The organism is Streptomyces sp. NPDC048211 (genome assembly GCF_043202315.1).
Taxonomy (GTDB): Bacteria; Actinomycetota; Actinomycetes; order Streptomycetales; family Streptomycetaceae; genus Streptomyces.
Genome location: NZ_JBIDAD010000001.1, coordinates 1,094,795 through 1,152,465, shown reverse-complemented (window position 1 = coordinate 1,152,465; position 57,671 = coordinate 1,094,795). Strand labels below are relative to the sequence as shown.

Genomic DNA, 57,671 nt, shown 5'->3' with positions numbered 1-57,671 from the left:
CCAGGTCGATGCCGTCGGGAGACAGCCCGCCGCGGTCCAGCGCGTGCTTGCCCGCCTGCGCGGCCATGAAGTCGACGGTCTCGTCGGGCCCGGCCACATGCCGCGTCTCGATGCCCACGCGGCTGCGGATCCATTCGTCGCTGGTCTCGATCCGCTGTGCCAGATCGTCGTTCGTCACGACGTTCGGGGATTGGTAGTGGCCCATGCTGACCACGCGTGACCCTGTCACTGTTACTGCTCCTTCGAATCCGCGAGAGACCTCTTCTTCGCCCGCATCGTTGCACTGACCTCGTCGAACCGTGCAGCCTTGCCCGTCATTTCGGACAGAAAGCGGCCCAGTTCGTCCTGGGCCTCGGCGCCTTCGGGGCCGAGGCCCGCGAATCCGAGGACGTTCAACTTCCGCAGGACCGGCAGGAGAACATCGTCGCGGTGGATCCGCACGTTGTAAATTCCCTCGACGGCGAGCTGCCGGGCGGCCTTCCGGAAGCCCGGAATGGAGTGTCCGGGCATCCGGAACTGCGTGATGATGTCCTTGAACGCCACCATGGTCCGGTCGGGCTCGACCTCCAGCGCGGACTCCAGCAGGTTCCGGTAGAAGAGCATGTGGAGGTTCTCGTCCTTGGCGATCCGCGTCATCATCCGGTCGCAGACGGGATCGCCGGAGACCAGGCCCGTGTTGCGGTGGGCCATGCGCGTGGCCAGTTCCTGCACGGTCAGATAGACCATCGAGTGCAGGATGCCGGCGCTGGCGTCCGCCTCGTGCCCCTTGGAGAGCTGGCCCATGCGGAGCCGTTCGAGCTCGACCGGGTCCACCGAACGGCTGGTGAGCAGGTAGTCCCGGATGGCGATGGAGTGGCGCCCTTCCTCCGCGGTCCACCGGTGCAGCCATTCACCCCAGGAGCCTTCGAGCCCGAACAGTTCGGCTCGCGAGTGGTGATAGCTGGGAAGGTTGTCCTCCGTCAGCAGGTTCACCACCAGGGAGATGCGGGCGACCTCGGTGATCTTCGACTGGTCCGCGCTCCACTCCTCCCCTCCCATCGGGCCGTTGAAGTTACGCCCCAGGTCCCAGGGGACGTACTCGTGCGGCATCCACTCCTGCGCGGTGCTGTAGTGGCGCTCCAGTTCCTTGACGACCGCGCTGTCGAGAGTGTGGAGGAGCCATACGTCGTCACGGTTCACGGTCTACTCCGGCTTCCGGCCCACACCGACGAAATAGTTGTGGTGCACCGGGGCGGTCTCCGTGTCGAGGGAGGTTCCGGTCTGCCAGTACACGGGGAAGACGACACCGGGTTCGACCACGTCGAAGGTCCCCAGCAGGGCCGCCGCCTGTTCCCGGGACCGCATCACGCAGTCGGTCCAGGCGTCGGCGTAGATGCCCCGCACCAGGTTGGCCGCGTCGTCGTTGACCGCGTTGGTCGCGACGGAGAACACCAGGTGGCTGCCGGGGGCGGCCTTGTCCCGGTAGGTCTCCAGGGCGGGCAGGACCTGCTCGTCGGGGAAGAAGTGCAGGACCGACAGGAAGAGGAGGGCGACCGGGCGGTCGAAGTCGATGAGGGCGTTGACTTCGGGCGACTCGAAGACCGCACCGGGGTCGAGCAGGCTGCCCTGCACGCTGGTCGCGTTCGGGTTGTCGGCGAGGAGTTCGCGGCCGTGCCCCACCGCCACCGGGTCGATGTCCACGTACACGACCCTGGCGTCGGGGTTGATCGCCTGTGCCGTCTGGTGGACGCTGCCCCGGGTCGGGATGCCGGAACCCAGGTCGAGGAACTGGTCGATGCCCGAGTCGACCGCGTGCCGCACGGCGCGGCGCAGGAAGTCCCGGTTCTCCCGGACCAGTTTGAGCAGGCCGGGCGCCGCGCGCATGGCTTCGCGGGCGACCTTGCGGTCGGACTCCAGGTTGTGGGTGCCGCCCAGCAGGTAGTCGTAGAGACGCGCGATGCTCGGCCGGTCGGTGTCGACCTCTTCGGTGACCCAGGAAGGGTTGACGGTCATGGCTGACTCCTCGGGAGGCGGGACGGGGTGCCCTGCGTGAAATAGGCTGAATTCAGCTCAAGGAAGGTGCGGGACTCTTCGGGCAGCTCGTCCTCCGGGTAGCAGGCGTCGACCGGACAGGCCATGGCGCAGGACTGGCAGTCGATGCATTCCGCGGGGTTGATGTAGAGCTGCTTCGCGCTGAGGAACTCCGGCGACCCGGGCAGTGGGCGGATGCAGTCCACCGGGCAGACCGCGACGCAGGACGCCTCCTTCACCCCGACGCAGGCATCGGTGATCGCGTAGGTCATGACTGAGTGGCCGTTCCCGTCTCTCCGGAGCTCTCTGCGGTCTCTGTGAAGCCCTCTGCACGGCTTCGCGTGCGGCTCTCCGTCCGGCGGTGGTCGCGGCAGGCGACCGCGGTGGCCGTGTAACCCGGCGCGGCCGAGCGCACCTCGTGGGCGAGCCAGTCCGCGCCGGGGTCCGGCAACGCGTCCGCGATACCGCTCAGCCCGGTGCCGTACGCCTTGACGTAGGCCTCGCGCGTCGTCCAGATCCGGTACCAGCGGGCAAGGTAGCCGTCCGGTGCGGCTCCTGCCAGAAGCCCGCGCTCCGCCGCGGAGAACACCCGCTCCGCCAGCCCGGTGACGTTGGGCCGGCCGGTGACGCGCTCGATGTCGATGCCCACCCGCAGGCCGTGCGCCACGGCGACGGCGACCTGGTCCCCCGCGTGCGACAGGTTGAAGTCGATGTCTGCGGGGTTCTGCTCGTACTTCCACAGATCCCCGTCGGACACGGACAGTTCCGGCCTGCCGTTGCGGCCGATGACCAGCGGTACCTCGGCCGGAGGGCAGCCCAGGCGGGAGGCGAGTGCCCATCGGGCCAGGGCCCGACCGGCGGTGTGGCGCACCCGCCCGCCCGGGGCGCCGATGCGCACCGCCCGCTCCGCCTCCGCACGCGAGGTGAGCTCTCCCGCCCGCAGACCGTCGGGGCCGGGCGCGGCACCGATGTCCGCGACCCATATCTCCACGCGCCGGCCGAAGGCCGTGAAGGAGTCGGCGCGCGGCGCGCCCAGTACCACTTCCGAGGCGGCGTCCATGACGGCCGTCATGTGCTCACCGTCGCCTCGACCGCGCCGAGCGCCTTCTCCACCGAACCGAAGTGGTCGATGAGCGCGTGCAGCCAGCGTTCGAGGCCCCAGCCGATGCACCCGGAGAAGGCGTACTCCCCGTCGCCGGTACGTATCCCGCAGCGCTCTCCGAAGAAGTTCCGGTGGAAGTTGACGGACGCGATGGCCACCGAACCCCCGTACACGACCTCCTCCTTCGCGGGGAACAGGCTCAGCATCAGCGAACGCCTGCCCTTCGCGTCGAAGAACGGGTCGCTGGCCGCGCGCACTTCCACGGGCAGGCCCAGCGCGGCGGCGAACTCGACGGTGAACCGCTTGAAGTCGGCTCCCCGGTCCAGCACGTGCTCACGCGTTCCCAGGAAGACCACCTCGCGCATGGTGAACGCCATGAGGCGGCGCAGTCCGTCGAAGTGCGTCTCGTTGCGGAAGCAGTTGGCCACGGTGGAGATGAGCGTGGCATCCTCCACCACCGTTGCGGCGAGACCCGGATAGACGGGGTAGCAAGCCGAGGACGGCAGCACATGCCCTGCGTCGCTCAGTGCGTCGTGGCCGATCGCGGGGTGCTCGGTGTTCACGACGAGGCCCTTGCGGGCGTCCTCGCGGACACCCGCGACGGGCAGCGCCAGATGCGGGAAGTTGTCCCAGTAGTCCAGCGCCGTCAGGTCGCCGGCCGGGATGAGCGGCGGATACGCGAGGGCGTCGGCGCCCGCCCGGGCACCCCACCCGGCGAAGATCCGGTCCAGTTCGCCGCGCAGGCGCAGCGCCTCGGGGCCGAGGGTGACGAGACCGCCGTCGGCGCGGTAGCCGTCCGCAACGATGTCACGCCTGGACATCGGCACCCTCGCCGTTGAAGAACCGGGCACGGATCCGGTTGAGGGTACGGAAGTCCTCGGGTGTCACCGAGTCCAGGGAGATCTCCTGTCCGGTGCGCTCCTCCAGGACGTACAGGAAACTGATGAAACCCAGCGAGTCGAGGATCCGGTTGTCGATCAGATCCAGGTCGGGGTCCAGGGTGGTCAGCTCCGGCTTGCGCGAGAGCAGGTACTCCGTGACGAAGGTGAGGTCGTCGCTCACAGCCGGGGGATCCTCTCGTCCTCGATGATCTGCTCGTTCGCCAGGAATTTGGTGGAGCGCCTCAGCGCGCGGGCCACGTAAGCGTCGAAGGCGGGGTCGGACACGACCTTGCGGCGCACGCCGTACGGGTCCTCGACGCCGGCGTCGCGGAAGGCGGCGGGGCTGCACAGCATCTCGACGGACGAGCGCATGTAGCGCTTGAGGTAGTCGCCGAGTTCCCTGATCTGCGCCGCGCTCAGTCGTGAGCGGAGCTCCTCGTGCAGGATCTGCACGATCTGGCGGCCGAAGGCGATGTGCCGCGACTCGTCCTGGTGGTGCACCGCGTTGACCTGGCGGATGGTGGGGTGCAGTCGCTCGTCGGTGCCCATGAACTGGTTGTAGACATCCACCAGCTCCTCGAAGATCAGCAGCCGGGAGAAGATCAGGAAGCTCTCGGCCTCGGGTATCTGCGGGCCGGCGAAGACGACCTGGCGGTCCGGGTAGATCTTGCCGCCGTAGTTCAGGCAGAACTTGGCGAAGAACCACATGTGGTCGTTCTCTTCGCCGATGATGTGGTGGAAGTACTCCGACGGGACCTCGAACCCGGTGGAGTGGATCCGCGCGATGATCGACGTCAGCAGTTCCCGGATGCCGTGCACGTTGACGCTGTAGAAGTTGATGCTCTCCCACTTGCTGATGGCCTTCAGCTGGTCCTCGTCGAACGTCCCGGCCACCTCCGTGCCGTACACGGTCATCAGTTCCGGCGACATCCAGTAGGCGTCCTCGTCGAGGGAGTCCGGCCACACGAACAGCTTGTACGGGTCGTAGTAGTCCCGCTCCGACATGGCCACGAGCCGGCCGAGCACGGACTGGAATCGGTTGCTGGTCCGGAGTGCGCCGTCGATGGTCCGAAGCGGCTCCGCTGGTGCGTTGGCTGTGGTCATCTGCTCTCGTCTGTCGGAGGGTGGTTCGCCACTGCGCGGACGCATGCGGCGAGGGAGGGGGTGGCGGCCGGGAATGCTCCCGGCCGCCACCCCGGCCGGTGCCGCGCGGCGGACCGGTTGTCAGGCGTCCTGCGGAGCCGCGCCGGTCACCTTGCCGATCAGCCGCTCGACGTCACCGACGGTGGCCAGGTCGGCGACCGCGTCCTCCTCGATGACGTTGATGTCGAACTCGCCCTCCAGGGCGAGGGAGAGCTCCATGAAGGTGACCGAGTCGTAGCCCAGGTCCTCGATGAGGCGCTCCTCGGAGGTCGCCGTGCGCTCGCCGAGGGGCGACATCTTTCCGGTGATCTCACGGACGCGTGCGGCGATGTCGTCGAACGATGCCATGGCTGTATTCCTCTTCCAGAAGGGTGGGACAGAAGGGTGGGACAGAAAGGTGGGATCGAGTGCTGCTGCACGATCCGGACCACGGCGGGTCCGGAGAGGGAGGGGCAGGCCGTTGGCCTGCCCGAGGGGGTCAGGTGGTGACCAGACCGGTGCGGCCGGCGCGGCGCACCGGGTGCTTGGTGCTCCACACCTTCTCGTAGAGGTCGAGATTGCGCTCCAGGGCCGCGTCGAACCGCTGCTCCGCCTCGGCCGCGAGATGCCCGAGCCCGATCAGGTCCGTCTGGCGCACCACGCGCTCCCGCGCGGCGTTCCACTGCGCGGTCAGCTGCTTCGCACGCTGGGCGAGAGCCAGCGGGATCATCGGGGTGAGGGCCCGCTGCCGGGGGTTGACCAGCACCTCGACCGTCTTGTCGATGCCCGCCCAGTACGTCTCGGTGATCACCTCGGCGTAACCGTTCGCCGCACCCAGCCGGGTGGCCGCGAGGCCGTAGGTGAGATGCCGGGTCTCGTCCCGGGTGACGTTGGTGAGGCCGGTCTCCAGGGCGGGCAGTCCGCCCAGGGAGCGGACGAACGTCCGCAGCCCCTTGAGGCCGGCGGCGGCGAGGACGCCCTCGGTGATCAGGTGGTACCAGACCACGCCCGCGAACCAGACGGTCGGCTCCCCGTCGGCCTCACGCACCAGCCGGGTCGCCTCCCGCAGCGTCGGTTCGAAGACGTTGCCGTACGCGGACGCCAGGCCCAGGTCACCGTCGGGAGCCAGGTCGGCCTCGGTCACGCCCACCGCCCTGAGCAGGTACTGCTTGAAGAACTGCACGTGGCGGGCCTCGTCGGCCATCTGCGTGCAGAGGTATATCCGGTCCTCCTCGGTCGGCGCGTGGTCCACCAGCGAGCTCAGTGTCTGGGTGACGCTCACCTCGCCGATCTCCAGGTCCGCCAGCGCGGCGAGGAGTTCCTTGCGTACGAACGGTGTCAGCTTGCTCCAGCGCTCGGCGTCCTGCTCGACCGCGAGGTCGGCCACGCTCCACTGCTGCTGCTCCCACCGGTCGTACAACTGGGCCGGGCTGGGCAGGTTCACCACAGCACTCCGGTCACTGGTCTCCAGGATGTCTTCGGCACTCATGTGATTCCCTGCTCTCGCTCTCAGGCCTTCGCCGCAGTGGGCAGGCTTCCGAATTCCACGGTCCAGTCGGGCCCGGTGCCCGGTCGCAGCAGGCGCTCCCACATCGTGCGGCGCCGTGGCTTCCCGCTCGACGTGCGGCTGATCGAGCCGCGGCTGCCGCGCAGCACGGTCACGTCCAGCGCGCCGAGCGTCTGGGCCGCGACCCGGTCCCGGGCGGCGCTCAGCCAGTCCGGGGTGATCCGTCCCTCGGCGAAGACCACGACGTGACCGGCGTCCTCGGTGGTGCCGAAGGCGACCGCGCACTCCACCGAACCGCCCAGGTGCCGCAGTCCGTTGAGTTCCGCCTCGACGTCCTCCGCGTACAGGCTCGTGCCGCGCACCTTCACGGACTCGCCGATCCGGCCCACCACGTAGAGCTCTCCGTCGTCGATGAACCCCGCGTCCCCGGTGTGCAGGCCGTCCGTGCCGAAGGGCTGGACCTCGCCGGGACCGAGCAGATACCCGGCCGCCAGCGACCGCCCGTCGAGCCGGATCTCTCCGAAGTACCCTTCGGGCAGTTCGGTGCCGTCCGCGTCGACGACGGAGAGCCCGCTGCCGTGCACCGCGACACCGCAGCCCGTCAGCCAGCCGTTGCCACCCACCCGGTCCTCACCGAGGACGCCCCGGCCGGAGACGGGGACCGGCTCGCCGTCCCGGAGCTCCGCGGCGTTGATCTTCGCCAGGACGGAGCCCCGGCCTGCGGGCACCCCGCTCGCCGCGACGGTGGTCTCCGCCAGGCCGTACGCGCCGACGAGGGTGCGCACCGAGAAGCCGTGCGGGCCCAGCAGCGCGGAGAAGTCGGCCACCCCGACCGGGTCGATCCGCTCGGCGCCGAGGATCGCGACCCGCCAGCGGGAGAAGTCCATCCCGTCCACCTGCTCGGGCGAGACCCGGCGGGCGGTGTACGCGTACCCGAAGCTGGGCGATGTGGTGAGGGTGACCCCTCTGCGTCCGAAGCACTCCAGCCAGCGCAGCGGTGAGCGCAGGAACTGGTTGGGGCGCATCAGCCACACATCGGTGCCGGTCGTCACCGGCATGACCATGCCGCCGATCAGCCCCATGTCGTGGTGGAGCGGCAGCCAGCTCGCGAACGAGTCCTCGTCCGTCCAGCGCAGCCAGCGCCGGATGGCTTCGACGTTCGCCTCGAAACTGCCCCAGGTGACGCGCACGCCCTTGGGGTTGCCGGTGGAGCCGGAGGTGAACTGGAGCAGAGCCAGCTCCTCGTCCCGGCGGTCGATACCCGGCAGGGTGTCGTACCGGCCGTCCGGGTCGGCGAGATCGCCGGGGCACACCACCTCCGCCGTCTCGCAGCCGGCCTCCTTCAGCGCCGGGGCGACGACGTCGGCGTGGTCGTCCTCCGTCAGGACGAGGCAGGGGTCCGCTGTGCCGAACACCCGTGCCAGGTGCGCGACATAGCGGTCCGTGCCGCGCAGCGCCGTCGCCGGGGCGAGCGGCGCCGGAACGGCGCCGGCGAGCAGCGTCCCCATGAAGGAGCTGACGAACCGGTACGGATCGTCAAGGATCAGCGAGACCACCTGCCCCCGGCCCGCACCGCGAGCACGGAGCTGGTTGGCGATGCGCCGGGTGTCCGCGGCGAGCTGGGCATAGGACGTGAAGTGCCACGCCCCGTCGTCGCCCGCCAGGTGGATCCCCCGCGTGGCCCTGGGGTTCTTCAGCCAGTCAAGCAGCATGGAAACTCCGCATCCTTGGGTCCCGCCGTCGTCGTCAGCGCGCGAGGTGCGCGCTCAGCGCCCGAACGGTGTCCGCCGCGATCGCGGCGTGTCCTCGCATCGAGTTGTGGATCTTGTCGTCGCTGTACATGTCCGCATCGGCGCGGGCCGGGTGCTCCCACAGGTCCACGAACACCGCCCCGTGCTTCTCGGCCACCGCCCGTACGGCCGCGTTCAGCCGGATCATCCGGTTGCGGCCCGGGAGCAGTTCGGGGAGCGCCGCCGAAGCGTCCATCAGGCCGAACAGCAGGACGTCCGAGCCGGTGGCGCGCAGGGCGCCCACCATGGAGCCGATCGACTCCCCGACCGCGTCGGCGTCGAAGCCCCGGGCGAAGGCGTCGTTGCCGCCGGCGACCAGGCAGGCCAGATCGGGGGCGAACTCCAGGACCCGGCCCATCTGCCGCTCCCGGATCTGGTCGCTGCGCAGCCCCCGGTGGCCGAAGTTGGCATACGTCAGGCCCGGGTTGACGCGGTCGAGGGACTCCCGCAGCCGCTCGCCCCAGGGGACGGTCCGGTATCCCGGCACGGGCTGGCCCAGCCCCTCCGCCGCGCTGTCACCGAAGACGACCAGCCTCTTCCAGGGCGCGGATGCCAGCAGGGCGTCGCTCTCGGCCGCGCTGACGCAGTACGGGTCCGCGGATTCGGCGGAATGGTCGTGGTCCGTCATGACGGCTCCTTCGGTGGGTGAACTGCGCTCGGCCGTACCGGCGTCGGACGGGGCCGGCGTGCCGGAAGGCCCGCCGGCCTTCCGGCACTCACTGACGCGTGACCTTTCTTACGGTCGTCCTGCGTCCGGGCGTCCGGTCCGAGCCTCGGCAGCGGTGGCGGGCCATGGTCCCATCGGCGGAGATGGAGGTGGGCAGGAGGCGGTTGAGCAGGGATCCCAAGCATGCCTCGGGCAGTTCGGGGTCTGCGTCCTGCGCGTACTGCGTCAGTTTCCGGAAGGCGAAATCAACACATTTGACGACGCCGTCGTCGTCCACGACCTCCACCCAGGAATGCGCGAGATCGAGCACGCCGAGAATCCATCCGCGGCGCGTGCGACATTCGTATCCGGCGGCCCTGAATTCCTCTTCCAACGCCAGGCTCGCCGTAATGCACGGGGCGACACCCGCGGCCAGAACACGCTTGTATTCGGCTTGGAGCGCCTCGGGCATGCGCGCCCACGCGTAGTCCTCGGCCAGGAAGTCGGCGACGATCGACTTCAGCCGCGGCGACACCAGGGTGCGCAGTTCCCCCCGGGTGCGCAGCTCGCCGGCGAAGCGCACAGGGCCCCGCCCCTCGATGACGGTCCCCCCGTCCGTCACGGTCGCGCCCGCCGGGTCCGTACGCCGGCCGAGCAGTTCCCCGCCCGCCGCCTCCGGCTGCAACCGGGCGTGCTCCCAGCGCGCGTCGGGCCCGCAGCCCTCGCCCAGCGGACAGGTGAGTTCGATGGCGAACGTCCAGTCCAGCGGCTCGGTCCAGGTCGCCGGACCGCCCCGCATCCACCGCAGCGCATAGCGCATCGAGATCTCCGGCAGCGAGCTGCCGGAACCGGAGGCCAGCGCCACGTTGAACAGGTCGTACCGGTCGAAGAGCTGCACGCCGTCCTGCTCCGAGCATGCGAGGCCCGCTTCGACCAGCAGGTCCAGCACGGGCTCCGCGCAGCGCAGCGTGTCCAGGGCGGCAGGCCGGTCCACGGTGAGGTCCCGGTAGTCCTCGGGCATGACGAAGACCGTGTCGAGGGCCTGGATCCAGCCGTCTTCACCCGCCATGATGCGTCTCTGCCTTATCTGTGCGAAAAACGGCTGCGCCCCAACAATCTTGATCTGAAGAAAGTCTAGGCATCCGGGTCCGGGGTCACGCAAGGTGCCGTAACCCGCGTTTTAGTTGCAGAGAATGCGAGGTTTTAGCGAGCCGTAATCAAGTTGCTGGATGCTGTCTCCTGCAGGTTCCATAGGTGAATTCCCGCAGGGGGCGTGGTGCGAGCAGTCGTGGTGGCCGAGCCGTCCGGTGACTGGCGGATCCAGGAGGTGACCCTGGCCGATCCGGGCACCGACGAGGTCCTCGTCCGGGTCGACGCGGTGGGCCTCTGCCGGACGGACTTCTCGCTCGGCGGCGGCCGGCTGCCACAGCGCTTCCCCTTCGTCCCCGGCCATGAGGGCGTCGGCACCGTGGTGACGACCGGTGCCGATGTCCGCCGGGTCTCCCCCGGTGACCGGGTCCTCTTCAACTGGACGGGGCCCTGCGGCGCCTGCTGGTTCTGCGAGCACGGCCGGTCGGCCCTGTGCTCCGGCGCGGTGTCCAACCGCCGTACGGAGCGCATGACCCTGCCGGACGGCCGGAAGGTCCAGGCGGCCATGGGCGTCGGCGCGTTCGCCGAGCAGGCTCTGGTGTCCGAGCAGAGCGTCGTCCCGTTCACCTCACACCTGTCCGACACCGTCGCGGCCACCCTCGGCTGCGGAGTGGCCACCGGATTCGGAGCGGCGTCCCACACGGCGGCGGTGATGAGCGGTGAGACGGCCGTCGTCATCGGCGCGGGCGGTGTCGGACTCACCGTCATCCAGACCTGCGTCGCGCGCGGAGCCGCCCGTGTCATCGCGGTGGACCCGTCGCCGGAACGCCGCGACCTCGCACTGAAGCTCGGAGCGCACGAGGCGCACGACCCGTCCGCCTCGCTCGCCGGGGCGGTACGCGATCAGTCCGGGGGCCGTGGCGCGGACCACGCCTTCGAGTGCGTGGGGACAGCCGCGACGATCCGGCAGGCCTGGGGCCTGACCCGGCGCGGCGGCAAGGTCACCGTGGTCGGCGCCGGATCGACGTCCGACCGTGTGCAGTTCAGCGCCTTCGAACTGTTCCACTCGGGCCGCATCCTGCAGGGCGCGGTCTTCGGAGACTTCGAACCCGCCCGCGACCTGGGCCCGCTGTGCGATCTCGTCGAGGGCGGGCAGCTCGGCCTCGACGGGGCGCTCGACGTGCACCACGGGCTCGGCCGAGTGGGCGCGGCCGTCGCGTCGTTCGAGTCCCGCCGCTTCGCCCGGACCGTGCTCCTGCCCAACGCGCCCGACCGGCCGGCGGGGTGACAGGCCGTCCCGTGGCGCGCGCCGGGCACGGATCGCTCCCGCTCCGCGGTACCTCCCCGGTATGTACGCCGCCGCCCTTCCCCCGTACCGAGAACCTCGGAGGACTCCCGCGCATGACCACGAGAAGTGTCGTCATCGACCGCTACCGTGCCCACATCGGCGAAGGGACCGTCCGCCTCGCCGAGGCGCTCGGCCTGCCGGTCGAGGAGCGCAGCGAAGGCGCCCACCTGTACGACGAGGAGGGCACGCGCTACCTCCAGTTCGGCGGGTACGGGGTGTTCATCCTCGGCCACCGCTACCCGGCGGTGGTCTCGGCGCTGCACCGCCAGCTGGACCGCCATCCGATCTCGGGCAAGACCTTCCTGTCCGCGGAGATGGCGGAGGCGGCCGCCGAGTTGGCATCGGTGGCACCCGCGGGCCTCGACCGGGTGTACTTCGGATCCGGTGGCGCCGAGGTGGTGGAGACCGCGCTGAAGCTCGCGCGGGCCAACGGTCGCAGGCGGGTCATCGCGATGCGGGGCGGCTTCCACGGCAAATCGCTCGGGGCGCTCAGCGTGACCGATCGCATCGCGCTCCAGATGCCGTTCCGGCCGCTGCTGCCCGGCGTGGAGACCATCCCCTTCGGGGACGAGGCGGCGCTCGCCGAGGCGCTTTCGGCGGGGGACCCGGCCGCGGTCATCATCGAGCCGGTCCAGGGCGAGGGAGGCGTGAACCTGCCGCCCTCCGGCTATCTGAGCGCGGTCGCCCGGCTGTGCCGTGAGCACGGGGCCCTGCTGATCGCCGACGAGATCCAGAGCGGTCTCGGCCGGCTCGGCACCTGGTGGGGATGGGACGAGGCCGAGGCGGGGCCGGACATCCTCCTGGTGGGCAAGGCCCTGGGCGGCGGCTGCATCCCGGTGAGCGCGGCGGTCTGCACGGCCGAGGTGTTCCGCCCGCTCGACCGCAACCCGCGGCTGCACAGCGCCACGTTCTCCGGCTACCCGCTGGGCATGGCCGCGGCCACGGCCACGCTGCACGCCCTCAAGGAGGAGAACCACATCGAGCGGGCCGAGGTCCTCGGCCGGCAACTGCTGCACATCGTCACCGCGGCAGTGGCGGACGTGCCGTCCGACATCATTCGCGAGGTGCGCGGCAGGGGCCTGCTGTTCGGGATCGAATTCACCGCGCCCGCGCATGTGAAGACGTTCATGACGGAGCTGATCAGGCAACGGGTCATCGCCACCACGACGATCGGCAAGGACACGGTGATCCGGTTCTCGCCGCCCGCGATCCTCACCGAGGACGATGTCGAGTGGTTCCGCACGGCGATCACTTCCGCGGCCGGACGCCTCCTGAGCGGGCAAGGCTCCGGATCGGCGGAATAGGCCGTTCCGGGATTGCGGCTTCCTGCCCACCGGCTCGACCCAGACTTCCTGCCACCGGCTCGACCCAAGGAGGCGTAACAGCGAACTGGCAGGTCAGGAGCGCTCCGATAGTGCCACTCCTTCGCGATACCGAAAAGATCCAGCCATGGCGTATCTTCGCCCATCGCCCCGCCGGGAAGGGCGGGGACGGTCACGCGCGTGCCCGAGTCTTCGCCGTCACGTTCTCGCGAGAGACCGGGTGAGGCATGGATGACCTTCAAGAGAAAGGCCCCGAACCACCCTTCCCCCACCCTCACCGGGCACAATGACGCATTTTGACCGGACCGCATCATGCACATCGACAACAGAATTCAGGAGTCACAGTGAAGAGACGCATAGCCGCCTGGGCCGCGAGCATCGGGCTGATCACCTCAGGAATAGTGTTCGGCGCGGCACCCTCCGCGTCCGCCGTGAACTGGGGATGCCCGGGTTCACAGGTGGGCAGTTACGCCATAAGCTACGGCGGCGAGACAATCAGCCGCGTGTACGTCTTCTACTCCAGCGCGTCGAACGGCACCAATTGCGTGGTGAACACGGCCGTCAAGTACGCCGGGCACGCATACGAGATGGATGTCTACATCCAGCCCTCGGGTAGCATCAGGTATGCCACCGACGGGGGAAACTACTCCTCCTACGCCGGGCCCGTGAAGCTTACCGGAATGGACGGACACTGTCTGGATGTGGACGCTTCGGCGGCGAACTCCCCACGGGGCGCATACGGCGAGGTGATCTACACCGGCCACTGGCACGGCATCCACTGCGGATAATTCTTGACACCTGGTCAACACTGCTGCGGACCATCGCATAACGCTCCCCTCCCGCCGGGCACGAGCTCGCACAGGGCGCGGCCGATGGCCGGAAAAGGAAAAGCTCAGCCACCTGAGGTGGCTGAGCTTTTCCGACTGTTTCGACCCGCGCACAGGCCGGGTGCTCGACCGGTTGCACAGGGATGGCAGTACGCGGCCACCCACCCTGCCCGCCGGGCCGCCCCGCCAACGCTCACCGGCCGGCGGCTCCGGGCCCCACGGCCAGGCAGCGCCGCGCCCGAGGCACAGCAGCCGCTGCCGCCACCGTCGCACTTCCATGGCTCACGGCACGAGCCTCAGCAGTCCCGATTCCCGGTTGAGATTGAGGGACGGGTCGTGAGAGAGAACCGCCTGATGCAGATACTGCACACGCGGTCCGGGCTCCACTCCGAGCTCCTGAACCAGAATCTTTCGTATCTGCCCATAGGCCGCGAGAGCTTCCACCGTGCGGCCTGATCGGTAGAGCGCCACCATGAGATACTCATAAAGGCTCTCCCATGTGGGACGCTCAGCGATCAGCGAATAGATTTCACTGATGATGCCTTTATGATTGCCCGATTCGAGTTCTATTTCGAAGCGCTGCATATGGGCGAAGGTGCGCCGCTCGTCCAGACACCGACCGAGGCTGTCGAACGTCGGAATGGCGCGCAGATCCTCGATGGCGCGGCCCCGCCAGAGCGAAATTGCGGAGTTCAGTACCGCCGATGCCTTTTCGTCACAATTGAGGGCCCTGAGTTCCTCGGCCCTGGCCAACAGGGATTCGAACCACCACAGGTCGAGATCATGGCCGGAAAGATTGAACCGATACCCGGGAGGCTGCGTCGTTATCATCGCCGAGCCGTCCAGGCCCAGCGATTGGAGGTACTTCCTCAGCTTGGAGACGTAGACATGCAGGGCGGTCAGCGCAGTACGGGGTGGCGCACCCGACCAAAGGGCCTCGGTGAGGCGCGCCGTGGAAACGACTTCCCCGCTGTGTGCGCAGAAATAGGCCAGAAGAGATCGCAGCTTCAGAGCCCTCGGCGCTACTTGCCGACCGTCCGAAGTCTCCATCTCCAGCGGTCCCAGAATAAGAAATTTCACCATACCCGACCCCCGTTCGGATTGTTGCGAATATTTGACCTCCCGCATACTTTGGCGAGGTCAAGTTTTCGCTCAGTCCTCCCCGGAGGACCGGGTAATCATTGTTTACGGACCCAGGTCGGGTCAACCACGATCTCGCGATTTGAGGTAGACGTGAGGTTGGACGCGGCCATTCGTGGCGCTATGTCGGACGGGAGTATCCGATGCTTGGGAATGGCCCGGTTCGTCGATCTCGCGCGTGACCTGGCGTCATGTCCGTTGTATGGGCGAGATATTCGAAGGACCCCTGCGAAACCCTGAGTCGTCACGTACTCAAGCGGTCAATCCGGCACGGGAGTCGGGTGACGGCCCGCTCGAACACCGCCCGGCCGGACCGCCGATGCACCCGGAGAGTATCCGGCCCGACGCCGAACAGGGCAGGCGAGGCGCGATCCGATCATTCGAAATATTTCGAATGATTGACCGCAACTATCGGAAGGGCTAGCCTGCCGCGTGATCCGGCGGGCGTATGGATGGGAAAGCCGTCCGCGTGCGCGGACGGCTTTGCGTTTCATCCCGTTTCCCCACCGCACAGAGGGAACACATCCATGAACCGAAGAACCTCTCTCATCAGCCTGCTCACCGCCGGCGCGCTCCTCGTCGCCGTATCACCGGCGCTCGGGGCCGCCGACACGGTGGGGACCGCCCACGCGCCCGGGCCCAAGGCGCGGAACGCACACTGGGTCGCCGCCTGGACGTCGATGCCGCAGTTGACGGAACCGTCCAACATGCCGCCGGCGCCGTTCACCCGGGACGACTCCGTGCTGACGGACACGACACTGCGGCAGACCGTCCACGTCTCGGCGGGCGGTGACCACATCCGCCTGCGCTTCTCCAACGCGTTCGGCGGGGCGGTGCTGCCCCTCACCAAGGTGTCCGTGGCACTGCCGCTGGACGGCCGCGCCGGCACCGGTGCCATCCGGGAGGGGACCACGCGCCCGGTCACGTTCGGCGGCAGCGCCTCCGTGGCGGTCCCGGCCGGTGCGCAGGCCGTCTCCGATCCGGTCGACTTCCGTCTCGCGCCCGGCTCCAATCTGACGGCGACGGTCTACCTGGCCGACGGACAGGCGTCCACCGCCCTCACCTCCCACCCCGGATCCCGTACGACCTCGTATCTGCGGTCCGGGGACCACGTCCAGGACCCGGATCTCCCCGGTGCGGCCACCACCGACCACTGGTACCTCCTCAGCGGTGTCGAGGCCTGGTCCAGCGGCACCACCTCGGCGACGGCCGTACTCGGCGACTCGCTGACCGACGGCCGGGGGTCCACCACCAACGGGAACGACCGCTGGCCGGACGTGCTCCAGCAGCGGCTGGCGGCGGGCGGGGGCACGGTGCGGACCTCGGTCGTCAATCAGGCGGCGGGCGGGAACCGCCTGCTCGACGACGGCCTGGGACCGAACGGGCTGGCCCGGCTGGACCGGGATGTGCTGTCCCAGAGCGGCGTCGACCGGCTGATCGTCTTCGAGGGCGTCAACGACATCGGGACGGCGGACGCCACACCCGCCGCCCAGAAGCGGGCGGCCGACGACGTCATCGCGGCGTACGGCCAGATCATCACCCGGGCCCACGCCCTGGGGATCCGGGTGTACGGGGCCACGCTGACACCCTTCGGCGGCAACACCCCGTACGACGACCCGGACGGTTACCGCGAGGCGGCCCGGCAGGCGGTCAACACCTGGATCCGTACCGGCGGCCGCTTCGACGAGGTGATCGACTTCGACCGGACCGTCCGCGACCCGCAGAACCCCCGTGCGCTCCGCGCCTCGGCGGACGTCGGCGACCACCTCCACCTCAACCCCGGGGGCTACCGGTCCCTGGCCGACACGGTCCCCACCGGGCTGTTCCGGCCGTCCCCGCTCCCCCCGGGATTCGGCTACAACTGACCGGCGTGCGAAGGCGGCCCGCGCATCCGTGCCGGATGCGCGGGCCGGCCGTTTGCCGATGCGGCAACAGAACTCGCGGCCGGTCCTGGGGGCACCTCATGATCGTGATCCGAGCCGGACATCCGCCACCGACCGGCGCCGGCCGACAGCCGTGGAGGAAGACATGTCGCATCAGCCCAGCCCGGCCCCCGACCTCACCCACCGCCTGGTGCCCTCGCCGGCCGGCCGGATCCACCTGGTCGAGCAGGGCACGGGACCCGTGGTGCTGCTGGTGCACGGGTTCCCCGAGTCCTGGTACTCCTGGCGCCGTCAGCTGCCCGCGCTGGCGGCCGCCGGATACCGGGCGGTCGCCGTGGACATGCGTGGGTACGGTCGCTCCTCCCGGCCCGGGGACGTCGCCGCGTACCGGATGCTCGAACTGATCGAGGACAACGTCGCCGTGGTGCACGCGCTCGGTGAGCGGAGCGCGGTGGTGATCGGCCACGACTGGGGAGCGACGGTCGCGGCGAACTCGGCCCTCGTCAGGCCGGACGTCTTCCGGGCGGCCGGACTGCTCAGCGTGCCGTACACCCCGCGCGGTGGTCCGAGGCCCAGCGAGATCTTCGCGGGGATGGGCGGGGACGAGGAGTTCTACGTCTCGCGCTTCCAGGAGCCCGGCCGGGCCGAGGCGGAGATCGAGCCGGACGTCCGCGGCTGGCTCGCCGGCTTCTACGCCGCGCTCTCCGCCGACACCATGCCCGCGCCCGGATCCCCGGACCCGCACTTCGCCGCCCGTGGCGGGACACTGCGCGAGCGTTTTCCCGCCGGCCGCCCCGGCTGGCTCGGCGAGGACGAACTCGACTTCTACGCGGGTGAGTTCGAGCGCACCGGCCTGACCGGCGCGCTCAACCGCTACCGGAACATGGACCGGGACTGGGAGGATCTCGCCGACTACGACGGCGCTCCCGTCACCCAGCCTTCGCTCTTCCTCGGCGGCTCCCTGGACGCCTCCACCACCTGGCTGGCCGACGCCATCGCCGCGTATCCGACGACGCTGCCGGGCCTGGTCGCCTCGCACATCCTGGACGGCTGCGGTCACTGGATCCAGCAGGAGCGGCCGGACGAGGTCAACCGGATCCTGACGGGCTGGCTCGGCTCGCTGCCACGCTGACCGAACCTGCCCCGCCCCGAGGTGAACCGGCCGGGCCGCACCCGTCCACGGAACGGCCGATGTTCACCCGGAAGAAGGCATTGGGGAATGCGCGAACGTTTCTGCGTGGCAACCTGACGGACCCTCGGGTTAGGTTCACCGACTGTCACCTCACCGACCGTCCCCCACCGGCTGTCATGCGGACTCCAGGCACGTCCTGCGGGCCCGGCGCTGCGAGGAGAGGCATCAATGACCGAGATCTCGGCCCCCACGGCATCCTCCGTGACGGCCCCGCTGCCCGAGCCCTGCGGCCGGGTGTACCGGAGGGACGGCCGCACGGTGGTGGCGCTGCGTGACGAGATCGACCTCGCGACCGCCGCGCTCATCGCACCCGCCCTGGACGGGGCGACGTCGGACGGTTCACCCCAGCTGGTGGTCGATCTGACGGAGGTGAGTTTCCTCGACTGCTCCGGCCTGACGCTCCTGTGCCGGGCCCGTCGCCGTGTGCTGGACCGCGACGGGCGGTTCTGGCTCGTCTGCGGCTGCCCGCGGATCCTGCGCCTGCTGCGGGCCGGCCGGCTGCACGATCTGTTCTGCCCGGTGGCCACCCCGGACGAGGCCTTCCGCCCGGCTCCGGTGGCCTCCGGGGACAAGGTCTCGCCGACGGCGGAGCGCGCAGCTCCGGCCGGCTCCTGAGCGGGGCGGGCAGCCCGTCCCCGGGCGCCGTCCCGCGGCCCCCGGCCCGTCGGCCGGGGGACCCCCGGACGTCAGCCCTTGTTCTGGGCCGCCCAGAACTCGTCGAACGTGAGGAGCCCGTCCCCGTTCGCGTCGTGGGAGTTGATCACGGCCTGTGCGACCGTCTCGGTGACGTAGGGGTCACCCAGCTGAGCCATGACGCTCTTGTACTCGACAGCCGAGATCAGCCCGTCGCTGTTCAGGTCGAACCGCTCGAATGCCTTGCGCGCCGACTCGATGTCCGCCACTTTTCCGCCCCTTCGTATGACTGTCTGACGGGGGTCAGATTATCGGGCGCGGCGGATCGCCCTCGCGGCGGCCGGTCGTCGGTCACGGGCGGGCCGTCCACCGCCCGGAGGACGGCGGCCCGAGCGGGGACGCACGGCGCGACGAGCGGGGCGCCGGGACGGCATCCGGACGGTGCCGGTCAGCGGAAGACCCCGGTGTGGCCGAGCGAGTAGCGGCCCGGCTGCGGGTAGACGGCGAGACCGTGCGGGCCACTGCCCACCGGGATCCGGGCCAGCTGCTTGCCGCTGGCGGTGTCGATCGCGTACACCTCGGCGTTGTAGCGCCCGGACAGCCACAGGACCTTGCCGTCCGCCGAGACCCCGCCCATGTCCGGGCTGCCGCCGTTCGGCAGGTGCCACTTCTTCGCCAGCTTCTTCTGAGCGAAGTCGAACACGGAGACCGAGCCCTCGCCGCGGTTGGAGATGTACATCTCCTTGGCGTCACGGCTGACGTACAGCCCGTGGCAGCCCTTGCCGGTGGGCAGCAGCTTCGGCTCGGTGAACTTCTTCCCGTCCAGCACCCACATGCCGTTGGCCATCATGTCCGCGATGTAGAAGGTGCTGCCGTCGGGTGACAGCTTCACGTCCTGCGGCATGGCGCCCTCGAACGGGAGTTTCTGCTGGCCCACGACCTTCATCTTCGCCGTGTCGACCTTGAGCAGTTCGCCGGAGAACTCGCAGGAGACGATGAAGTACCGGCCGTCCGCGGAGAAGTCGGCGTGGTTGACGCCCGCGCAGCTCACCGGAACGGTCCTGGCGGTCTTCATGGTGTGCGCGTCGCGGAAGACCAGTTCGCGGTCCATCGAGGCCATCACGATGGCGTACTTGCCGTTCGGCGTGAAGTAGAGGTTGTACGGGTCGGAGACGTCGAGCGTCTTCCCCGCCTTTCCGGTCGCCGGGTCGATGGCGGTGAGGCTGTCACCGACGTCGTTGTTGACCCAGAGCGTCTTCAGGTCCCAGGACGGGACGACGTGCTGCGGCTGGCGGCCGACCGGGATCGTCTCGATGACCTTGTACGTGGCCGGGTCGATGACCGACACCGTGTTGGAGTTGGTGTTGGGCACGTAGACGCGCGACGGGAAGTCCTTGACGGCCGGTGACAGCTTTCCCGGGGCGTCGGCCGCGTACACGTTCCCGGCGTCGAGCACGGGCGGCATCCCGGGCAGTCCCGGCGGCGCGGGCGGGGTGACGTGCCTGGGCCGGGCCGGCGGGGCGGCGGCCTCGGTGGGGGCGTCGGACGCGCCCTTGTCCGCGGGGGCGGTTCCGCAGCCGGTGAGGACGGCGAGCAGGACGCCCCCGAGCAGGGCCGCGGTACGTGTGGTGGAGGGAGGCATCAGGTCAGCAGCTCCGTGGTCGTCACCGCACGCAGTTGGCGGCGGTCGAGTTCGGTGAGGAGGAGGGGCAGCGCGGCGACCGTGTCCGCATAGCCGAAGTGCAGGCTCACCACCGATCCGTTGCGGATCTCCCCGGCCACCTTGCGGGTGACGGCCGCGGCACCGGGCGAGGTGAAGTCGAGGGAGTCCACGTCGTACGAGAGGACGTGCGGGTATCCGGCGCGGACGGCGAGCCGCTGGACGAGCGGGGTGGCGTACCGGGCGCGCGAGGGCCGGAACCAGGTGCCGATGGAGCCCGTGAGCCGGCGCAGCCGCTGGGCACAGCCGGTGATCTCGGCGTAGGCCCGCGCCTCGTCCATCGAGGAGATGTCGGTGTGGTGCTGGGTGTGGTTGCCGAGGTCGTGGCCGCCGTCGAGGATCCGGCGGGCCATCTCGGGGTGCTCGTCCAGCCAGCTGCCCACGGCGAGGACGGTGACCCGCGCTCCGGCGCGTTCGGCCTCACCCAGGACGGTCCGGGCGACGGCGGGATCGCCCTGGCCGTGGAAGGTGAGCGCGACGCGCGCCCGGTCGCGGGGGCCGTGGTCGATCTGCACGGGCTGCCCGGCGATGCGGTGCGGAGCGGGTGCGGGAGCGTGCGCGCCGGTGGTGGCGTCCCGGCCTGTCGGCGCCGGGCGGGTGAGGGGCTTCGCCGGTGTACCGGCGGCGTCCGGGCCCGCGCAGCCGGTGGCGAGGGCGGCCGTGAGGGCGGCCCCGGCTCCTGCGCGCAGGGCGCTGCGGCGGTGCACCGGTCGGTCGGGGGCGTTCATGCGCAGAACATTAAGGGTGGTATGTCGGGAAAATAACAATTGACTCACGGTGGCTCGCGAAGGTCACACGGATGCGCACGTCCACCCTTTGGGCGATCAATGAATCACTCGGGGAATCCCGTATATATTCAATGTTTTCCAGGTGGGTGACCCAGAACACCTGTGATTCATTGATGGAATGTCTATATTTGACCCATCATGCGCGCTTTGCGGCTTTGGCGATGGAGTCATCCGTCTGCCATAGTCGGGGACACGACCCCCATCGACCCGGGCCAGGTCGTCATAAGCGGCCGTGAACACACCCCCCATTTCACGGCCCCCACACACAGAAGCCCCCGCAGCGCCGCACCACGGCCGACCCGGGGGCTTCTGTGCGCCCGCGTGCGGGCGATCGCGAACAGGGGGCGCGGACGGGTTCAGCGGTCGGAGATCCGCATCTCGAACCAGGTGGTCTTGCCGCGCGGCAACAGGTCCACGCCCCACCGGTCGGAGAGCTTGTCGACGAGGAAGAGCCCACGTCCGCTGACGTCCATCTCCTGGACCGGCATCAGGCACGGCAGCCCGCGCGAGGGGTCGCGCACCTCGATCCTGATCCATCCGCGGCGCCGCATCATCCGCAGCCCGAAGACCCTGGCGCCGGTGTGCCGCACGGCGTTCCCGACGAGCTCGGACACGAGCAGGACGGCGTACTCGGCGGTCTGCGGGGAGAGCACCCACTGGCGCAGCACCACGCAGGAGGTGATCCTGCGGGCGGTCGCGGCGGACTCGGGGCGGGAGGGCAGCCGAACTTCGTCCTCCGTCGGATTTCCGAACAACTCCAGTACTTTGAACGCCTGTTCGTCATCGACGGCCGGCATCCTCCGTGCCGCAGTCGCGCTGCTGCGCTGTCGCGGCTGCTCCACACCCTCCAGGCCCGCCATGGACACCATCATGGCCGCACGGGAGACGTTCCGTGGCCGTTCCCGGGGAATCCCTGACCCGGAATCAGACATTCCGTAGCGGGCTCGGGGCATATGCCGCTGGCAGAATGCCCCGTCGGACACCCATGCCGACCTGCGCGGATGCCGCACTCGAACGGGTTCGGCTGCTGTGGCGGGGAGCTGAGCCTTAAGGTTGCCTTAAGGCTCAGCTAATCCGCCCACACGGATGAACGCATGGCCGGGCGTTCCCAACTGGCGTTCGGTCAGAGGAACTTGGCCTTGCCCGGACCCTCCTCCACAAAGCTCCGCATTCCGCGCTCCCGGTCCTCGGTGGCGAACAGGCCGGCGAACCAGGTCCGCTCGATCGTGAGGCCGGTGTCGATGTCCGTCTCCAGTCCGGCGTCGACGGCCTCCTTGGCGGCACGCAGCGCGAGTGCCGGGCCCTTCGCCAGTGCGGCGGCCCAGGCGTGGGCCTGGTCGTACACCTCGGCGGCGGGCACCACACGGTCCACCAGGCCCATGGCCAGAGCCTCCTCGGCCCTCACATGACGACCGGTGAAGATCAGGTCCTTCGCCTTGGCGGGGCCCACCAGCCGGGCGAGGCGCTGGGTGCCGCCCGCGCCCGGGATGAGCCCGAGCATGATCTCCGGCTGCCCCAGCTTGGCGTTGTCCCCGGCGATCCGGAAGTCCGCGCAGAGGGCCAGCTCGCAACCGCCGCCGAGCGCGTAGCCGGTGACGGCGGCGACGACGGGCTTGGGAATCCGGGCCACCGCGGTGAAGGAGTCCTGCAGCGCCTTGGACCGTACGACCATGGCCGGGTGGTCCATCTCCTGCATCTCCTTGATGTCCGCGCCGGCCGCGAACACCTTCTCGCCGCCGTAGAGCACCACGGCGCGCACGTCGTCGCGCCGGGACGCTTCTTCGGCGAGCTCGCGCAGCCGGTCCTGGGTGGCGATGTCCAGGGCGTTCATCGGCGGACGGTCCAGCCGGATCGTGCCGACGCCGCCGCTTACTTCGAGGGTTACGGTCATGGGAGGCAGGTTAACCGCCGCTAACGGGAAGGGGCCCGGTGCTGTTGGTCACAGCGCCGGGCCCGTTCCGTGTTCCGTACCGCAGGACCTACTTGGTCCACTCCGACCAGCTCATGTTCCAGCCGTTGAGGCCGTTGTCCGGCTGGATCGTGTCGTCGTGGGAGTTCTTGACGATCACGACGTCGCCGATCAGTGACCTGTCGAAGAACCAGGCCGCCGAGGTGTTCGGGTCACCGGCGCCGCGCGCGTCCTGCAGACCGACGCAGCCGTGGCTGGTGTTGGTCGTGCCGAAGATGCCGGAGCCGCCCCAGTAGTTGCCGTGGATGAAGGTGCCCGACGTGGACAGGCGCATGGCGTGCGGCACGTCCTTGATGTCGTACTCGCCGCCGAAACCGACGGTGTCACCGTTCATCCGGGTCACGCGGAGCTTCTCGCTGATGACCATCTGGCCGTTGTACGTGGTGGTGGCCGGGGCGCCCGCCGAAACGGGGATGTCCTTGATCTGCTTGCCGTCGCGGACGACCTTCATCCGGTGCGACTCCGCGTCGACGGTGCTGACCTGCCGGCGTCCGATGGTGAACGACATCGTCTTGGCCTGCTTGCCGTAGACCCCCGGACGTCCCTCGACACCGTCGAGGTCGAGCTTCACGGTCACCTTGGTGCCCGCCGCCCAGTAGTCCTCGGGGCGGAAGTCCAGACGGTCGTTGCCGAACCAGTGGCCCTCGATCTCGACGGCGGGATCGGCCGTCACCTCGATGGCCTTCTCGACGGACTCCGGGTCGGTGATGCCCCGGGTGAAGTGGATCGAGACCGGCATGCCGACGCCGACCGTGGAACCGTCCTCCGGGGTGTACTGGCCGATGAAGGTGTTCTGCGGGACCAGCGTGGTGAAGGTGGTGTCCTTCGCCGACTCACGGCCCTTCGCGTCCTCGGCGACCGCGTGGACCTTGTACTTGGTCGCCGAGGCCAGGTGCCGGTCCGGCTCCCAGCTCGCGCCGTCGGCCGCGATCTTCCCCGCGACGTCCGTCCCCTTGGGGTCGGAGACCTTGACCGTGGTCAGCTTCCCCTGCTCGGCCGAGATCTTCAGCGCCCCGCTCGTGGCGACGGAGTCGGCCCCGTCCTTCGGCAGGACGTTCACGACGGCCTGCGAGGCGGAGGTGTCCCCCGTACCCGCCCCGACGGCCTTGCCGCCCTTGCTCCCGCCGTCGGTGTCTCCCCCGCCGCACGCCGTCACCAGCAACAGCAGCGCACCCAGCACCAGAGCCAGCAGACCGGTGGAGCCACGCCCCCGCCGCCCGCTGATCGCCCCGGTCGATGCCCCCGATATCGGCTGCCCGTTCAATGTGGTCGTCTCCCCTTCACACGGCCTGGCCCCGCCAAGGCCCAGGGAGCCCGCAGGCTCCCACCCCCGCACGCTGCACATGCGCGCTCAGCGAAAGATAATCACACCAGCCGTCAGCGGATCGCCTCACGATTGTCACCGTTCAGTCCCAAGTCGCCCCAGCAGTTCGCCTGGTCGCGAGCGGTGCGTCCGCCACGGAGCCGGTACGCCGGACGGCGCGGCCCCGGGGCCGCGCCGTCGATGGGGGCGGGGGAATCACCCCCGGGTGTCAGTGGAGCGCGGAGCCCGCCTTCCACCGCTTCCAGTCCATGTTCCAGCCGCCGAGCCCGTTGTCCGGAGCGACCTTCTTGTCCTTGGAGTTGACGACCTCGACGACGTCGCCGATGAGTGTCCGGTCGAAGAACCAGCCGGCCGGGGTGGAGCTGCTGCCGCCCTGCACGTCGCGCAGTCCGATGCACCCGTGACTGACGTTGGTCGAGCCGAAGATGTCCTCGTCGGACCAGTAGTTGCCGTGCAGGAAGGTGCCGGACTCGGTGAGCCTGATGGCGTGCGGGACGTCCTTGATGTCGTACTCGCCGCCGAAGCCGACGGTCCGCCCGTCCATCCGTGTCACCTCGTGCATCTCACTGACCACCATCCTGCCGTTGTACGTGGTCGTCGTCGGCGAGCCCGCGGTGATCGGAACGGTGGAGACCAACTGCCCGTCCCGGCGTACCTCCATCGTGTGCGCGGCCGAGTCCACCCGGGACATCTGCTCACGGCCGATGGTGAATCCGATCGTCTTGCGCTGGCTGCCGAACACCCCCGGCGCCCCCTCCACATCGCGCAGCCCCACCTCGACGGTCACCTCGGTGCCCGGCCGCCAGTAGGCGGCGGGGCGGAAGTCCAGGCGCTTGTCGCCGAACCAGTGCCCCGCCACCTCGACCGCGGGATCGGAGGTCACCCGGATCGCCCGCTGCACGGCCGCGCGGCGGGTGACGGGCCGGTTGAACGAGAAGGAGACGATCATGCCGGTGCCGACCGTCGACCGGTTCTCCGGCTTGAAGTACCCGATGAAGCGGTGCTCGGGGACCGCCGTGGTGAAGGTGGTGTGCCGGGCCGAGCGGTGCCCCGCCGCGTCCACCGCCACCGCGTCGACGCTGTACTTGGCGGCGAGCCCGAGCCGGCCGGCCACGCCCTGCGGGGACCAGGAGCGTCCGTCCTCGGCGATCAGGCCCCGCACCTCCTGCTGCTGCGCGTCCTCGATCCGGGTGACCTCGACGCTCTCCAGCCGCCCGTCCGGCACCTTCACCTCGACCCGGCTGTCCGGCGCGACGTCCTCGGCCCCGTCCCGCGGGGTGATCCGAATGGCCTCCTGCGGCGAGCGGGGTTTCCCGCCGATGATCGAGTCCGTACCCGAGCAGCCCGTCAGGACAGCCAGTACGGCCAGTACGGCGAGCAGTCCCGACCGGGCCTTCACGGTCGCCGGGCTCGCCCCTGCCTTCTTCGCTACGTGATTCACGTCCCCCCAACGACGGGGGCGGTCCGGGGGAAACGTGAGTGCGGGCCCCGTCGTGGGAAGAACAGAGGGGACGACCACACTCGGGGAGCCGCGGCCGGGACGCCGCACGCCCCCCTTTCGGTGCCGGTCCCACGAGCCGCGGGAGGCGAGCAGGTGTCGAGCGCAGCCGAGCAGGAGGCAGTGCCGAGGACGGACACGGAGCCGCCGGGGCCGCCGGTGGAACGGGTGCCCGCCACCGGATCCGGGGTGGCCGGCGGGCCGGGCCGGCGGCCGCCCGCCGTGTGGCCGGGGGCGCCGACGCCCCTGGGAGCCCGCTTCCGGGTGGGCCCCGACGGGGTCGCGGGCACCAACTTCGCCCTCTGGGCCGGCGGGGCGGAGGCCGTCGAGCTCTGCCTCTTCGACGAGGACGGCACGGAGACCCGGCTCGCCCTGACCGAGCTGACCCACGAGATCTGGCACGGCTTCGTGCCCGGGGTGCGGCCCGGCCGGCGTTACGGCTACCGGGTGCACGGCCGCTGGGACCCGTGGACGGGCGCCCGGTGGAACGCGGCGAAACTGCTCCTCGACCCGTACGCACGGGCCGTGGACGGCGATTTCACCCTTCCGGCCGAGGTGTACGGCCATGTGAGGGACTGGCCCCACCAGCAGGTCGCCGACACCGTGCGCGACGAGCGGGACTCCGCTCCGTACGTCCCCAAGGGAGTGGTCGTCCACGATGACGACGACTGGGCCGAGGACCGCCGCCCCAAGACGCCCTGGGCCGACTCCGTCATCTACGAGCTGCACGTCCGCGGCTTCACCGCGCGCCACCCCGGCATCCCGGAGGAGCTGCGGGGCACCTACGCCGGACTCGCCCATCCCGCCGCCATCGGCCATCTGAAGCGCCTCGGGGTGACGGCCGTGGAGCTGCTGCCGGTGCACCAGTTCGCCCACGAGGACCATCTGCTGCGGCGCGGGCTGCGCAACTACTGGGGCTACAACTCGATCGGCTACTTCGCCCCGCACGCCGGATACTCCGCGAGCGGCACGGCGGGGGAACAGGTCGGCGAGTTCAAGCGGATGGTCCGCGCCCTGCACGACGCGGGCATCGAGGTGATCCTCGACGTCGTCTACAACCACACGGCCGAAGCGGGCGAGCTGGGCCCGATGCTGTCGCTGCGCGGCATCGACAACCGCGGCTACTACCGGCTCCAGTCCGACGCCCGCAGGTACGCCGACTACACGGGGTGCGGCAACACCCTGCACGTGGTGCAGCCGAACGTGCTGCGCCTGATCACCGACTCGCTGCGGTACTGGGTGACCGAGATGGGCGTCGACGGCTTCCGCTTCGACCTCGCGGCGGCGCTCGCCCGCTCGATGCACGACGTCGACATGCTGTCCCCGTTCCTCGCGGTGATCGCCCAGGACCCGGTGCTGCGCCGGGTGAAGCTGATCGCCGAACCGTGGGACGTCGGCAACGGCGGCTACCAGGTGGGGGCCTTCCCCCCGCTGTGGACCGAATGGAACGACCGCTACCGCGACGCCGTACGGGACTTCTGGCGCGGCGCCCTGCCCGACGTACGCGATCTCGGCTACCGGCTGACCGGATCGAGCGACCTGTACGCGTGGGGCGGCCGCCGCCCGTACGCCTCCGTCAACTTCGTCACCGCGCACGACGGCTTCACCCTGCGCGACCTGGTGAGCTACCAGGACAAGCACAACGAGGCCAACGGCGAGGGCAACCGGGACGGCACCTCGGACAACCGGGCCTGGAACTGCGGCGCCGAGGGGGAGACCGACGACGCCGGGATCAACGCGCTGCGCCGCCGCCAGTTGCGCAACCTCCTCGCCACTCTGCTCCTGTCGACCGGCGTGCCGATGCTCGTCGCGGGTGACGAGATGGGCCGCACCCAGGGCGGCAACAACAACGCCTACTGCCAGGACAACAAGATCGGCTGGGTGGACTGGTCGCTGCTGGAGCAGTCTCAGTGGCGGGGGCTGACCGAGCTGACGGCCCGGGTGCTGGCGCTGCGCCACACCCATCCGGTGCTGCGCCGGCGGGCGTTCTTCTCCGGCCGGGCGCAGGCCCCGGACGGGCTGCGGGACCTGGCCTGGTTCACCCGTCGGGGCGAGGAGATGACGGAGGAGGACTGGTACGCACCGGCCGCGACGGTCGGGCTCTACCTCTCCGGCCGCGACATCCCGGGCCGGGACGCCCGGGGGGAGCAGGTGACCGACGACAGTTTCCTGGCGGTCCTGCACGCCGGGGACCGGCCGGCGGACTTCCTGCTGCCGGGGCCGCCGTGGGCCGAGGGGTACGAACTGGTCCTGGACACCTCGCGGGAGGACCAGTCCGCCGCACCGGGCACGGTCCACCGGGGCGGCGCGGGCATGACCGTGCCGGCGAGGTCGGTTCTGCTGCTGCGGGTGGCGGAGTGAGGGAACCGGTCAGCCGAGGATGCCGCGTTCGTAGGCCACCGCGACGGCCGCGGCGCGGTCCTTGGCGCCCAGTTTGGCGAAGACATGGGTGAGATGGGTCTTCACCGTCGCCTCGCTGATGAACAGCTCGGCGGCGATCTCACGGTTCGACGTCCCCCGGGCGACGAGCCGGAGCACCTCGCGCTCACGCGCGGACAGCGCCTCGTGGCCGGGCGCGACCGGGGTGCGCACCCGTGAGATCAGCCGGGAGGCGACCGCCGGTGACAGGACCGTACGGCCGTCGGCGGCGGCGCGCACGGCGGTGAAGAGTTCGTCGCGGGGCGCGTCCTTGAGCAGATAGCCGGTGGCGCCCGCCTCGATCGCGGGCAGGGTGTCGGAGTCGGTGTCGTACGTGGTGAGGACCAGGACCTTGGAACGGACGCCGCGCCGGGCCAGTTCGGTGATCGCCGCGACTCCGCCGCCGCCCGGCATCCGCAGGTCCATGAGGACGACGTCGGGGTCGAGCCGGACGGCCATCTCGACGCCCTCGACGCCGTCGGCCGCCTCGCCGAGCACCCGGAACTCCGCCGCCGGCGCGAACATGCCGCGCAGTCCGTCCCGTACGACAGGGTGGTCGTCGACGACGATCAGCGTGATGACACGCGCGGGTTCCCGGTCCATAGCGGCCCACCGTACTGTGCCGGCGCGGGAGGCGTCTCAGCCCTGCCGGACCATCGGGACCCGGGCGCAGACGGCGGTGCCGCGGTCCGGTCCGGTCTCCACCTCGACCGTGCCCGCGATGCGTTCGGCGCGCGCCCGCATGCCGCCGAGCCCGAATCCGCCGGCGCCGCGGTACGGCGGCAGCGCGGCCGGGTCGAAGCCGCGGCCGTCGTCCCGTACGTCCAGCGCGATCTCGTCGCCCATGTAGGACAGGGTGATGCCGGCCCGGGACGCCCCGGCGTGCCGGGCCGCGTTGGCGAGGGCCTCCTCGGCGATGCGCAGCAGGGTGGCGCCCACCTCGTCGTGGAGGGGTTCGGCGGTGCCGGTGACGGTGAACTCGGCGCGGACGCCGGTCCGTTGCGCCCAGGTGGTGACCGTCTTCTCCAGCGCGCCGGGCAGGTCGTCGTGTTCCAGCGCGGCCGGCAGCAGATTGTGCACCGAGCGGCGCGCCTCGCCGAGGCTGTGCCGGGCGAGCGCGGCGGCACGGGCGAGGTGTTCCCCGGCGAGCGCCGGGTCGGTCCCGGCCGTGGAGGTGACGGCCTGGAGCTGCGCGATGATACCGGTGAGTCCCTGGGCGATGGTGTCGTGGATCTCGGCCGCCAGCCGGCTCCGCTCGTCGGCCACCCCCGCCTCGCGTGCCTGCACCAGGAGTTGGGCGTGCAGTCCGGCGTTCTCCGCCAGGGCCTGTTCGAGACGGGCGTTGGCCGACTCCAGGGCGTTGATGGTGTCGGTCTGGTGACGCGCCTGCTCCGCCTCCCGGTTGCCGATCTGCGCGAAGAGCATGGTGAGGCTTCCGTGCACGGCCAGCACGATGAGGAAGACGACCCAGTTCATGAGGGACACGGGGGGAATGCCGCTGCCGGACTGCGATCCCGCCATGATGACGGCGGTGGCCAGCAGCCCGGCCCGCATGCGTCGTTGCGGGAGCAGCCGGCCGGCGTCGAAGTAGCCGAGCACCGCGTAGATCGAGAAGAACGGGTTGCACCACGTCAGCCCGAAGGCCAGGAGGGTGCGGGCGGCGAAGTGGTTCCGTGCCGCCCGCGACCCCTGGGGGGCCGGGCCGCGGCTCCACCGGAGCTGAAGGGCGAACGCGGCCGGGACCAGCACCGCGGCGGCGTACACCTGCGCGCGGGACATGATGAGCCCGCTCGTCACGGCCGAGACCACGGTGGCCAGGCCGAGCAGACCGTAGGGTCCGTGCCGGAAGAACCGCCCCCACCACTGCTCGGCCGTCGTCGCACCGGTCATGGCTTCCTTCTCCCCGGCGTTCTTCTCCCCCGCGTCCATGGGTGGAGTCTCCCGTAACGCCTACTCCCAGCGGAATGTACGGACCGCCGCCACCGCCGCCAGTACGGTCCACAGCGCCACCACGCCGAGGTACGCCCAGCTCGGCCAGGCACCGGCGGCCGCGCGGTCCAGCACCTGGGACGCCGCACCGAACGGCGTGGCCTGGACGATGCGGCGGACCGTGTCGGGCATGGTCTGCACCGGCACCCAGACGCCCGCGGTGAACATCATGGCGAAGAAGACGACCGAGCCGATGGCGGCCGAGATCTTGGTGGTGCGCGAGACGGCGCAGACCAGCGCGCCCAGCGCCAGTACACAGGCGACGGCCAGCAGCAGGCCGAGCAGATAGCCGAACGGCTGTCCGGGCAGCCGTACTCCGAAGGCGGTCCGGCCGACGGCCATCACGAGCAGGGCCGAGCCGAGCGCTGCGGCGCCGTGCAGAGCGATCTGCGCGCCGAGCAGGGCGGACGGCCGCACGGGCGTGGTGGACATGCGGCGCAGGATGCCGCGTTCGCGGTAGCCGGTGAGCACGGGCGGCATCGCCTGGAGACCGGCCATGATCATGGCGAGCAGGACGGCCACGGGGACGTACAGGTCGATGACGCGGCGCCCGCCGAGGGCGTCGTCGTGCTCCCGGAAGGACGGGATCAGACCGAGGATCGTCATGAGTACGGCGGGGAAGGCGAGGATCCAGAACAGGCTGCCCGGTTCGCGGAGGAAGAGCCGGGCCTCGGACCTCAGGACCGCGAGCACCGGGCCGACGGGGGTGGCCCGGGGCGCGTGTGCCGGGACGGTGTTCGCTGTGGCCATCTCAGGCTGCCTGTTCTGTCAGGCCGCGCTCGTCGGCGGGGCCGGGGTGCTCGGTGAGGTCGAGGAACGCGTCGTCGAGCGTGGCCTCGGCGACACGGAGCTGCTGCGCGGTGATCCGGAGCCCGGCCAGCAGCGAGATGACAGCGTTGACGGTCTCGTCGGTGCCGTTGATGACGACCCGTCCGTTCCTGGTCTCGCACGAGGTCGCCCCGGGCAGTCCGGCCAGCTCGGCGTCCGGGAGCGGCTCGGAGGGGGTGAAGGAGATGGCCGTGGAACTGCCGGCCCGGGCGATCAGCCCGGACGGGGTGTCGAGGGCGGCGATCCTCCCCCTGTCGATCACGGCGATACGGTCGCAGAGGCGCTGGGCCTCCTCCATGAAGTGCGTGACCAGCAGGACCGTGACGCCGCCGTCCCGTACCTCTTCGATCAGTTGCCAGGTGTCGCGCCGGGCGCGCGGGTCCAGCCCGGTGGTCAGCTCGTCGAGGACCACGACCCGGGGGTTGCCGACGAGAGCCAGCGCGATGGACAGGCGTTGCTTCTGGCCGCCGGAGAGCCGGCCGAACCGGGTGGTGAGCCTGGTGTGCAGCCCGAGGCGTTCGGCGAGCGTCCGCCAGTCGGCGGGCTGCGGGTGGAAGGCGCTGTACAGCTCCAGCGCCTCGCCCACGGTGATCTTCGGCTGGAGTTCGCTCTCCTGGAGCTGCGCGCCCAGCAGGAGCGTCACGCGGTCGTGGTCGGTGACGGGGTCGAGGCCGGCGACCCGGACCGTACCGGCGTCGGGGACCCGCAGTCCCTCGACGCACTCGACCGTGGTGGTCTTGCCCGCGCCGTTGGGGCCGAGAATCCCGAAGATCTCCCCCTCGTCCACGGAGAAGCTCACTCCGTCGACCACGGGGCGGCCGGCGTAGGACTTGCGCACCCCGTTCACTTCGATGATTGCCATGCCTGTGAGCATCGCGGGCGCGGGCCCCTCGCGGCATCCGCCATCGCGCTCGAACCGGCATCCGCCGATCGGTTGATGCCGCGCTACGACCGGGCGTCGCCCCGCCCGGCCCCCTCGGACGAGGGCGGCGGGCTCCCTCAGACGCCGGAGCCCGCCGCCGGAACGGGTGCGGCACCGGTCTCCCCCGGCCCCTGAGCCGGTCCCGACTCCGGTTCCGGCCCCTCCCCCGGACCCTGAGCCGGTCCCGACAGCCGTTCCTCCAGGCGTGCCAGGGCCGCCCGTTCGCCTTCCTTGCGGATCGAGGAGAGCCGGGCATCGGCCCCGAGCATCGGCAGCGTCCACAGCAGGCCCCACGGCGCGAACCCTTCGACGGTGCCGGTCTGCCGGAGCAGCGCCCCGGTCAGGGCCGAGAGCCCGATCGACACCGCCCAGAAGGCACCGCGGTGCCGGGCGACCCAGCGCAGTGGGGCGTTCCCGGGACCGGAGAGGGCGTCGAGCGTGGCCGCGAGAACGGCCGCGCGACGGTCCTCGGGCCGCGCCCGCGTCGCTGCCGCGGCCTGCGCCCGCGCGCCCTCCATGTTCTGCGTCCGCAGCGCGTCCGCCACATCCCCCGCCTGCGCCTCCACGGCCTGACGCTTCACCGCGCCCTCGGCCGCTGCCATCCGCAGGTCCTCCCAGTAACTGCGGCCTGCCCAGCGGTGGGCCCGCCGCAACTGGGCGTTCTGCGCGGAGTCGGGGGCGAGTTCTTCGAGGCGCCGGGTCAGCTGCACGGCACGCTTGGCCCGCCCGGGGTACTCGAAGGCGTCGCTGCGCAGACACAGCTCGCCGTACCCGGCCAGCAGGCCGAGGTGATCCGCTTCGAGTGCGAGCCCCTCGCGGAAGGCGCGTTCGGCCTCGGTGTCGTGATCGTCCTCGTCCTCCGAGGCGTGGGCCAGGGCGAGCCAGCAGTAGAGATCGGCATGCGGACCCACCTCGTCGATCCCCTGCCGCGCGGCACGCCGGACGGCACCGAGTCCGCCCGCCAGGAACAGCTGCTCGCAGCGCTCGTTGTACTCGTCGACCGTCGTCACGCGTCCCGCCCCTGGTTGCTCACATGCTGATGCGCACTGCTGTGCGCTCCCGCCCCTCCCCGGGGGAGGACAAATATCGGCTGCGGTCGGCGGCCCGTCAAGCGTCGACCGGGCCAGGAAAACCACATGAACGATGTCAGTGGCGAAACGTAGGCTCGGTGCTGATGCCCGAAGAACATGTAGAGCCCAAGGACCGGTCCGCCGCACAGACCCTGTTGCGGTTGTGGCCGTATGTGAAGCCGGTGCGGAACCGTCTGTTCGGCGCCGCCCTGATCGCGATCGTCGCGTCGTGTCTCGGCCTGGTGATCCCGCTCGTACTGAAGTGGATCGTCGACGGCCCGGTAGCCCACCAGGACCCGGGCGGCGTCTGGCTCGGTGCGCTGTTCCTGCTGCTGCTGGGGATCGCCGAGGCGGTGCTGTTCGGGGTACGGCGGTGGCTGGTGGCGCGTCCGCTGGCCGGCGTCGAGGCGTCCATGCGGGCCGACCTCTACCGGCATCTGCAACGGCTGCCGGTGGCTTTCCACGACCGCTGGTCCTCCGGTCAGCTGCTGTCGCGCGGCACGACGGATCTGATGCTGCTGCGGATGTTCCTGGCGTTCCCGCTGACTTTTCTGCTGGTCAACGCCACCACGATCCTGATCGGTTTCGTGATCCTGCTGCTCCAGGAGTGGACGCTCGGCCTGGTGCTGCTCGCCCCGGTCGTGCCCCTGGTGATCATCTGCTCGGTCTTCGAGACGAAGTACTCGGTGGTCGCGCGCAGGGCCCAGGACCAGGTCGGCGATCTCACGACGGTGGTCGAGGAGAGCGTGCTCGGCATCCGCATCATCAAGGGCTTCGGCCGGCACCGCAGCCAGGCCCTCGCCTTCCGGGCGCTCTCCCAGCGGCTGCGCACCACGGAGATCGGCAAGGCGCGGCTGCTCGCGGGCATCTGGGCACTCATCACGACGATTCCCGAGCTCGCGATCGGGGCGGCGCTGGTGCTCGGCACGATCCAGGTCGCGGACGGCGGCCTTTCGGCGGGGACCCTGGTCGCCTTCCTCTCCACGGCGCTGGCGCTGCGCTGGCCGGTCGAGTCGATCGGCTTCCTGCTGGCGATGAGCCAGGAGTCGGCGACGGCGACGGAGCGGTTCTTCGAGGTGATGGACGTGGCGGAGGAAACGGACACCGCCGCGTCCGGGAGCCCTGCCCCGGATGAGCGGCCCGAGGCCGGCGGCATGGTCTTCGAGGGCGTGGGCTTCCGATACCCGGACGCGGAGGAGGATTCCGTACCCGTACTGGCCCGGATCGATCTGCGGATCCGGCCCGGCGAGACGATGGCCCTCGTCGGGGCCACGGGGTCCGGGAAGACCACGCTCACCGCACTCGTTCCCCGGCTGCACGAGGCCACGTCGGGCCGGATCACGCTGGACGGCGAGGACGTCACCGCCATGTCGCGCGAACGCCTGCGCGAGCTGGTGTCGGTGGCGTTCGAGGAGCCGACGCTCTTCTCGGCGAGCGTCGGGGAGAACGTGCTGATGGGCGCGGGCGGCGCCGGCGAGGAGGAGTTGCGGCGGGCCCTGTCGGTCGCGCAGGCCGACTTCGTCCACGACCTGCCGCACGGCGTCGACACCCAGGTCGGCGAGCAGGGGCTCAGTCTCTCCGGCGGCCAGCGCCAGCGTCTCGCCCTGGCCAGGGCCGTCGTCGGCCGGCCGCGTTTCCTGGTCCTCGACGACCCGCTCTCCGCTCTGGACGTGCACACGGAGACGCTGGTCGAGGCGGCGCTGCGGCGCGTGCTGGAGGAGACCACGGCGATCGTGGTCGCGCACCGCCCGTCCACCGTGATGCTCGCCGACCGGGTGGCGCTGCTGTCCGAGGGCCGCATCAGTGCGGTCGGCACCCACCAGGAACTGCTGCGCAGCAACGCCGAGTACGCCTGGCTGATGTCCGGAGCGGGGGTCGCGGGCGGCGAGGAGCCCGCCGTCGTGCCCCGTGCGGACACGCCGGCCGATGACCTTCCGGGCGTGCACGCCCCTGCCGAGGAGAGCAGCACCCGATGACGAGCACCACGACCGGGCGTCCGACCGAGCCGGGCCCCGGCGACAGGGACGGGAGCGGGGATCCGCAGGCCCCGAAGGCGGCGGGCGCCCCGCCCGCCGAGCGGCCCGGCGACCCGTTCGACCGCGACGACCTGCCCACCCCGCGCGGCGCCACGCGCGCCCTGCTCGTCTCGCTGCTGCGGCCGCTGCGGGGCCGGGTCGTGATCGCCGCGCTGTTCCTGCTGATCCAGCAGGCCGCGGTCCAGGCGGGGCCGTTGCTCGTGGCGTACGCCATCGACAGCGGGGTGCCCGCCTTCCGGGACGAGGACTACGGGCCCCTGATCGCGGTGGCCCTCGGCTACGCGCTCTGCTCGGCCGGTGCGGGCGCCATGCAGTACGCCTTCATCCGGGCCTCCGCCCGGGTGAACCAGGACGTGCTGCTCGATCTGCGCGGCCGGATCTTCCGCCATGCGCAGGCACTGAGCGTGGACTTCCACGAGCGGTACACGTCGGGGCGGCTGATCTCCCGTTCGACGACCGATGTGGAGTCGCTGCGGGAGCTGCTCAGCGAGGGTCTCCAGGAGCTGATCGGGGTCGTCCTCTCGTTCGTCTCCATCTCCCTGATGCTGCTCTGGCTGGACTTCGGCACGGGCGCCGTCGCGGTGCTGTCCTTCGTCCCGCTGTACCTGCTGGTGCGCCTCTACCAGCGCCGGGCAGCGGTGATCTTCGCCTCGCGGTCGACGGCGATCGCCGCGGTCATCGTGAAGTTCGCGGAGACGATGAACGGGATCCGCCCCGTCCAGGCGTTCCGCCGCGAACCCGTCAACGACGGCGTCTTCCGGGAACTGAACCACGAGCACCGCCGCACGAACGGCGACGCGATGCTGGAGAACGCGCGTTACGTCGTCGGGTCCCGGCTGGTCGCCAACACCGCCGTGGCCGGAATCGTGCTGTGGGGTGCCTACCGCGTCGCCTCCGGAAGCCTCGCCCTCGGCGTGCTGGCCGCGGTGGTCCTGTATCTGCGACGGCTGTACGACCCGATCGACCGGCTCAGCATGTTCCTCAACTCCTACCAGTCGGCCGCGGCTTCGCTGGAGAAGATCGCGGGGCTGCTGGCCCAGACCCCCACGGTTCCGGAGGCCCTGGAGCCGCAGGAGCTGCCGCCGCTCACGGGCGGTCACCCGGGCCGCGAGGTGGTCTTCGACGGGGTGCGTTTCGCCTACCGCACGGGGGGTGAGGTGCTGCCCCGCTTCGATCTGACCGTACCCGCGGGCCAGACGGTCGCCGTCGTCGGTTCGACGGGCGCGGGCAAGTCGACGCTGGCCAAGCTGCTGGCCCGCTTCTACGACCCGACCGAGGGCCGGGTCCTGCTGGACGGCACCGATCTGCGCGACCTCGCCACCCCCGAACTGCGGCGCGGCGTGGTCATGGTGACCCAGGAGGCGTTCCTGTTCTCCGGCACGGTCGCGGAGAACATCGCGATCGGCAGCCCGGACGCGACCCGCGAGGAGATCGAGCAGGCGGCCAAGGCCATCGGCGCCCATGACTTCATCGCCGGTCTGCCCGACGGGTACGACACGGACGTACGCAAACGGGGCGGCCGTATCTCGGCGGGTCAGCGCCAGTTGGTGGCCTTCGCCCGCGCCCTGCTCGCCAACCCGGCGGTCCTGATCCTCGACGAGGCGACGAGCTCCCTGGACATTCCGGGCGAGCGGGCGGTGCAGCGGGCGATGGACACCGTGCTGCACGGCCGCACCGCGGTGGTCATCGCCCACCGCCTGTCGACCGTGGAGATCGCGGACCGGGTCCTGGTGATGGAGCACGGCCGCGTCGTGGAGGACGGCGCCCCGGCCGAACTCATCGGCGGCACGGGCCGGTTCGCCGGCCTGCACCGCGCCTGGCGGGAGAGCCTGGCCTGAGGAGGCCCCGCACCGCGCCCGGCGGACGGAGGCCGGGCCCGCCGCTCCGCTGGCGCCGGGGCGGCGGGGGAAGGCGTCAGGTGGGACGGCACTCCTTGAGAGGAACCGCCGTCCTGCTCGGACCGCCCCCTGCACCCTCCGGGAAGCGGATCGAGTAGCAGCGGTACGCGCGTGTGGCGGAGACGCCGAAGAAGCCGGTGTCCTCGTAGGTCGCGAAGAACCTGACGAGCGTGGTCAGCGACCGGTCCGACCGCGCGTACGAGACGAGGACACCCTGATACTGCCGGGCGGCGTCCTGCGCCCGCGCGCGGCTCGCGAAGCCGTTCCGCCCCTCGCCCCGCACGACGTCCTCGTACGACCGCACATGCCCCGCTATCTGTTCCAGCGCCTCCTGCTCACGGCGCTGGTCGGCGCTGTCCTGGCGGTGCGCCATGACCGTGAGCGTCCCCGCGGCGAGCAGCACCAGAACGACGGGGACCATGAGTGCCACCATGCAGCCGGGTGCCGGCACCCGGCCGCGGTGGGACCGCGACGGGGTGCCGGCAGAGAAGCGCGACCGATTCACCGGTCCTCTTGCCGGAGCGCGGCGGGGCCCAGCGTCATGAACGCCTGCGCGTAGGCGCCGGTGCCGGCCTTGTTCGGGTGGTAGCTCTCCCGGCTGAGGCAGCTGTCGCCCCAGAACCACCAGCACAACTGCGTGGCGTCGTCGTCGTGGTGGAAGTCGCCGTCACCGTTCGGTCCGGCCACCACTCCGTTGATCCCCTCCGTCGGATCGCAGATGCGCTTGCCCTCGAACGCGGACTGCGGGGACCGGTAGCGCACGCCATCGGCGGACATGGAGGCGGCCAGTGCCTTCTGCTGGTCCTCGAAGTACTGAGCCATGTCGTTCAGGATGACACGCTGGGCGGCGCTCACCAGTGTCGAGCAGGCTTCCGTCCGGCTGAAGAGCAGCGGGTATCCCATCAGGGAGATCGTCGCGTTCGGCGCCGCCGCGTGGATCTCGGTCATCAGATCCGCCGTCGCGGTCACGGCGTCGTCGATGTCCGCCTGCATCGACGCCTCGGAGGCACAGCCGTCGATGACACAGGTCTGGATCTTCTTGTCGAACCGGGCGTCGTTGCCCCCGATGGTCAGCATCACCAGGGTCGTGTCCCCGCTGAGCACACCCGAATCCACTTGCAGCTTCTCGTGGAAGTTCCCGTCGTAGCCCCAGTGCTCGTTGCCGTCCTCGTCATACGGCGTACCCGACCCCGCCTGCCATGCCTTGGCTCCGGAACAGGCGACGAACTGGAAGTCGAGACTCGCGTCGTAGCTGTCCGCGAGTGCGCCGACGGTCTGCGACTGGTCGGGGAGGGTCACCTTGCGCGGCCACGCGTTCGGGCTCCGCCGGCACGCGTTCCAGCTGTCCTCCCCGTGGTCGCGGTCGCTGACGTGGTAGTAGTCCCCCGAACCCTCGCCCGAGGTGTACGAGTCGCCCATCGCGACGACCATGTCCTGAGGCTTGCCGGCCAGCTTCTTGAAGGCGATCGAGGTGTACGCGACGTCCTCGTCGGCCGTTCCGTCGTCCGTGGTGTTCGTGAGCTCCACCTCAGGCGTTCCCGTGAAGTGGTAGACCCCGAGCTCGACCCAGGTGTTCTCCCCGTAGTGGGTGTTGAGGTAGCGCTCGCGGTCACCGCCCTCCACCCCGCGGATGGTGTAGTGGGCCTGCTGCGTGTGGGCGCCGGTGTCGGGGACGTGCACGAACACCCGGGACCAGCCGTTCAGGTTCTGGCCGAGGGTCCAGGTCCCCTTGACGGACATCACTCCGTTGTCACCGCCGAGGTGGGCGGCGTTGCGGGTGTGGGCGAACCAGAAGTGGCCGTCGTATCCGCCGCCTATCTGGTAGAGGTCGCCCTTCGCCTCGTACTGGCCGAGGCCGGGGCCGATCGAACCGTCGTTGTTGAACGTGAACGCGAAGCTCCCGTCATCGGTGCCGGTCGAACCGCAGGTGCTGTAGGTGTTCGTGTTGTCGGGTACGGAGTTCACGATCAGCGCGCCCGAGGGAAGGCTGCTGTCGGCGTCACCGGCGCAGACGGGGGTGCCGTGCTGGAGTCGGTAGCCACGGCCCGGTTCGGCGATCAGGGTCTGGTACTTGATGTTCTCGACACCGCACGTGGTCGCGCAGTCGCCCTTCCAGGTGACGTTGGACTCGTGCCACCAGTACTGCGTGTAGCAGTCCGCGTCGGGGCAGTCGGGCGGGTTGGCGGAGTCACAGTTGTTCTTGGAGTTGCAGAACGTGTCGAGTGGAGGCGTGGCCTGCGCCCGGTTGTACTTGGCGCTGCCCGGTTCGTTGTAGAGGCCGGTCGTGCCGTTCCAGTAGGCGGGCTGGAAGCCTGCGGAGGAGAAGCCGGACTCACCGGTCCAGTCCTGGCGTCCGGAGGTTGCGTAGGAGTAGCCGGCGTCGATGGACCAGGCGGCCCAGCCCAGCACCTTCTCCTCGTACGGCCAGTTCTGCGGATGCGCGGCGTCCTGGGCGGCGTTCGGGTCGATGTCGGTGTTCATGAAGGGCGAGCGGGACGGCGGATACACGGGGTTGGCGGGGTTGTTGTACCAGCCCAGGCCCCAGTTGCCGTTCTCCGACTCGGCGGAGCGGGGGTTGAAGCCGAGGTTGTAGTTCCACAGGGCGGCGAACCAGTTCTCGGGCCTGGACGCGGAGTCGTTGTTGACGGTGATCGTCTGCGCCGACTCGTGCAGTTCATTCCACTTGTCGGCAAGGATGTAGAGGGAGGCGGCGACGTTGACCGAGTAGTCGAGGGCGACCGCGCGCTGGGTGGAGACGAGGAGCGCCTTCTCGTCCTTCTTCTCGTATCCCGCGAGCCGCATGCCGTCGGTCACCTGGCCCACGCCGTAACCGCAGTCGGAGTTCGCCCAGTCGATCTTCCAGTAGGCCGCCGGGTCATCGCCCTTGTGGCCGTAGAAGCCGGCGTAGGAGGCGAGCGGGCTGCCCATCTGGCCCGGGATCGCGCCCGGCTCCGCCTGCCACAGGTTCGACTCCTGGGCCATCACGCCGAGCAGCACGTTGGCCGGGATGCGTCCGCCGCCCGTCAGCGTGGGGCGGGGGAAGAGCCCTTGCGGGTCGATGGTGCCCAGCCCGGTCTGGCTGCGCCAGCCGCCCTGGGTGATCCAGTTGGAGCGCAGTTCCCCGCGTACGGCCATGTCGACGGCCCACTCGACCTGGTTCGGTGTGGGCTGCAGCGCCTGGGAGTTCACGTCGTTGCGGGGCACCGAGCACCAGCGGTCGGTGTCGACCGGGTCGTTCGCCCTGCTGTCGGCCGCGGTGAGGGCGGCGGGGGCGGCGGTGCCGGTGAGCGAGGGGGACACCGAGGTGTCTCCTCTCTCCGCCGTGGTCTGCGCCAGGGACTGCGTGATCCTCGCGCCCGTGGTGGTGGCGGTGGAGGTCACGGTGGTCGGCTCGTCGCCGCCGACGGTGTCGGGCGCGGCGACGACCGCGCTCTCCGCAGGGGTACTGCTCCTGTCGAAGCCCTTGCCCGCGTCCTTGACGCGCGCGAGTCCGCGTCGGACGCCGGGGGTGAGTACGGGGTCGACGGCGAGCCGCCCCAGGGTGGAGACCTCTGCCTCGGCGGGCGCGTCCAGGAGCGTGACGCCCGAGTCGTCGAGCCGGGTGCCGGAGGGGCGTCCGGTCAGGAAGACGCGGCCCTCGGCGCCCTGGCGCAGGCCCACGTCGCCGAGCTCGCCCGAGGCGATCACGACGGGCTCGCCGCGCCCGCGCCAGAGCTTGGCGTGTGCGGCGGAGTCCCCCCGGCGGTCGAGGAAGGCGACATGTCCTGCGCCGGTGAGCCGGATGTCGAACGGCGGGCTGTCGGCGCTGGTGAGCGTCGTCAGCCGGCCCTTCCCGTCGAGGTGGACCAGATCGCTTCCGCGGGCGCCGACCGCCCCGTCCTCGACCGGGACCGCGCCGGTGATCTCTCCCGCGGTCACCGCCGAGCCGGCCGTCCTGCCGGCCGTGTCGACCGTCATCACCCGGGTCTTCGTCCTGGCCGGGTCGTTCATGTCGCGGAAGGCGGTGAACGCGGCCGTGTGGGTGACCGTGTTGCAGGACGGGTCGAAGTAGGCGAGCGACGCGGTGAACGGCAGCTTCACCACCCTGCCGGTGACGGTGTTGACGACCGCCGCGAACGCGCCGCCCTGCATCAGGTCGGGCTTGTTGACGAACGAGCGGGGCGCGTACACGACGGCGGCGTGACTGGCGTCCATCACACACTGGTTGCCGATCCAGGTGTCCGCCGAGACCGTCGGCTCGGCCAGGGAGGCGACGGTCTTCCACGCGTACGCGTCCGACGAGTCGGCGACGAGGATCTTCAGGCCGTCGCTGTCGGCCGCGCCGGTCACCGCCCGGTCCTTGGACGTCTTCCAGCCCGTGCCGAGCTTCTTTCCCGGATCGGCGACGCCCGCGGGCTGCGCGGACCGGGCGGACGGTTCGGAGGACGGTTTCGGTACCGGCGCCGTGGCGAGTGCCGGCGCCGCGGCCGGCATGAGGCCGATGACGGCCAGCGCGGCCGCCGTCAGCGCGAGGGATGGATGTGCTCTGCGTCTCAGCCTCAAGGATTCTCCTCGGTCCGGAAGCGAAGGTGACTGGACAGGCTCCGCAGCCGCCACGGTGCGTGTGACACCGGTGCGGCGGCGGAGAGTTCGGCGGCGTGCCGAGCCGGGCAAGCGGGCGGGCAGCCCGGCGCACAACTCGATGGCTGGGGCGGGAGGGTGGCCGGCGGCACGAAGGGGGCCTGTGGGACGAGGACGGTCACACCGGGCGCGTGAGCGCGCTCAGGCGCCGGTCAGCCGGCCCGGCGTGCGCAGGGCCGCGTGCCCGGTAAGCAACTGTGCGGTGGTGTGCCGGCGCGGGGGGCCGGGTTCCCGCCCCGGTGGGCAGCCGGTCCGGCGTCCTCTGCCCCGCTGCGGCAGACTGCCGGAACCGGCGTCACGGCGCCGCGCACACGGACGAGGGGCCGGGCGGGACGGACGACCGTGCCCGCTCCCGCCGCTGTTCTCACTGTCTTCCCGCGCACAGAAGCCCCCCCTGTGTCGAGTTGCCACCCGGCGAGTGCCGGGCCTCGGCTCACCGGAACGAACGGTGAGCGGTCGCGATCGAAGCGCTTGAATGATCGTCGAGTCAACAGCGAGGAGCAGCGGGGCAATCACCCCCGCAGGGATGACCTTCCTCCAAATCGGACATCTCCGGAGGGGCAAATCTGCCCACGCCCCCACATCCGCACGATGTAAAAGTTCGGCAAATCCGCCCGGCCCTCCACCACGCGTGCGGCGGCATGCGGACGCGCCGGGCGCACCCCCGCCGACGGCCCGCGGACCCGTCCGGGAGGCGCGGCCGCCCGGGAGGCGGCCGCGTCATGGCGCGAACAGCCCGGCCGGGCGCCGGACGGCGCGGAACGAGCCACAGTTGCCCGCCGTCTCGCCAGATGGTCACTTCCCGGTTCTTCACACTCTTTTCGAACACGTCACCGCGAGAGCGAACCTCAACGCCTCCTGCACATTCGGGCTTCCGGGCCTCCCGGGCAACATCGCGGCAATGATCGGCGAAACGTCCGCTTAACGAACATGACCATTCCGGCAACGGACGAATTCCGGCCAACTTGTTGACGCGGTCCTGACAGAGGCCGCTCTCTGCTGACACTCTTCACCCCGTTCTGCTCACTGCCTGCACTGTCCGGACGGCTCACCCCGCCGCCGGTACCCCCCTCGCAGAAGGAGTCCGCGTGAGATCCACGCTCAGCCGTCGTACCACCGCGACCGGCGCTCTGATAGCCGCAGCAGCACTCCTCGCCGTAGGAGTCCAGACCGGAACAGCCACCGCCACGCCGAGCGGCTCCGCACAGGCCGCCCCCTCGGCCTCACAGCCCAACCCCGGCGCGCTGGCCAAGCAGCTCTCGCCCTCGCAGCGCGCGGAGCTGATCCGCCGGGCGACCGCGAGCAGCGCGGCCACGGCCAAGGAGCTCGGGCTCGGTTCGCAGGAGAAGCTCGTCGTCCGGGACGTCATCCAGGACAACGACGGCACCACGCACACGCGTTACGAGCGCACCTTCGGCGGACTCCCCGTCCTCGGCGGCGACCTGGTCGTCCAGGAGTCGAAGGCCGGCGCGACCAAGAGCGTCACCAAGGCGTCCAAGACCACCTCGGCGCAGCTCAAGGCCGTCGACACGACCGCGGACGTCGCTCCGGCGGCTGCCGAGAAGCAGGCCGTCGGCCTGGCCAAGGCGGACGGTTCGTCCAAGGCCGCGGCCGACAAGGCGCCCCGCAAGGTCGTCTGGATGGCGTCGGGCACACCGCAGCTGGCCTACGAGACCGTGGTCGGCGGACTGCAGGAGGACGGCACTCCGAACGCCCTGCACGTCATCACCGACGCCACCTCCGGCGCGAAGCTGTACGAGTGGCAGGCCATCGAGACCGGGACCGGCAACACCGAGTACAGCGGCACGGTCACGCTCAACACGTCGGGTACGTACAACCTGACCGACACCACCCGCGGCAACCACAAGACGTACAACCTGAACCACGGCACGTCCGGGACCGGCACCCTCTTCTCCGGCACCGACGACGTCTGGGGCAACGGCCTCGCCTCGAACGCGGAGACCGCGGCGGCCGACGCCCACTACGGTGCGGCCGAGACCTGGGACTACTACAAGAACGTCCACGGCCGGAACGGCATCAAGGGCAACGGCGTCGGCGCGTACTCCCGCGTCCACTACGGCAACAACTACGTCAACGCCTTCTGGGACGACAGCTGCTTCTGCATGACGTACGGCGACGGCAGCGGCAACGCCTCCCCGCTCACCTCGCTGGACGTCGCGGCCCACGAGATGAGCCACGGTGTCACCTCCAACACCGCCGGCCTGAACTACAGCGGTGAGTCCGGCGGCCTCAACGAGGCGACCAGCGACATCTTCGCCACCGCCGTCGAGTTCTACGCGAACAACTCCTCCGACGTGGGCGACTACCTCATCGGCGAGAAGATCGACATCAACGGCGACGGCACCCCGCTGCGCTACCAGGACAAGCCGAGCAAGGACGGCGCGTCCAAGGACGCCTGGTACTCGGGCATCGGCAACGTCGACGTGCACTACTCCTCGGGTCCGGCCAACCACTTCTTCTACCTCCTCTCGGAGGGAAGCGGCGCCAAGACCATCAACGGTGTCTCCTACAACTCCCCGACCTCGGACGGCCTGCCGGTGACCGGCATCGGCCGCGCCAAGGCGGAGCAGATCTGGTTCAAGGCGCTCACCACCAAGTTCACCTCCACGACCAACTACGCGGCCGCCCGTACGGGCACGCTCGCGGTCGCCGGTGAGCTGTACGGCACGACCAGCGCCGAGTACACGGCCGTCGCCAACGCCTGGGCCGGCATCAACGTCGGTACCCGCCCCGGCGGCACCGACCCCGGTGGCACGGTGTTCGAGAACGCCACCGCCGTCTCCATCCCGGACGCCGGTTCGGCCGTCACCAGCTCCATCGCCGTCACCGGCCGCACCGGCAACGCCCCCAGCACCCTCAAGGTCGGCGTGGACATCACCCACACCTACCGCGGTGACCTGGTCCTCGACCTCGTCGCCCCGGACGGTACCGCCTACCGTCTGAAGAACTCCTCGTCGAGCGACTCGGCGGACAACGTCGTGGCGACGTACACCGTCAACGCCTCCTCCGAGGTGGCGAACGGCACCTGGAAGCTGAAGGTCCAGGACGTCTACTCGGGCGACACCGGGAAGATCAACAGCTTCAAGCTGACCTTCTGATCCGCACCCCCGGCATGACCCCGCGCTGATGCGTCGCAGCCGCCCGGGAGGAGATCCTTCCTCCCGGGCGGCTGCGCGCGTGCGGTCAGTTCGGGTTGCCCGCGTGGGTCAGGGTCTCCCAGGCGACGAACAGGTTGTTGGACCCGGCGGGCCGCTGCTGCTCGGTGAGGGTCTGGGTGTTCGTCATCGCGATGCCCATCCGGTTGTGCAGCGCGTTGAAGCCCACTTCGGTGACCGGTCCGAGGCTGTCCTTGAGCGAGCCTCCGCAGAGCGACGACGGAACGGCCGTCCCCAGCTGGTACTTGGCGTGCAGGCCGAGGGCGTGGCGCAACCGGTCGGCGACCTCCGGGTAGAGGTCCTGTCCCTGGATCCGGCTGGTCTCGGCGATGTGCGAGATGGCCGACAGGCCGTATCCGGTGTGGGTCAGGTCGCGGCAGGTCTCCTGCGCGAGGCCGTCCATGAAGGTCGACTGGCCCTGCCAGTAGTTGATGACCTTGTCGCGGGTGTCCAGTCCGCTGCCGGGCGCGGTCTTCGGCAGGGCGCCGTCCGCGGTCACATAGATGTACGCGGGGACGCGCCCGCGGAACTTGGCGACGGCCTTGTCGTACGAGGTGCGGTCCTCCAGGAAGACGGAGATGCCGATCGCGGCCTCGGTCATGCTCAGTTCCCAGTTGCCGTTGCTGTTCGAGCCGTTGATGACCTTCGGAAGGTAGACGGTACGCAGCATGGTGGCGAACCGGCCCGCGTTCGGCCAGCCGGTGTACGTGTACTTGATGATCTCGGCGGCCCGCGGCCAGGACGAGCCGGCCCAGCCGGTCTGGAGGGGGGCGTTGCTGTTGGTGTGGTCCTTGATCACCGCCGACCAGGCGTCCATGATCTCGACGGCCTTGGCGGCGTAGCGGCTGTCCTGGGTGATGTACCAGGCCAGCGAGAGGGTGTACGCGGCTATCGCGTCCTCGCGCTCGTCGGTGCAGCCGTAGTTGGGGTTGGAGTACGAGCCGCACTCCACGACGGCGCGGGGTTTCGCCGTGCGGCCGAGCGAGGCGTACTTGCTCGCCATCATCTGGTCGTACGCGCCCTTCCAGGGCTGCGCGCCGGCCTGCACCTTGGTGCGTACGAAGTCGAGCTGGGGGCGGCTGACCAGCACGCCGGGATGGGTGAAGGCGGCGGGGGCGGCGGCCCGCGCCGCTGCGGGTGCCTGGTCCGGAGCGGCCCGGCCGGCCGAGGCCGGGGCCATGAAGACGCCGGTGAGCAGGGCCGCGAGGGCGGTGGCGAGGCCGAGGCCGCGCCCGATGGTTCCGGTGCGCATGTGGGGGTGCCTTCCGGTGCGGAGGAGGTCCGCAACTCGGCCCGGAACAACGAAAGTTCACATCCGTGAACATCGGGCCGAGTTGTGAACTCTGCGATGAGTGAGGAACCTAAAGGCATCTCATGAACACGTCAAGGACGTGTGTTCAGAAGGCGAAGGACCGGCACGCACGCACAAAGGTCCGGCTCCCCCGGAAACCACCCGGGGGAGCCGGACCCTCGACCACGCGGGACGTCAGCGCATCAGCACGCCCGCTCCCTCGCCCGTCGCCTCCGTCGGCTGTGCGACCAGGCCCATTTCGGCGCCGGTGGCCAGCAGCCGGTGGGCCGGAAGCACCCGCACGGTGTAGCCGTACGGACCGGTGCGGTCGAGGGCGAGCGGGCCTTCGTACAGCCAGCGGCCCTCCAGGTCCTGACCGCCCGCCGGTTTCAGCGGGAAGACCTGGGCGTCCGAGATCGCGTCGGCGGAGTCGACGCGGCCGGCCACCGCCTGCACCTCCACGTCGTCCGGATCCAGCGCCCCGAGGGTGATCCGGACGCGCAGCGCCAGGGTGGAGCCCAGTTCGGCCGAACCGCCGGCCTCGGTGGGCGTCACCGCCTCCACGTGATCGACGGCCACCCGCGGCCAGGCGGCCCGGACCCTGGCCTTCCAGCCGGCGAGCTCCCGTGCGGCAGCGGCGTCCAGGGAACGGCCGGCCCGGGCCGCCGGGGTGTACAGCCGCTCCACGTACTCACGGACCATCCGGTCGGCGAGGACCTTGGGACCCAGCGTGCCCAGGGTGCTGCGGACCATCTCGATCCACCGCCCGGGGAGCCCCTCCTCCCCCTGGTCGTAGAAGCGCGGCGCGACCCGGTCCTCGATCAGCTCGTAGAGGGCACCCGCCTCCAGGTCGTCGCGCCGCTCCTCGTCCAGCGCGGAACCGTCGGCGGTGGGGATGGCCCAGCCGAAGTCCGGCTCGAACCACTCGTCCCACCAGCCGTCGAGGACCGACAGGTTGAGGCAGCCGTTGAGCGCCGCCTTCATCCCGCTCGTACCGCAGGCCTCCAGCGGGCGCAGCGGGTTGTTCAGCCAGACATCGCAGCCCGGGTAGAGCTTCTGGGCCATCGCCATCCCGTAGTCGGGCAGGAAGACGATGCGATGCCGGACCCGGGGGTCGTCGGCGAACCGGACCAGCTCCTGGACCAGGCGCTTTCCGCTGTCGTCGGCCGGGTGCGCCTTGCCCGCCACGACGATCTGGATCGGGCGCTCGGGGTGCAGGAGCAGCCCCCGCAGCCGGTCCCGGTCGCGCAGCATCAGCGTCAGACGTTTGTACGAGGGCACCCGGCGGGCGAAGCCGATGGTGAGCACCCCGGGGTCCAGTACGCCGTCGATCCAGCCGAGTTCGGCGGCCTGGGCGCCGCGGGTGAGCCAGGAGGCGTGCAGCCGCTGCCGCACCTCGGTGACCAGTTGTTCGCGCAGGGTGCGGCGCAGTTCCCAGATCTGCCGGTCGGGGATCTGCGCGGCGGCGTCCCACCGGCCGGGGGTGCCCCCGGACTCGGTGCGCAGCCGGTAGACCTCGGGGGCGACCCAGGTGGGCGCGTGGACCCCGTTGGTCACGGAGGTGATCGGCACCTCCGGGGCGTCGAAGCCCGGCCAGAGGCCGGCGAACATCTCCCGGCTGACGGCGCCGTGCAGCGTGGAGACGCCGTTGGCGCGCTGGGCGAGGCGGAGCCCCATCACCGCCATGTTGAAGACGCCCGGATCGCCGTCGGCGTAGGTCTCCATGCCCAGGTGCAGGATGCGGTCGACCGCGACACCCGGCAGTTCGCCGTCGTCGCCGAAGTGGCGGGCGACCAGTTCACGATCGAACCGGTCGATACCGGCCGGGACCGGGGTGTGGGTGGTGAAGACGGTTCCGGCGCGGACGGATTCCACCGCGGAGTCGAAGTCGAGCCCCGTTCCGGAGAGTTCCCGGATGCGTTCGAGCCCGAGGAAGCCGGCGTGCCCCTCGTTGGTGTGGAAGACCTCGGGGTCCGGATGGCCGGTGAGCCGGCAGTAGGTCCGCACCGCGCGCACCCCGCCGATGCCCAGCAGTATCTCCTGGAGCAGCCGGTGTTCGCTGCCGCCGCCGTAGAGCCGGTCGGTGACCTCGCGTTCGCCGGGGGCGTTGTCCTCGACGTCGGAGTCGAGCATGAGGAGCGGCACCCGGCCCACCTGGGCCTGCCAGATCTGGGCGTGCAGGGAGCGGCCGCCGGGGAGGTCCAGGACGACCTGGCTCGGCGTCCCGTCGGCCTCCCGCACGAGCGTGAGCGGGAGTTCGTTCGGGTCGAGGACGGGATAGCGCTCCTGCTGCCAGCCGTCGCGCGAGAGGCTCTGGCGGAAGTAGCCGTGACGGTAGAGCAGGCCGACGCCGACGAGGGGTACGCCCAGGTCACTGGCGGCCTTGAGATGGTCTCCGGCAAGGATGCCGAGCCCGCCGGAGTACTGCGGCAGAGCCGCCGTCACCCCGAACTCGGGCGAGAAGTAGGCGATGGCGGCGGGGAGCCCGTCGCCCTGGGCGTGTTGCTCCTGGTACCACCTGGGGCCGTCCAGGTACTCCCGGAGGTCGGCGGCCGCCTCGGTGAGCCGGCTGAGGAACTGCTCGTCCCGGGCCAGCTCGGCGAGGCGCCCGGCGGACACGGCACCGAGCAGACGCACGGGGTCGCACTCCGCCGTCCCCCCGGCCACGGGGTCGACGGCCTGGAAGAGCTCACGGGTCTCGGTGTGCCAGGACCAGCGCAGATTGCGCGCGAGGTCGCTGAGCGGTTGAAGGGGGTCGGGGAGGACGGGACGCACGGTGAATCGACGAATGGCCTTCACGTATTCCACCTTTACAGGGGACGTACGAATCCGAGGGGACGCACCGCTGTGTGCGCCGCTCCGTCACCCTCGACGGTATCGGCGCGCGGCGTCCCGCGGCCACGGCGCATGGCCGGCTCCGGGTGTGCGACCCCGGACGGTCCGGCCTCCCTGCCCCGGCACCGCTCGCGTCCGTCGCGCACCATTCGCAATTCCGGGCTCATCCGCCACAGGCGTTATGGCCGATTCCCTCACCTCGCGCGGCCTTGTGGGCCTCCGCGCCACAGGGAAAGCTGCCCTGTGGCGCCCGTACCGCCCCGCGTGCGCCGGTTCCGCGCAATCCGGCGCACGCGCGGCGGAGCCCGGCGCATTCGGATCGTCACAGGTACGACCGAGTAGTTAACACACCACCGGATTGGCCCACCGAGATCCGTGGGAAGGCTTCTCCGGTACCCGGAACGCATGCATTCGGATGAGAGCCGAAAACGATCCGTAACCGCCCTGAGCACGTTTCATCCCCCGTCCACCGGCGATCCGTACATGGTTCGTATGCAATCGGTACGGACCTCGTGCGCATTCGGTCCACAGGCGCGCACTGGACCACCGACATCAGCCATTCGAGTGCCATTCGAGTGAACGCGGACAGGAGCGGCCATGCCCACACCCCATCAGTCATCGACGGAGCAGCTAGAAAGGACCGAACCCCACCATCGCGGCGCGCGCGTCCCACCCTTCGCGCCCGCTTCGCGCCCTGTCGAGTCCGAGCTCCAGCCCCCAGGTGATTCCATGATCGGTCGCATTCCCGTCCTCGATGTCCAGCCGCTCGTCGACTGCGGCAGAAGGCCCGCCAAGGCAGTCGCCGGTGAAACCTTCCAGGTCACCGCGACCGTCTTCCGCGAGGGCCATGACGCGGTCGCGGCCGATGTCGTGCTGCGGGACCCGAGCGGGCGCCCCGGACCCTGGACGCCGATGCGCGAGCTCGCTCCGGGCACCGACCGCTGGGGCGCCGAGGTGACACCGGACGCGGAGGGGCGCTGGACGTACACGGTCGAGGCCTGGAGCGACCCGGTCACCACCTGGCGCCACGCGGCTCGGATCAAGATTCCGGCGGGGATCGACACCGCGCTCGTCCTGGCGGAGGGCGCCGAGCTGTACGAGCGGGCCGCCGAGGGCGTCCCGAAGCAGGACGGGCGCGAGGCGGTGCTGGCCGCGGTCGACGCCCTGCGCGACGAGTCCCGGCCGGCCGCCGCCCGGCTGGCCGCCGCCCTCGCCCCCGAGGCCGCCGCCGCACTGGCCCGTCACCCCCTGCGCGAGCTCGTCACCGCGTCGCGCCCGCACCCGCTCGTCGTCGAGCGCCGGCGCGCCCTGTTCGGCTCCTGGTACGAGCTGTTCCCCCGCTCCGAGGGCGCCAGGGTCGAACCGGCCAAGGCGCCCCGCAAGAGCCGTACGGGCAAGCCGGCCGCGGCCCCGAAGCCGCCCCGGATCATCAGCGGGACCTTCCGCACCGCGGCCGAACGGCTGCCCGCCGTCGCCGCGATGGGCTTCGACGTGGTCTACCTCCCGCCCATCCACCCCATCGGAACCACCCACCGCAAGGGTCCCAACAACTCCCTCTCCCCGGCCCCGCACGACGTGGGTGTGCCGTGGGCGATCGGTTCGGCCGAGGGCGGTCATGACGCGGTCCATCCGGATCTCGGCACGCTCGACGACTTCGACCACTTCGTCGAGACGGCCCGCACCCTGCGCATGGAGATCGCGCTGGACTTCGCTCTCCAGTGCTCACCCGACCACCCGTGGGTGGAGAAGCACCCCGAGTGGTTCCACCACCGAGCGGACGGCACCATCGCCTATGCGGAGAATCCGCCGAAGAAATACCAGGACATCTATCCGATCGCCTTCGACAAGGATCTGCGGGGGATCGTCACGGAGACCGTGCGCATCCTGCGTTTCTGGATGGATCACGGCGTACGCATCTTCCGGGTCGACAATCCGCACACCAAGCCGGTGATCTTCTGGGAAAAGGTGATCGCCGACATCAACCGCACCGACCCCGACGTGATCTTCCTGGCCGAGGCATTCACCCGCCCCGCGATGATGCGCACCCTCGCCGCCGTCGGATTCCAGCAGTCGTACACGTACTTCACCTGGCGCAACACCCGGCACGAAATCACCGAGTACGTGACCGAGCTGGCCGGTGAATCGGCCTCCGTCATGCGGCCCAATTTCTTCGTGAACACCCCCGATATCCTTCCCGGTCACCTCCAGGAGGGCGGCAGGCCCGCCTTCGAGGCACGGGCGGTGCTCGCGGCAACCCTCTCCCCGTCCTGGGGGGTGTACGCGGGGTACGAGCTGTGCGAGAACACCCCGGTCCGTGACGGCAGTGAGGAGTACCTCGACTCGGAGAAGTACGAGATCCGGCCCAGGGACTGGGAAGCCGCCGAGCGCGAGGGCCGTTCGCTTGCTCCGCTCATCACCGCACTCAACCGGATCAGGCGCCGCCACCCGGCGCTGCAGCAACTGCGTGACGTGCACTTCCACTCGTCGGACAACGACGCCCTGCTCGTGTACAGCAAGCGCTCCGGTTCGAACATCGTTCTGACGGTCGTCAACCTCGACCCGCACCACACCCAGGAGGCGACCGTCTCGTTGGACATGCCGCACCTCGGCCTCGACCGGCACGAGAGCGTGCCGGTGCGCGACGAGCTCACCGGCCATTCCTATCACTGGGGCAGGACCTTCTATGTGCGCCTGGAACCGGGCGTCACGCCCGCGCACATCGCGGTCCTGCGACCGTCCCCGCCGACCGGAGGGTCACCCACACCATGATCGTCAACGAGCCCGTCCACGACACCTTCGAGGACACCCCCGCCAAGGACCGCGATCCCGACTGGTTCAAGCGTGCCGTCTTCTACGAGGTCCTCGTCCGGTCCTTCCAGGACTCCAACGGCGACGGCATCGGAGATCTCAAGGGAATCACCGCCAAACTGGACTACCTCCAGTGGCTGGGCGTCGACTGCCTCTGGCTGCCGCCGTTCTTCAAGTCGCCTCTGCGCGACGGTGGTTACGACGTGTCCGACTACACCGCCGTGCTGCCGGAGTTCGGCGACCTCGCCGACTTCGTCGAGTTCGTCGACGCCGCGCACCAGCGCGGCATGCGCGTGATCATCGACTTCGTCATGAATCACACCAGCGACCAGCACGACTGGTTCCAGCAGTCCCGTACCGACCCCGACGGGCCGTACGGCGACTACTACGTCTGGGCCGACGACGACAAGCAGTTCCAGGACGCCCGGATCATCTTCGTCGACACCGAGACGTCCAACTGGACGTTCGACCCGGTCCGCAAGCAGTACTACTGGCACCGGTTCTTCTCCCACCAGCCCGACCTCAACTACGAGAACCCGGCGGTGCAGGAGGAGATCATCTCCGCCCTGCGCTTCTGGCTGGACCTCGGCATCGACGGATTCCGCGTCGACGCCGTGCCCTACCTCTACCAGCGCGAGGGCACCAACTGCGAGAACCTCCCGGAGACCCACGGCTTCCTCAAGCGGGTCCGCAAGGAGATCGACGCCAACTACCCCGACACCGTGCTGCTCGCCGAGGCCAACCAGTGGCCCGAGGATGTCGTCGACTACTTCGGCGACTACCGGGCGGGCGGCGACGAGTGCCACATGGCGTTCCACTTCCCGGTGATGCCGCGGATCTTCATGGCCGTACGGCGCGAGAGCCGCTACCCGGTCTCGGAAATCCTGGCCAAGACACCGGAGATCCCCGCGGGCTGCCAGTGGGGCATCTTCCTGCGCAACCACGACGAGCTGACGCTCGAAATGGTCACGGACGAAGAGCGCGACTACATGTACGCGGAGTACGCCAAGGATCCGCGGATGCGCGCCAACATCGGCATCCGCCGCCGTCTCGCTCCCCTGCTGGACAACGACCGCAACCAGATCGAGCTGTTCACCGCCCTGCTGCTCTCCCTGCCCGGCTCCCCGATCCTCTACTACGGGGACGAGATCGGGATGGGCGACAACATCTGGCTGGGCGACCGGGACGCCGTACGCACCCCCATGCAGTGGACGCCCGACCGCAACGCCGGCTTCTCCTCCAGCGATCCGGGGCGGCTCTACCTCCCCACGATCATGGATCCGGTCTACGGCTACCAGGTCACCAACGTCGAGGCGTCGATGGCCTCGCCGTCGTCACTGCTGCACTGGACGCGGCGGATGATCGAGATCCGCAAGCAGAACCCGGCGTTCGGGCTCGGCTCGTACAACGAACTGCCCTCCTCCAACCCCGCCGTGCTCGCGTTCACCCGTGAGCACGGGGACGATCTCGTGCTGTGCGTGCACAACTTCTCACGGTTCGCGCAGCCGACGGAGCTCGATCTGAGGTCCTTCAACGGGCGTCATCCGGTGGAACTGATCGGCGGGGTGCGCTTCCCCGCCATCGGTCAGTGGCCCTACCTGCTGACACTCGCCGGACACGGCTTCTACTGGTTCCGGCTCAGGAAGGACGCGCCGCCGAGCTGACAGCGGCCGGCACCTGCGGGGCGGTTTCCACCGCCCCGCACGGGGCACTCTTCCCCCCATATCGAGCACTTCCATCGCCTTCTTGGATCTTCCTGGCGTTTCGATCACTCGAGTCGAGTCCGTACGGACCATCCTGACCCGACACGTCCCGCACAGCCGGACAGCCAAAGCCGCAATCCGGGACACTCTTCGCATCCTGTGGTGTGCCCGGGGAAAGGACGCGATGCCATGTCGGAGGCTGCATCCGCTCAGGTCACCCTGGCGAACAGCACAGCCCTGCTCCCGTCTCTCGGACCGCTGCTGCATGAATGGCTGCCCCGGCAGCGGTGGTTCGCGGGCAAGGGGCGGCCCATCACCGCCTTCTCACTGGTCTCGGCGACCGAAATACTGCCGGTGGACTCCGGCGCGGCCGAAACCGGTCCGGGCCTCCTCCACCTCCTGGTGAGGGCCCATCAGCCCACGATGCCGGCCCAGCCACCCCCGGACTGCTACCAGCTGCTGCTCGGGGTGCGCTCCACGCTGCCCCAGCGGCTGGCGCCCGCCCTCATCGGGCATGTGACGGACGGGCCGCTGGCCGGCCGCACCGTCTACGACGGACTGCACGACCCGCGTCTGGCCTCCCTGCTGCTGGAGCGGCTGCGCACGCCCGGCGGGCTCGGCGGCCTGCGCTTCGGCCGGGGAGCGGAGCCGGTCCCCGACGGCCTGGCCCCCCGGGTGCTGGACACCGAGCAGTCCAACTCCTCGCTCGTGTACGGCGACTCCTACATCCTCAAGATCTTCCGCCGGGTCTTCCCGGGCACCAACCCCGATCTGGAACTGCCGCTCGCGCTCGTCCGTGAAGGCTGCGGACGCGTCCCCGCACCGGTCGCCTGGTTCGAGGCCGCCGCACCGGAACGTCTCACACTCGGCGTGCTCCAGCCGTTCCTGCGGGGAGCGCAGGACGGCTGGCAGCTCGCCCTGCGCTCCCTGGCGACCGGCGACGACTTCACGGGCGAGGCCCACGCCCTGGGGCGGGCCACCGCCGAGGTCCACACCGCGCTCGCCGCGGCCCTGCCCACACCGTCCCTGCACCGCTCCCAGACCGACCAGCTGGCCGCCGCGATGGTGCGGCGCCTCGAAGCGGCCGCCCACGCGGTGCCCGCACTGGTCCCGTACGTCCCCGGACTGCGCGCCGCCTTCGACGCCGTGACGGCCTTGGGCGACGGAGCCGGCGGCTGGGCGGCCCAGCGGGTGCACGGTGACCTCCACCTCGGCCAGACGCTGCGCGGCCGGGACGGCTTCTGGTCACTGATCGACTTCGAGGGCGAGCCCGCCCGCCCGCTCCCGGAGCGCCGCAGCCCCCAGCCACCGGTGCGCGACATCGCCGGGATGCTCCGCTCCTTCGACTACGCGGCCCGCTCGCACCGGCCCTGGAACGCCGCATGGGCGGCGCGCTGCCGGACCGCCTACTGCGACGGCTACGCGGAGGCCGCCGGTGTCGACCCGCGCGACGAGCCGGAGCTGCTGCGCGCCCACGAGACCGACAAGGCGGTCTACGAGGTGCTGTACGAGGCGCGCCACCGCCCCGACTGGCTGCCGGTCCCGATGGCCGCGATCCACCGCCTGGCCACCGACGCCGACTGACGTGGCACGGCCTGGCCGCCCGGCCCCGCTTCCACCCCGCCCCACCCCACCCACACCCTCCGAGGAGGCTGTCCCTGTGACCGCCCGCAAGCCGTCCCGCAAAGCGTCCGAGCCCGCTTCGACCCCCATCGACGCCCCCCTCTCCGCGCCCCCCGCCGAGCATGCGGACGCCGCCGCCGGCCCGGCCACCGGAACCCTCGCACCGGTGGCGGCGGACGCCCCGCCCGCTGAGGCGGCGACGCCCGCACCGGCCAAGCGGGCGAAGCGGGCGGCGGCCCCGCCACGCCCCCGCCGCGCGGGCGGGCAGGGGGTCCGCCCCGCCCACCCGCTCGACGACGGCGACCGGGCACGGCTCCTGTCGGGTGAGCACCACGCCCCGCACGAGCTGCTCGGCGCCCACCAGATCCGCGGCGGGGTCACCCTCCGGGTGCTGCGCCCGTACGCCCGCTCGGTCACGGTGCTCGCCAAGGGGCTGCGCGCCCAGCTGCTCGACGACGGCGACGGCTTCTTCTCGGGACTGCTGCCGATGCCCGCGGTCCCCGATTACCGGCTGCTGGTGGCGTACGACGACAACGAGATCGAGATCCACGACCCGTACCGCTTCCTGCCCGCGCTCGGCGATCTCGATCTGCATCTGATCGGCGAGGGCCGGCACGAGGAGCTCTGGACCGCGCTCGGCGCCCGGGTGATGGAACACCAGGGCGTGACCGGCACCCGGTTCACGCTCTGGGCGCCCAACGCCCGCGGAGTCCGGGTCTCCGGGGACTTCAACTACTGGGACGGCACCGGCTTCCCGATGCGTTCGCTCGGCTCCACCGGGGTGTGGGAGCTCTTCCTGCCCGCGATCGGGGAGGGCGCGCTGTACAAGTTCGACATCTGCCGGCCGGACGGCTCGCACACGCTGCGCGCCGACCCGATGGCCCGCCATGCCGAGGTCCCGCCGTCCAACGCCTCGGTCGTGGCGGCCGCGCACCACGTCTGGCAGGACCAGGAGTGGATGGCCCACCGCGGGGACATCCCCGTGCACGAGGCGCCGCTCTCGGTCTACGAGGTGCACCTGCCTTCCTGGCGGCCGGGACTGACCTACCGGCAGCTCGCCGAGCAGCTCCCCGCGTACGTACGCGATCTGGGCTTCACCCACGTGGAGCTGATGCCGGTCTCCGAGCACCCCTTCGGCGGCTCCTGGGGCTACCAGGTCACCGGCTTCTACGCCCCGACGTCCCGGATGGGCTCGCCGGACGACTTCCGCTTCCTCATCGACGCGCTGCACGGGGCCGGGATCGGCGTCATCGTGGACTGGGTGCCCGCGCACTTCCCGCGCGACGACTGGGCTCTCGCCGAGTTCGACGGCCGTCCGCTGTACGAGCACTCGGATCCGCAGCGGGCCGCACACCCGGACTGGGGCACGCTCGAATTCGACTACGGCCGCACCGAGGTGCGCAACTTCCTCGTCTCCAACGCCACCTACTGGTGCGAGGAGTTCCACATCGACGGGCTGCGGGTCGACGCGGTCGCCTCGATGCTCTACCTCGACTACTCCCGCGAGGACGGGCAGTGGTCGCCGAACGAGCACGGCGGCCGGGAGAACCCGGACGCCGTCGCCTTCCTCCAGGAGATGAACGCGACGGTCTACCGGCGCAACCCCGGTGTGGTGACGATCGCGGAGGAGTCCACCGCCTGGGACGGCGTCACCCGCGCCACCCACCATGTGGGACCCGGCGGGTTCGGCGGTCTCGGCTTCGGGCTGAAGTGGAACATGGGCTGGATGCACGACTCCCTGGAGTACGTGTCCAAGGAGCCGGTGCACCGCAAGTACCACCACAACGAGATGACCTTCTCGATGGTGTACGCGTACAGCGAGAACTACGTCCTGCCCATCTCTCACGACGAGGTCGTGCACGGCAAGCGCTCGCTCGTCAGCAAGATGCCCGGCGACTGGTGGCAGCAGCGTGCCAACCACCGCGCCTATCTCGGCTTCATGTGGGCCCACCCCGGCAAGCAACTCCTTTTCATGGGGCAGGAGTTCGCGCAGGGCGCGGAGTGGTCCGAGGGTCACGGCCCGGACTGGTGGCTGCTCGATCCGTCGTACGCCGCGGAGAGTGACCACCGGGGCGTGCGGACCCTGGTGAGCGATCTGAACACGGTGTACGGGGCGACGCCGGCGCTCTGGCAGCGCGACACCGTCCCGGAGGGCTTCAGCTGGATCGAGGGCGGCGCAGCGGAGGACAACGCCTTCGCGTTCGTACGGTACGACGCGGCCGGATCGCCTCTGATCGCCGTCTCCCACTTCTCCCCGGTGGTGCGGCACGACTACCGCATCGGGGTGCCGGACGGGCCGGAGGCCTGGGTGGAGGTCCTGAACACGGACGAGCTGCGGTACGGCGGCAGCGACGTACGCAATGAGGAGCCGCTGAAGCCGGAGGCGGTGGCGGCGCACGGCCGGGACACCAGCATCACGCTGACGCTCCCGCCGCTGGCGACGGTGTGGCTGCGGCCGGCCTGACAGCGGCGCCGGGGGCCCGCACCACGCACAGGTGGTACGGGTCCCCGGCCGCCGGCCCGGTCCCCTGACGGCCGGCACGGGTCCCCGGCCCGCCGGTGCGGGTCAGACCGCCGCCGGGAGCACGTCCTCCAGCTCCTGGAGCAGGCGCCGCTTGGGGCGGGCGCCCACCATCGACTTCACCGGTTCGCCGTCCCGGAAG

Annotated in this window: 45 protein-coding genes (2 of these 45 running past the window's edge); 14 read left to right on the top strand and 31 right to left on the bottom strand. The window is 70.4% G+C overall.

From position 1 onward, the window contains the following. The 13 genes from ACGFZA_RS05290 to ACGFZA_RS05230 form a co-directional block, all read right to left on the bottom strand. Positions 1 to 229, bottom strand: the 5' portion of a protein-coding gene (locus ACGFZA_RS05290) for a beta-ketoacyl-ACP synthase III (RefSeq protein WP_393677239.1). The gene continues 710 nt to the left of window position 1, outside the view; the window shows 229 of its 939 coding nt (coding positions 1-229); the start codon lies at positions 227 to 229; its stop codon lies off the left edge, out of view. Positions 230 to 231: 2 nt separating this feature from the next. Then, positions 232 to 1,179 (bottom strand): acyl-ACP desaturase, encoded by a 948-nt coding sequence (locus tag ACGFZA_RS05285; RefSeq protein WP_385286581.1) that lies wholly within the window; start codon positions 1,177 to 1,179, stop codon positions 232 to 234. A gap of 3 nt (positions 1,180 to 1,182) precedes the next feature. Continuing rightward, the gene (locus ACGFZA_RS05280; RefSeq protein ID WP_385286583.1) at positions 1,183 to 1,992 is read right to left on the bottom strand and encodes an SAM-dependent methyltransferase; all 810 of its coding nucleotides are present in this window, start codon (positions 1,990 to 1,992) and stop codon (positions 1,183 to 1,185) included. Beyond that, positions 1,989 to 2,282: a ferredoxin family protein gene (locus tag ACGFZA_RS05275; RefSeq protein WP_385286585.1), complete on the bottom strand. Its 294-nt coding sequence runs from the start codon at positions 2,280 to 2,282 to the stop codon at positions 1,989 to 1,991. The genes ACGFZA_RS05280 and ACGFZA_RS05275 overlap by 4 nt, the downstream gene beginning before the upstream one ends. Next, the gene (locus ACGFZA_RS05270) at positions 2,279 to 3,082 is read right to left on the bottom strand and encodes a 4'-phosphopantetheinyl transferase family protein (RefSeq protein WP_393677235.1); all 804 of its coding nucleotides are present in this window, start codon (positions 3,080 to 3,082) and stop codon (positions 2,279 to 2,281) included. The genes ACGFZA_RS05275 and ACGFZA_RS05270 overlap by 4 nt, the downstream gene beginning before the upstream one ends. Then, complete coding sequence (locus tag ACGFZA_RS05265; RefSeq protein ID WP_393677232.1) at positions 3,079 to 3,933, bottom strand: hypothetical protein; 855 nt, start codon at positions 3,931 to 3,933, stop codon at positions 3,079 to 3,081. The genes ACGFZA_RS05270 and ACGFZA_RS05265 overlap by 4 nt, the downstream gene beginning before the upstream one ends. Beyond that, on the bottom strand, positions 3,920 to 4,174 hold the full coding sequence (locus ACGFZA_RS05260) for an acyl carrier protein (RefSeq protein ID WP_385286591.1): 255 nt from the start codon (positions 4,172 to 4,174) through the stop codon (positions 3,920 to 3,922). Before ACGFZA_RS05260 ends, ACGFZA_RS05265 begins: the two co-directional genes overlap by 14 nt. Continuing rightward, a complete protein-coding gene (locus tag ACGFZA_RS05255; protein ID WP_385286592.1) occupies positions 4,171 to 5,097 on the bottom strand; it encodes a diiron oxygenase in 927 nt (308 codons plus the stop codon). Before ACGFZA_RS05255 ends, ACGFZA_RS05260 begins: the two co-directional genes overlap by 4 nt. Positions 5,098 to 5,217: 120 nt before the next feature. Beyond that, entirely contained in the window at positions 5,218 to 5,484 is a 267-nt protein-coding gene (locus ACGFZA_RS05250) for a phosphopantetheine-binding protein (protein WP_385286593.1), read from the bottom strand. Between the two features lie 130 nt (positions 5,485 to 5,614). Next, on the bottom strand, positions 5,615 to 6,604 hold the full coding sequence (locus ACGFZA_RS05245) for a hypothetical protein (protein ID WP_393677229.1): 990 nt from the start codon (positions 6,602 to 6,604) through the stop codon (positions 5,615 to 5,617). A gap of 20 nt (positions 6,605 to 6,624) precedes the next feature. Continuing rightward, positions 6,625 to 8,334 carry an AMP-binding protein gene (locus tag ACGFZA_RS05240; RefSeq protein WP_393677227.1) on the bottom strand — a complete coding sequence of 570 codons (1,710 nt, stop codon included), beginning with the start codon at positions 8,332 to 8,334 and terminating at the stop codon, positions 6,625 to 6,627. 34 nt (positions 8,335 to 8,368) lie between these two features. Beyond that, complete coding sequence (locus ACGFZA_RS05235) at positions 8,369 to 9,040, bottom strand: SGNH/GDSL hydrolase family protein (protein ID WP_385286599.1); 672 nt, start codon at positions 9,038 to 9,040, stop codon at positions 8,369 to 8,371. Positions 9,041 to 9,128: 88 nt separating this feature from the next. Then, positions 9,129 to 10,127 carry a hypothetical protein gene (locus tag ACGFZA_RS05230; protein WP_393677224.1) on the bottom strand — a complete coding sequence of 333 codons (999 nt, stop codon included), beginning with the start codon at positions 10,125 to 10,127 and terminating at the stop codon, positions 9,129 to 9,131. 204 nt (positions 10,128 to 10,331) lie between these two features. On the opposite strand from ACGFZA_RS05230, the gene ACGFZA_RS05225 reads away from it, so the two are divergent. From ACGFZA_RS05225 to ACGFZA_RS05215, 3 genes are all read left to right on the top strand, one after another. Beyond that, on the top strand, positions 10,332 to 11,435 hold the full coding sequence (locus ACGFZA_RS05225; RefSeq protein WP_393677222.1) for a zinc-binding dehydrogenase: 1,104 nt from the start codon (positions 10,332 to 10,334) through the stop codon (positions 11,433 to 11,435). A gap of 113 nt (positions 11,436 to 11,548) precedes the next feature. Next, a complete protein-coding gene (locus ACGFZA_RS05220; RefSeq protein WP_385286604.1) occupies positions 11,549 to 12,799 on the top strand; it encodes an aspartate aminotransferase family protein in 1,251 nt (416 codons plus the stop codon). A gap of 362 nt (positions 12,800 to 13,161) precedes the next feature. After that, positions 13,162 to 13,605 (top strand): hypothetical protein, encoded by a 444-nt coding sequence (locus tag ACGFZA_RS05215; RefSeq protein WP_385286605.1) that lies wholly within the window; start codon positions 13,162 to 13,164, stop codon positions 13,603 to 13,605. A 321-nt stretch (positions 13,606 to 13,926) separates the two neighbouring features. Here the strand turns inward: ACGFZA_RS05215 and ACGFZA_RS05210 are convergent, their stop codons facing one another. After that, positions 13,927 to 14,727, bottom strand: a complete 801-nt coding sequence (locus ACGFZA_RS05210) for a BTAD domain-containing putative transcriptional regulator (RefSeq protein ID WP_393677219.1) — start codon at positions 14,725 to 14,727, stop codon at positions 13,927 to 13,929. Positions 14,728 to 15,311: 584 nt separating this feature from the next. Here ACGFZA_RS05210 and ACGFZA_RS05205 point away from each other — a divergent pair. The 3 genes from ACGFZA_RS05205 to ACGFZA_RS05195 all read left to right on the top strand — a co-directional run bounded on the left by ACGFZA_RS05205 (position 15,312) and on the right by ACGFZA_RS05195 (position 18,474). Continuing rightward, on the top strand, positions 15,312 to 16,649 hold the full coding sequence (locus ACGFZA_RS05205) for an SGNH/GDSL hydrolase family protein (protein WP_393677216.1): 1,338 nt from the start codon (positions 15,312 to 15,314) through the stop codon (positions 16,647 to 16,649). A gap of 163 nt (positions 16,650 to 16,812) precedes the next feature. After that, positions 16,813 to 17,799, top strand: a complete 987-nt coding sequence (locus tag ACGFZA_RS05200) for an alpha/beta fold hydrolase (RefSeq protein WP_393677214.1) — start codon at positions 16,813 to 16,815, stop codon at positions 17,797 to 17,799. Positions 17,800 to 18,027: 228 nt separating this feature from the next. Continuing rightward, complete coding sequence (locus ACGFZA_RS05195) at positions 18,028 to 18,474, top strand: STAS domain-containing protein (protein ID WP_393677212.1); 447 nt, start codon at positions 18,028 to 18,030, stop codon at positions 18,472 to 18,474. Between the two features lie 71 nt (positions 18,475 to 18,545). Here the strand turns inward: ACGFZA_RS05195 and ACGFZA_RS05190 are convergent, their stop codons facing one another. From ACGFZA_RS05190 to ACGFZA_RS05160, 7 genes are all read right to left on the bottom strand, one after another. Further along, positions 18,546 to 18,761 carry an EF-hand domain-containing protein gene (locus ACGFZA_RS05190; RefSeq protein ID WP_326738861.1) on the bottom strand — a complete coding sequence of 72 codons (216 nt, stop codon included), beginning with the start codon at positions 18,759 to 18,761 and terminating at the stop codon, positions 18,546 to 18,548. Positions 18,762 to 18,940: 179 nt separating this feature from the next. Beyond that, entirely contained in the window at positions 18,941 to 20,134 is a 1,194-nt protein-coding gene (locus ACGFZA_RS05185) for a hypothetical protein (RefSeq protein WP_393677209.1), read from the bottom strand. Continuing rightward, complete coding sequence (locus ACGFZA_RS05180) at positions 20,134 to 20,940, bottom strand: polysaccharide deacetylase family protein (protein WP_393677207.1); 807 nt, start codon at positions 20,938 to 20,940, stop codon at positions 20,134 to 20,136. The genes ACGFZA_RS05185 and ACGFZA_RS05180 overlap by 1 nt, the downstream gene beginning before the upstream one ends. 416 nt (positions 20,941 to 21,356) lie before the next feature. Beyond that, positions 21,357 to 21,872, bottom strand: a complete 516-nt coding sequence (locus tag ACGFZA_RS05175) for an ATP-binding protein (RefSeq protein ID WP_385275841.1) — start codon at positions 21,870 to 21,872, stop codon at positions 21,357 to 21,359. 251 nt (positions 21,873 to 22,123) lie between these two features. Then, entirely contained in the window at positions 22,124 to 22,891 is a 768-nt protein-coding gene (locus ACGFZA_RS05170; RefSeq protein ID WP_385275844.1) for an enoyl-CoA hydratase/isomerase family protein, read from the bottom strand. 88 nt (positions 22,892 to 22,979) lie between these two features. After that, the gene (locus ACGFZA_RS05165) at positions 22,980 to 24,233 is read right to left on the bottom strand and encodes an Ig-like domain-containing protein (RefSeq protein ID WP_393677204.1); all 1,254 of its coding nucleotides are present in this window, start codon (positions 24,231 to 24,233) and stop codon (positions 22,980 to 22,982) included. Between the two features lie 268 nt (positions 24,234 to 24,501). Further along, entirely contained in the window at positions 24,502 to 25,734 is a 1,233-nt protein-coding gene (locus tag ACGFZA_RS05160; protein ID WP_385275850.1) for an Ig-like domain-containing protein, read from the bottom strand. Between the two features lie 153 nt (positions 25,735 to 25,887). On the opposite strand from ACGFZA_RS05160, the gene glgX reads away from it, so the two are divergent. Next, entirely contained in the window at positions 25,888 to 28,152 is a 2,265-nt protein-coding gene (gene glgX, locus ACGFZA_RS05155) for a glycogen debranching protein GlgX (protein WP_393677201.1), read from the top strand. 9 nt (positions 28,153 to 28,161) lie between these two features. Here glgX and ACGFZA_RS05150 read toward each other — a convergent pair whose 3' ends face one another. From ACGFZA_RS05150 to ACGFZA_RS05130, 5 genes are all read right to left on the bottom strand, one after another. Continuing rightward, on the bottom strand, positions 28,162 to 28,812 hold the full coding sequence (locus ACGFZA_RS05150; protein ID WP_385275856.1) for a response regulator: 651 nt from the start codon (positions 28,810 to 28,812) through the stop codon (positions 28,162 to 28,164). A gap of 36 nt (positions 28,813 to 28,848) precedes the next feature. Then, positions 28,849 to 30,099 carry a sensor histidine kinase gene (locus ACGFZA_RS05145; protein WP_385276331.1) on the bottom strand — a complete coding sequence of 417 codons (1,251 nt, stop codon included), beginning with the start codon at positions 30,097 to 30,099 and terminating at the stop codon, positions 28,849 to 28,851. 60 nt (positions 30,100 to 30,159) lie between these two features. Continuing rightward, positions 30,160 to 30,948 (bottom strand): ABC transporter permease, encoded by a 789-nt coding sequence (locus ACGFZA_RS05140; RefSeq protein WP_393677199.1) that lies wholly within the window; start codon positions 30,946 to 30,948, stop codon positions 30,160 to 30,162. Position 30,949: 1 nt separating this feature from the next. Next, entirely contained in the window at positions 30,950 to 31,888 is a 939-nt protein-coding gene (locus ACGFZA_RS05135; protein ID WP_385275862.1) for an ABC transporter ATP-binding protein, read from the bottom strand. 137 nt (positions 31,889 to 32,025) lie between these two features. Beyond that, complete coding sequence (locus ACGFZA_RS05130; RefSeq protein WP_393677197.1) at positions 32,026 to 32,958, bottom strand: hypothetical protein; 933 nt, start codon at positions 32,956 to 32,958, stop codon at positions 32,026 to 32,028. 164 nt (positions 32,959 to 33,122) lie between these two features. Here ACGFZA_RS05130 and ACGFZA_RS05125 point away from each other — a divergent pair, with 164 nt between their 5' ends. Both ACGFZA_RS05125 and ACGFZA_RS05120 read left to right on the top strand, forming a co-directional pair. Next, complete coding sequence (locus tag ACGFZA_RS05125) at positions 33,123 to 34,994, top strand: ABC transporter ATP-binding protein (protein ID WP_385275868.1); 1,872 nt, start codon at positions 33,123 to 33,125, stop codon at positions 34,992 to 34,994. Further along, on the top strand, positions 34,991 to 36,892 hold the full coding sequence (locus tag ACGFZA_RS05120; RefSeq protein WP_393677194.1) for an ABC transporter ATP-binding protein: 1,902 nt from the start codon (positions 34,991 to 34,993) through the stop codon (positions 36,890 to 36,892). Before ACGFZA_RS05125 ends, ACGFZA_RS05120 begins: the two co-directional genes overlap by 4 nt. Before the next feature lie 76 nt (positions 36,893 to 36,968). On the opposite strand, the gene ACGFZA_RS05115 is transcribed toward ACGFZA_RS05120, so the two are convergent. Together ACGFZA_RS05115 and ACGFZA_RS05110 are read right to left on the bottom strand one after the other, a co-directional pair. Continuing rightward, positions 36,969 to 37,373: a hypothetical protein gene (locus ACGFZA_RS05115; protein WP_385275874.1), complete on the bottom strand. Its 405-nt coding sequence runs from the start codon at positions 37,371 to 37,373 to the stop codon at positions 36,969 to 36,971. An 80-nt stretch (positions 37,374 to 37,453) separates the two neighbouring features. Continuing rightward, on the bottom strand, positions 37,454 to 41,494 hold the full coding sequence (locus ACGFZA_RS05110; RefSeq protein ID WP_393677192.1) for an SGNH/GDSL hydrolase family protein: 4,041 nt from the start codon (positions 41,492 to 41,494) through the stop codon (positions 37,454 to 37,456). A gap of 1,166 nt (positions 41,495 to 42,660) precedes the next feature. Between ACGFZA_RS05110 and ACGFZA_RS05105 the strand changes: the two genes are divergently transcribed. Then, positions 42,661 to 44,691, top strand: a complete 2,031-nt coding sequence (locus tag ACGFZA_RS05105; protein WP_393677190.1) for a M4 family metallopeptidase — start codon at positions 42,661 to 42,663, stop codon at positions 44,689 to 44,691. An 85-nt stretch (positions 44,692 to 44,776) separates the two neighbouring features. Here the strand turns inward: ACGFZA_RS05105 and ACGFZA_RS05100 are convergent, their stop codons facing one another. Together ACGFZA_RS05100 and glgP are read right to left on the bottom strand one after the other, a co-directional pair. Next, positions 44,777 to 46,000, bottom strand: coding sequence for an alginate lyase family protein (locus tag ACGFZA_RS05100; protein WP_393677188.1), 1,224 nt, complete (start codon positions 45,998 to 46,000; stop codon positions 44,777 to 44,779). 234 nt (positions 46,001 to 46,234) lie between these two features. After that, positions 46,235 to 48,838, bottom strand: coding sequence for an alpha-glucan family phosphorylase (gene glgP / locus ACGFZA_RS05095; protein WP_393677186.1), 2,604 nt, complete (start codon positions 48,836 to 48,838; stop codon positions 46,235 to 46,237). 765 nt (positions 48,839 to 49,603) lie between these two features. On the opposite strand from glgP, the gene ACGFZA_RS05090 reads away from it, so the two are divergent. The 4 genes from ACGFZA_RS05090 to glgB all read left to right on the top strand — a co-directional run bounded on the left by ACGFZA_RS05090 (position 49,604) and on the right by glgB (position 57,472). After that, on the top strand, positions 49,604 to 51,643 hold the full coding sequence (locus ACGFZA_RS05090) for an alpha-1,4-glucan--maltose-1-phosphate maltosyltransferase (protein ID WP_393677183.1): 2,040 nt from the start codon (positions 49,604 to 49,606) through the stop codon (positions 51,641 to 51,643). Further along, positions 51,640 to 53,346 carry a maltose alpha-D-glucosyltransferase gene (gene treS / locus ACGFZA_RS05085; protein ID WP_385275892.1) on the top strand — a complete coding sequence of 569 codons (1,707 nt, stop codon included), beginning with the start codon at positions 51,640 to 51,642 and terminating at the stop codon, positions 53,344 to 53,346. The genes ACGFZA_RS05090 and treS overlap by 4 nt, the downstream gene beginning before the upstream one ends. Positions 53,347 to 53,574: 228 nt before the next feature. Next, positions 53,575 to 54,969: a maltokinase gene (locus tag ACGFZA_RS05080; RefSeq protein ID WP_385275895.1), complete on the top strand. Its 1,395-nt coding sequence runs from the start codon at positions 53,575 to 53,577 to the stop codon at positions 54,967 to 54,969. Positions 54,970 to 55,045: 76 nt separating this feature from the next. After that, on the top strand, positions 55,046 to 57,472 hold the full coding sequence (gene glgB, locus ACGFZA_RS05075) for a 1,4-alpha-glucan branching enzyme (RefSeq protein ID WP_393677180.1): 2,427 nt from the start codon (positions 55,046 to 55,048) through the stop codon (positions 57,470 to 57,472). A gap of 102 nt (positions 57,473 to 57,574) precedes the next feature. On the opposite strand, the gene trxA is transcribed toward glgB, so the two are convergent. Beyond that, a protein-coding gene (trxA, locus tag ACGFZA_RS05070; RefSeq protein WP_393677178.1) for a thioredoxin crosses the window boundary here: on the bottom strand, positions 57,575 to 57,671 show its 3' portion. It continues 248 nt past the right edge of the window; 97 of the gene's 345 nt are visible here — the last part of the coding sequence; its start codon lies off the right edge, out of view — the gene reads right to left on this strand; it ends in the stop codon at positions 57,575 to 57,577.

What these genes read in the sequence shown, in the direction of transcription:
- ACGFZA_RS05080 (WP_385275895.1), top strand. Translation starts at nt 53,575, where the DNA reads ATGTCGGAGGCTGCATCCGCTCAGGTCACCCTGGCGAACAGCACAGCC.
- ACGFZA_RS05220 (WP_385286604.1), top strand. Translation starts at nt 11,549, where the DNA reads ATGACCACGAGAAGTGTCGTCATCGACCGCTACCGTGCCCACATCGGC.
- ACGFZA_RS05180 (WP_393677207.1), bottom strand. Translation starts at nt 20,940, where the DNA reads ATGAACGCCCCCGACCGACCGGTGCACCGCCGCAGCGCCCTGCGCGCA.
- ACGFZA_RS05170 (WP_385275844.1), bottom strand. Translation starts at nt 22,891, where the DNA reads ATGACCGTAACCCTCGAAGTAAGCGGCGGCGTCGGCACGATCCGGCTG.
- ACGFZA_RS05100 (WP_393677188.1), bottom strand. Translation starts at nt 46,000, where the DNA reads ATGCGCACCGGAACCATCGGGCGCGGCCTCGGCCTCGCCACCGCCCTC.
- ACGFZA_RS05185 (WP_393677209.1), bottom strand. Translation starts at nt 20,134, where the DNA reads ATGCCTCCCTCCACCACACGTACCGCGGCCCTGCTCGGGGGCGTCCTG.
- ACGFZA_RS05140 (WP_393677199.1), bottom strand. Translation starts at nt 30,948, where the DNA reads ATGGCCACAGCGAACACCGTCCCGGCACACGCGCCCCGGGCCACCCCC.
- ACGFZA_RS05255 (WP_385286592.1), bottom strand. Translation starts at nt 5,097, where the DNA reads ATGACCACAGCCAACGCACCAGCGGAGCCGCTTCGGACCATCGACGGC.
- ACGFZA_RS05090 (WP_393677183.1), top strand. Translation starts at nt 49,604, where the DNA reads ATGATCGGTCGCATTCCCGTCCTCGATGTCCAGCCGCTCGTCGACTGC.
- treS (WP_385275892.1), top strand. Translation starts at nt 51,640, where the DNA reads ATGATCGTCAACGAGCCCGTCCACGACACCTTCGAGGACACCCCCGCC.
- ACGFZA_RS05120 (WP_393677194.1), top strand. Translation starts at nt 34,991, where the DNA reads ATGACGAGCACCACGACCGGGCGTCCGACCGAGCCGGGCCCCGGCGAC.
- ACGFZA_RS05210 (WP_393677219.1), bottom strand. Translation starts at nt 14,727, where the DNA reads ATGGTGAAATTTCTTATTCTGGGACCGCTGGAGATGGAGACTTCGGAC.
- ACGFZA_RS05245 (WP_393677229.1), bottom strand. Translation starts at nt 6,604, where the DNA reads ATGAGTGCCGAAGACATCCTGGAGACCAGTGACCGGAGTGCTGTGGTG.
- ACGFZA_RS05125 (WP_385275868.1), top strand. Translation starts at nt 33,123, where the DNA reads ATGCCCGAAGAACATGTAGAGCCCAAGGACCGGTCCGCCGCACAGACC.
- ACGFZA_RS05135 (WP_385275862.1), bottom strand. Translation starts at nt 31,888, where the DNA reads ATGGCAATCATCGAAGTGAACGGGGTGCGCAAGTCCTACGCCGGCCGC.
- ACGFZA_RS05195 (WP_393677212.1), top strand. Translation starts at nt 18,028, where the DNA reads ATGACCGAGATCTCGGCCCCCACGGCATCCTCCGTGACGGCCCCGCTG.
- ACGFZA_RS05280 (WP_385286583.1), bottom strand. Translation starts at nt 1,992, where the DNA reads ATGACCGTCAACCCTTCCTGGGTCACCGAAGAGGTCGACACCGACCGG.
- ACGFZA_RS05270 (WP_393677235.1), bottom strand. Translation starts at nt 3,082, where the DNA reads ATGACGGCCGTCATGGACGCCGCCTCGGAAGTGGTACTGGGCGCGCCG.
- ACGFZA_RS05250 (WP_385286593.1), bottom strand. Translation starts at nt 5,484, where the DNA reads ATGGCATCGTTCGACGACATCGCCGCACGCGTCCGTGAGATCACCGGA.
- ACGFZA_RS05150 (WP_385275856.1), bottom strand. Translation starts at nt 28,812, where the DNA reads ATGGACCGGGAACCCGCGCGTGTCATCACGCTGATCGTCGTCGACGAC.
- ACGFZA_RS05275 (WP_385286585.1), bottom strand. Translation starts at nt 2,282, where the DNA reads ATGACCTACGCGATCACCGATGCCTGCGTCGGGGTGAAGGAGGCGTCC.
- ACGFZA_RS05235 (WP_385286599.1), bottom strand. Translation starts at nt 9,040, where the DNA reads ATGACGGACCACGACCATTCCGCCGAATCCGCGGACCCGTACTGCGTC.
- ACGFZA_RS05145 (WP_385276331.1), bottom strand. Translation starts at nt 30,099, where the DNA reads ATGACCGGTGCGACGACGGCCGAGCAGTGGTGGGGGCGGTTCTTCCGG.
- ACGFZA_RS05230 (WP_393677224.1), bottom strand. Translation starts at nt 10,127, where the DNA reads ATGGCGGGTGAAGACGGCTGGATCCAGGCCCTCGACACGGTCTTCGTC.
- ACGFZA_RS05265 (WP_393677232.1), bottom strand. Translation starts at nt 3,933, where the DNA reads ATGTCCAGGCGTGACATCGTTGCGGACGGCTACCGCGCCGACGGCGGT.
- ACGFZA_RS05240 (WP_393677227.1), bottom strand. Translation starts at nt 8,334, where the DNA reads ATGCTGCTTGACTGGCTGAAGAACCCCAGGGCCACGCGGGGGATCCAC.
- ACGFZA_RS05205 (WP_393677216.1), top strand. Translation starts at nt 15,312, where the DNA reads ATGAACCGAAGAACCTCTCTCATCAGCCTGCTCACCGCCGGCGCGCTC.
- ACGFZA_RS05200 (WP_393677214.1), top strand. Translation starts at nt 16,813, where the DNA reads ATGTCGCATCAGCCCAGCCCGGCCCCCGACCTCACCCACCGCCTGGTG.
- ACGFZA_RS05175 (WP_385275841.1), bottom strand. Translation starts at nt 21,872, where the DNA reads ATGATGGTGTCCATGGCGGGCCTGGAGGGTGTGGAGCAGCCGCGACAG.
- ACGFZA_RS05115 (WP_385275874.1), bottom strand. Translation starts at nt 37,373, where the DNA reads ATGGTCCCCGTCGTTCTGGTGCTGCTCGCCGCGGGGACGCTCACGGTC.